We start from the raw sequence: 56,827 nt of genomic DNA on the forward strand, positions 1-56,827 counted from the left end.
GGGCCGGTTCGGCCGGCGGCCGCTTCGTTGCCGTCGATCGACAGGGCGACGACACGCCTGTGCTTGATCCCGCCCAGCAGCTCCACCAGCTCGGTCGCCTCCGCCGCCGACTGGGTGCGAAGCAGGCTGACGCAAAGCCCGACCGGCGGGTGACCATCCTGTTCGGCGGCCGCGAAACCGGCGTCGAACGCGTCGATCATCCCCGCAATGTCCTTGTTCCAATGCGGCCAGTGGGTCGGATTGACGATGACGTCGGCGTAGCGCACGCCGCTTCGGCCCATGCGCTGCGCGAACTTGTAGGCCGTGGTGGCGAGCTGTTCGCGTGTCCGGAAAGTCCCGCACAACCAGTCGAGCATCTCGAGGAAGCTCTTGAGGTCATGGGCTTCGAAGAGCCTGTCGCGCGGCGCGCGCAGCGGAATGCCGGCTTGCTGGCAGTTCGCGATCACATCGTCGGCCTCGAAGCAGCCCTCGATATGGATGTGCACTTCGGCTTTCGGCAGTCCGATGAAGTCGGTCAATGACGTCTCCCCTCTTGGCCGAAGCATCAAATCACGAAACGGCGGCTGCCGATTTCAAGAAATGATTGAAAGAATTGCGCATGGGCCGTGGCCGAACTCTGTGCCGGCCGACGCCTCACAGCGCCCGGATAACCCCTCCATCCACGCGAATGTTCTGGCCCGTAATATAGCCCGCTCCTTCCGAAGCCAGGAACGCAATCGTCGCGGCGACCTCCTCTGATGTGCCGTAGCGCTGCATCGGCACGCTGTCGCGGCGCTCCTCGGTGGCCGGCAGGCTGTCGATCCAGCCGGGCAGCACATTGTTCATGCGCACATTGTCGGCGGCATAAGTGTTGGCGAAGATCTTGGTGTAGGCGGTCACTCCGGCGCGGAACACGGCCGAAGTCGGGAACATCGCGTTCGGCTCGGCCACCCAGGCCGTCGAGATGTTGATGATGGCGCCGCCCTTCTGCTTGATCATTTGCGGCGCCACGATGCGCACCGGCCGGATGACGTTCATCAGATAGACATCCATGCCGGTGCGCCACTGCTCGTCCGTGATCTCCAGGATCGGCGCGCGCGGCCCGTGGCCGCCGCTGTTGACCAGCACGTCGATGCGGCCAAAACGCTCCAGCGTCAGGTCCACGAGGCGCTGCAGGTCGTCATTCGACTGGTTGGAGCCGGTGACGCCAAGGCCGCCCAGCTCCTTGGCCAGCGCCTCGCCCTTGCCCGAGGATGACAGGATGGCGACCTTGAACCCGTCCGCCGCCAGGCGCTTGGCCGCCGCCGCCCCCATGCCGCTGCCACCGGCCACGACAACAGCCACTTTTTCTACACTCATTGGATTTTCCTCTCAGGGTTGGCGAGCACCGCAACCGGTGTTTTCGGGATTTGAACGGTGATATAGCTGGTTTTGCCACCCGGTTCGAACCAGAATGCCTGAAATCAACCAGTAGAAAAACTCCTGTATGCCAGAAGCCTTCCTGAGCCTGCCGCCGCTGAATGCGCTGCGCGCCTTCGAGGCCTCGGCGCGCCATCTCAACTTCCGCGTCGCCGCCGAGGAACTGAACGTCACCCAAGGTGCGGTGGCCCAGCACATTCGCGGCCTGGAGACCCATCTTGGCACGAAACTGTTCGAGCGGCTGCCGCGCGGCCTGGCGCTGACCGATCAGGGCCGCGCCTATGTGCCCAACATCCGCCGCGCCTTCGACCTGATCTCGGAGGCAACCCAACTGTTGCGCCCCGAACCGGCACGGCTGACGATCAGCGTGACGCCGAGCTTCGCCACCAAATGGCTGATCCCCCGGCTGCAGGATTTCATGGCCGACAATCCGCTGGTCGACCTGCGCGTGCTGGCCAGCGAGAGCCTGTCGAGCTTCCAGTCCGACGGCGTCGACATCGCGGTCCGGCAAGGCCGCCCGCCTTTCGGCGCCGGCCTGATCGTCGACCTGTTGTTTCCCCAGCAGATCGTCGCAATCTGCAGCCCGGCCCTGCTGCCGGCCGGGGCGACCGAAATCCCGGCGACCGAAATCCAGCATCACGTCCTGCTGCACGATGCGCACAATCTGTGGCCGGAATTCATGGAAAAGGCGGTCGGCCTGAAGATGACGGCCGAACTCAAACGCATGCGCTTCAACCAGACCAGCCTCGCCATCGACGCGGCCATCGCCGGCCAGGGCATTGCGCTGGCCAGCCGCTTCCTCGTCGCCGCCGACCTCGCCGCCGGCCGCCTCGTCCAGCCAGTCAGCGGCGAAATGCGCGGCACGCAGGATTTTTATGTCGTCATGCCGAGAAAGCAGCGCCATCCCGAACCGACACAGGCCGTGCGGCAATGGCTGCTGGACGCGGGGGAAAGGCCGCCAGTCTAACTCTTTGTTTTGCCGCAACTCCCAAGGGAAAGCGCTACGCGCTTTTCCGGGGTCTAGATAGGCAGCAACGCGTCCGGCTTCACATTGGCGATCGAGGCGTAGGTATGCGTCTCCCTGACGCCGGGCAGCGGCAGGATCACCCGCTGCAGGAAATCCTGGAACATCGCCATGTCGGCGATGCGCGCCTTGACCAGATAATCGAATCCGCCAACGACCATGTGGCATTCGATGATCTCGGGCGCCCGCACAACCGCCTCGGCGAAGCGGTCGAAAACATGCGGCGCCGTATGATCGAGCCGCACTTCGATGAAGACGAGTTGTGCCTGCCCGATCCGGGCCGGGTCGAGAACGGCCCGCACTGCCCGGATGAAGCCCTCGGCGAACAGCCGCTTGATGCGTTGCGCCGCACCGGTCGGCGACAGGCCGACGCGGCGGGCCAGATCGAGCGTCGTGCGACGGCCATCCTCCTGCAGCAAGCGCAACAACGAGCGGTCGATACGGTCGAGATCGTCCATTTCAGAATTCACACTTTCTGACCACAGATAGCGCGATTATCACGCAAAAATCGTGAAAACAGCATATTTCATCACGCTGTCGAGTGGCAATACCGTTGGCGGGCAACGCAACCCGACCAAGGCAGATCCCATGATGTCAGTCACACCGACCACCCGCAGCGCCCAGACCAAGGGCGACACAGCCGTGCTCATCCTGAGCGAAGCCGAGGTGAAAACATGTATCGACCTGCGCCAGCTTCTCGATGCGTTGGCGGAAGGCTTCAAGGCATTGTCCCGCGGCGAGATCGTCAATCCGGCACGGCCACAACTCGACATTCCGCGGGCCGGCTATTCGCTGGCGATGCCGGCCTGGACGGCCGGCATGCATCTGACGGTGAAGATCGTCAACGTCTTCGAAGGCAACATCGCCCGGGCCATCCCCAGCCATCTCGCCACCATCCATCTGTTCGACCCGGAAACAGGCATGCCGGTCTGCATCATGGATGGCACCTACATCACCGCCGTGCGCACCTCCGGCTCGGCCGTGCTCTCGGTGCGGGAACTGGCCCGTCGCGACGCCAAGGTCGCGACGGTGGTCGGCGCCGGCGTACAGGCCGGCCAGCACTTGCACCTTCTGCCGCTGGTGCGGGATTTTGCCGAAATCCGCGTCGTTTCGAAAGAGCTCACGGACGCGCAGGCGCTGGCAGCGCTGCATCCGGGCGTCGTCGCCGTCAATGATCTCGAGGCCGCGGTGCGCTCATCCGATGTCGTGTGCCTGGCCACGCATTCCTACCAGCCGGTGATTTCGGCGCAATGGCTGCGGCCCGGCACGCATGTCTCGTCGGTGGGCGTCGCCCCGCCCGGCGGCGAACTGCCGATCGAGCTTATCGGCCGGGCGAGCCTGTTCGTCGAGACCAGGGACGCCTTCGCCCCGACGCCGGTCGGCTCTTGCGAGCTCGATGGCATTGATCCGCAAACCGGAACCGAGCTTGGCGAGATGCTGCTTGGGCTGCGGCCGGGAAGGACCGGCGCCGACCATATCACCGTCTACAAGGCCATGGGTGTTGCCATGGAGGACATGGTGGCGGCCGACCTTGCCTATCGCGAGGCAATTCGGCGAGGACTGGGGCGGGCTGTGATCTTGTAGAGGACGCTCCCGATCGTCAAAGCCAGCGCCGCCCTCATTGCCCAGCCGGCCATTTCTCCCCTCGGAACGGGAAGAAATGGCCGCGCGATGACCGAGATAAGGTCGCGCCGTTTGACTGGATACGAAATCGTTTTTACGACTGCCGGATGCAGTCGAGTCCTCCCCAAAAAATCGTCGTCATCGGTGGTGGCATTGCCGGCCTTTCGCTTGCGGCGGCCGTGCGGGATTGGGCTGAAGTCATCGTCCTCGAGCGCGAGCCACATCTTGGCTACCACGCCAGCGGCCGTTCCGCCGCTCTGTTCACCGAGACCTACGGCAACCGGCTGGTGCGCGCGCTGACGCTGGCCAGCCGGCAGCAAATCGTCGAGGGCGGCTTCGTCGCCCATCGGCGCGGCGCGCTGCATGTCGGCTGGAAAGGCGATGGCGCCGCGATCGACCGGCTGGCCGATGAATTGCAGGCGCTGGTGCCCAGCGTGCGCCGCCTGTCGGCGGCCGAACTCCACGCGCTGGTTCCCGCCATTGCCGCTGAAGCCACTTGCGGCGGCGCCTATGAGCCGGACGCGCTGGATATCGACACCGGCAAGATGCTGGCCGCGTGCGCCTCGGCGCTGAAGGCCGGCGGCGGCACGATCCGCACCGGCGAGGAGGTGCGCGCCATTTCGCAAGACGGCGGCGGCCTGCGCGTGGAAACGAGCGCCGGTGTCTACCCGGCCGACATCGTCGTCAACGCCGCCGGCGCCTGGGTCGATGTCGTCGCCGGCATGGCCGGGCTCTCCGGCCTCGGCTTCCAGCCGAAACGCCGCACCGCCTTCCTGTTCGATCCGCCCGCGGGCACCGACATCGCCGGCTGGCCGCTGGTGGTCGACCTGCATGAACAGTTCTACTTCAAGCCCGACGCCGGCAGGCTGATCGGCTCGCTCGCCGACGAGACCGACTCCGAGCCTTGCGACGCATGGCCGGAAGACATCGATGTCGCCATCGCGGTCGACCGCATCGAGCAGGCGACGTCGATGCGCATCGGCCGTCCGTCGACACCATGGGCGGGCCTGCGCACCTTCGCGCCCGACCGCTCGCCGGTCGCCGGCTTCGACCCGCGCCTGCCCGGCTTCTTCTGGCTCGGCGGCCAGGGCGGCTACGGTTTCCAGGTATCGCTGACCTTGGCCCGGCTGAGCGCGGCGCTGATGCGCGGCGAGCCCCTGCCAGAAGATGTCACGGCGCTCGGCGTCACCGCCGCGGCGCTGGCGCCCGACCGTTTCCTGGTCCCGGCGACCACGCCATGAAGCCCACGCTGCCGCTGCTGCTCAGCCTCAATGGCGGTTATGTCGACACGGCCGGCTTCCTGGCGCTGCAAGGCCTGTTCACCGCGCATGTGACGGGGAATTTCGTCACGCTCGGCGCCTCGCTCGTGCTCGGCATTTCGGGCGTGCTGGCAAAACTGCTGGCGCTGCCGGTGTTCTGCATCGTCGTCATCCTGACCCGGCTGGCAGGCGAGCATTTGCGCCGGCGCGGACATCAGGCGCTCGGAGTGCTGCTGGCGACCAAACTGGCGCTGCTCGTCATCGGCGCGGCGCTGGCGATCCGCTTTGGCCCCTTCGCCAGCGGCGACGGCGCGGCCGCGATCGTCACCGGCATGGTGCTGGTCGCCGCCATGGCGATCCAGAACGCGGTGCACCGGGTCCATCTCGCGGCAGCCCCGCCCTCGACGCTGATGACCGGCACCACCACCCAGATCATGATCGACCTCGCCGATCTCATCGGCGGCCCGGCGCCGGAGGCGCGGCCGGCGCTCATTGCCCGCCTGCGGCGCATGGCGGCGGCGGTCGCCGTCTTCGCCGCCGGCTGCGCTGCTGCCGCGCTCGGCTTCGCCTACGCCAATGTCTGGTGTTTTATTGTCCCGCCGGTGATCGCGCTCGCCGCGCTGTTGCTGCGGCTTACAGGGCCGGATGGGGAAGCCAAATAGCGGCCCTCAACCTTCGTCCGTCCAGATCAGGCGCAGCAGGCGCAGCAGCGTCGCCCGCTCCTTCTTCGTCAGCCTGTGCAGAAACCTGTCCTCGTGCCGGCGAACCTGTCGCCGCCAGCGAGGCATCGCCTGTCTGGCCGCCGGCGTCAGGGTCAGCATCCGCACGCGCCTGTCCCCGGCATGGTCGTCGCGCTCGACCAGCCCGCGCTCTTCCAGTTCGGCAAGCAGCGGCGCCATGTTGGCGCTCTTCATGCCGAGCAGGCGGCACAGTTCCGCGGCGCGGATGCCTGGCCGCTCATCGATCAGCGCCAGCATGCCATAGGTGACCGGGCGCAGACCCGCTTCGGTCAGTTCGACCGCGAAATCGTTGAGCGCGAAAGCCGAGGCCCGCTTGAGATTGTAGCCGACCTGCGCATCGAGCGCGTCCTCGGACATCATTTTCGGCATGGTGCGAGGCTGGGTTTCGTCCATGCCAACCGATCGCCGCGATGCCGGCTCTTGTCAAGCGAAAAAGACTATGCGACATAGCAATCGAGATCGCTATGCTCCATAGCAATTTTCCATGACTGTGATCATGACTGTGATGGAGCGGGAGGAGACCGACCATGACCGATGAGACCGTTGCCTTCGACGTCGAAAACGGCATCGCCTGGGTGCGCTTCAACCGGCCGGACAAGCGCAACTGCATGAACCCGGCACTCAACCGGCGCATGATGGAGGTTCTGGACGAACTCGAGTATCGCGCCGATGTTGGCGTGCTGGTGCTGTCGGGCGAAGGCAGCGCCTGGTCGGCGGGCATGGACCTCAAGGAGTATTTCCGCGAGACCGAGGCCAAGGGGTTGGGCGCCGTCCGCAAGGCGCAATCCGAAGCCTATGGCTGGTGGCGGCGCCTGCGCTGGTACGGCAAGCCGACCATCGCCATGGTCAATGGCTGGTGTTTCGGCGGCGGCTATGGCCCGCTCTTCGCTTGCGACCTCGCCTTTGCCGCCGACGAGGCGCAGTTCGCTTTGTCCGAGATCAACTGGGGCATCCTGCCCGGCGGCGGCGCCACCAAGGTGGTGGTCGACCTCCTGTCGATGCGCGACGCCATGTATCACGCGCTGACCGGCGAACTGATCGACGGCAGGAAGGCCGCCGCCTGGAAGCTGGTCAATGAAAGCCTGCCATTGGCGGAGCTGAAGGCGCGGGTTACCGAGGTTGCCAACATCCTTCTGAAGAAGAACCCGATCGCGCTGAAGGCGACCAAGGACGCCATCCGCCGTGTGAGCGAAATGACCTACGACAATGCCGAGGACTATCTGGTCCGCGCCCAGGAGGCGGCCAACTCGCACGACAATGAGGGCCGCAAGGAAGGCATCCGCCAGTTCATCGACGAGAAGAGCTACAAGCCGGGTCTCGGCGCTTACGACAAGGCCAGATGACGCGATAAGCCAACGACACGAGCCAACGACGCAATCTGGGAGGAGATGCGCATGCCGGCCTTGACGATTTCTGACCCGGTGGCCCTGCATGCCGGCGCGCAGCCGGACCGTGTCGCCTGCGTCGACCTGGCCTCCGGCCGGCGCTGGACCTATGCCGCGCTTGACGAAGCCGTACAGCGCGCTGTGCGCGTTCTCGAAACCGGCTACGGCGTCAAGCCTGGGCAACGGATCGCCACGCTTGCCCGCAACAGCGCCGATCTTCTGATCCTGCAGCAGGCCGCAATGCGGCTCGGCGCCATCTTCGTGCCGGTCAACTGGCGGCTTGCCGGTGCTGAACAGCAGGCGATCCTTGCCGATTGCGATCCGGCGCTGCTGTTGCATGACGCCGCCCCGCAGGCGGCATTGCCGGAGCGCTGCATCCCTGTCGATATCGCCGCCTTTGCGGCAGCGGTCGAGGCAGGGCCGCCGGCGCCGCGCCGTCGCCTGCCCGCCGACGATGCGCCCTCGATCATCCTCTACACATCGGGCACGTCGGGCCGGCCAAAGGGCGTCATCGTCACCGAACGCAACGCCTTCGCCACGGCGGTCAATTTCGGCGTGCTCGGCCGCGTCGGCAATGCCAGCATCTTCCTCTGCGACGCGCCGATGTTCCACGTCATCGGCCTCATCACCAGCCTGCGCCCGACGCTGCTTCAGGGCGGCACGGTGCTGATCTCGCCCGGCTTCGATGCCGGCGCCACCAATCGCCGCCTCGCCGATCCCACTCTTGGCGTCACCCACTATTTCTGCGTGCCGCAGATGGCCAGGATGCTGCGCGACCACCCCGACTTCACGCCGTCGCGCTGGACCTCGCTCACCGCCATCTTCACCGGCGGCGCGCCAAATCCGGCCACGGACATCCGCTGGTGGCTGGCCCAGGGCGTGCGCATGGCCGACGGCTTCGGCATGACAGAGGCAGGAACGGTGCTCGGCATGCCGGTCGAGGCCGGCCGCATCGCCGGCAAGGCAGGCTCGGCCGGCCTGCCGGCGCCGACGATCGGCCTGCGCCTCGTCGACGACGACGGCCGCGACGTCGCGACCGGGGAGCCCGGCGAGATATGGCTGTCCGGCCCCTCCATCACGCCAGGCTACTGGAACCGACCGGAAGAGACGCAGCGCGCCTTCACCGCCGATGGCTGGTTCCGCACCGGCGACATCGCGCGACACGACGATGAAGGTTTCGTCACCCTCGTCGACCGTCGCAAGGACATGTTCATTTCCGGTGGCGAGAACGTCTATCCCGTCGAAATCGAGACAGCCTTGCTCGACCATCCCGGCATCGCCGAAGTCGCCGTGATCGGCATCGCCGACGCGCGCTGGGGCGAAGTCGGGCGCGCCTTCGTCGTGGTCAAACCCGGATGCGTCGTCGACCCCGCCGATCTGGCAAGCCATTGCGGCGCCCGCATCGCCCGCTACAAGGTACCGAAAGAATTCCTGCTCACCGATGCGCTGCCGCGCACCGCATCCGGCAAGATCCAGAAACACATTTTACGCACATGGACGGCGCCCGCCGGCAGGCGGGACTGAGGCGGACCGCTGTTCAGCCATGTGGCGCGGAGCGGAAAATCGCCACCGCCGCCGCGACGATCTCCGCATTGTCCTTCGCCACCCTTCCATCGGCCAGCGTGTTGCCGTCTTCCAGCCCGACGCGCGTCGACCAGCGTCTTTGATGTGCCAGCTTCACGAACGGCCAGACCGTGGCGTCGGCGCCATGCAGCAGGATCGGCCGCCGCACTTCGGCGCGTTCGAGCACGGCGGCGATGCCGTGCACCTCGTCGAGTGCCTTGGCCAGGTCCGGAATGTCGATTTCGATCAGGATGCGCAGCACCCGGTCGTGGTCGGCAACGCCGATGAAGCGCTCGGCGTCTTCTACCGTGGCGAGCCCGGCCTCGATGCCGACGCCGTGCTGGCGCAGCAGTTCCATCACGGCGGGTGCATCGGCCTCGGAGAGATTGACCGAGGCGTAGTCCGGCAGTTCGCGCCAGCCGGCGATCGCCGCGCGGGTGCGCGCGACATCGTTCTCGATCCAGGCGCCGGTTGAGACACCGACCAGCGTGCCCGGGCAGGCCTTGCGCACGGCCAGCACCGTCGCATCGACGGCGGCGAGGCTCTCGCGCCCATCGGCGTCGCGCGGATGGATGTGCAGTTCGCCAGCACCCGCCGCGACGCAGGCCGCGGCATCGCTGGCCATGGCCTGTGCCGTCAGCGGCAGCCTCGGATGAAAATCGCGCGGACGCGCGCCGTTGATGCAGGCCTGGACGATCATCGCCACCCTCAAAATCCAACCCTACCCTCACCATATCGCGCGGCAAAGAGCCAGACCTCGAGACTGCTGACAGGACTCAGCCGTGCAACCCCTGCTTGATTGCCGCTGGAATGTTCATCTGTGCCTGCAGCGACGGGTAATAGTCGGGATCGCCGGCAACCGTCAGCGGATCGAGCTTCTGCGGCTTCAGTGCCGAGGGCACGATCTTCGCGAGAGGTGTCGCCGCCTCCGACAGTCTCACCAGCAACGGCATGTGCGCCTCGTCGGTGAAGCGTGGCCGCAGGTTGAGGTCGTGAGGCTCATCCTGGTCGAGGACGAGCGTCCACTGCGCCTGCGGCGGCAGCGTCTTGGCCCGCAGGGTCGGCGCCATACGCTCGAAGGCGACGGCGTGCTCGGCCATTCCTGCAAGATCAGCCATGGCTTGGGAAAGCGTTTCCTGCGCCTTTGCCAGGCCGAGCCCTGCGACCGCTTCGTCCGCCGAAGCATCGTCGAGATTGACCAGCCGCTTCTCGCCCGCGAAGGAAATCTCCTCGCTCGTGGCCGAAAATCCCGCTGCCAACCCAAGCGTCGCGTAGCGCGGGACACCATCGATGACGACAAGGTCGACCTGGGTTTCGTCGGCCTTGATGAGGCTTGCATAGGGATCACCGCTATTGCCCCGCACCAGCATCAGGTCGGCGTATTTTCCGGCCTCGATCGAACCGAGATAACGGTCCCAGCGCAGCAGCCCCGCCGCGCCGATCGTCGCCATTGCGACGATGTCGCGCTGGCTGAAAAGCCCGCCATTCGTCTGGCTGTATTGCCAGATCACCTTCATCTCGTGCAGCAGGTTCTTGCTGCCGGTCGGCGACCAGTCCGAGCCGATGCCGATGCGCAGCCCGGCAGCCTTTGCCGCCACGATATCGGCTGTCTGGCCGTAAAGCATCAGATTGGAAAGCGGCGACCACACCATACCGGCACCGACCTGCGCCAACCGGTCGAAATCCTCGCGATGCAACGCATTGCAATGAATGCCGGTGAGCGACGGCGCGATCGCCCATTCGTTCGGCCCGATCCTGAGGTCCAGGAAATGCTTGCGCGCGCTGGCGTCAATCCCCTCGCTGAGGTGAAGCAACATGCATTTATGAGTCTTTAGATATTTCAGGAAAATGTCCTTCTTGCTTGCCGCGAAATCGGGAATCTGTGCCTGAGCATCGGGAAGATTGGCGTCGAGGCTCTCTTCCGCATTGCGCACCAAGCCGCGATATTTCCGCTTGATGCCCGCGGCGCTGAACAAGGTTAGCCCTTGCGAGGTGGTGGTGCCGCCGACAAGGCATTTGGCCTCGGTGTAGCGGGCGATCGCCGGTGCAATGCCCGGCGCCTTGCCGAGAACCGTCATCGGCCCGCTGACCAATGCCTGATATTCGGGTTTGCCTTGCCACCCGGCCCGGTTCTTGTAGGGCTTCGGCACCGCCCACAATTTCAATATGTCGTAGGCGAGATGATTGTGGAGTTCGATCAGGCCGGGAAAGAACGTTCCGCCGGTTACCACTGGCGACAGATGTTCTAAGCCCGGCGGTGGCGCAACTGAAGCATCCGTCACTGCGACAATGCGATTGCCTTCGATCCATATGATCGCGTCGGCAAGCACACTGAACGCCGCGTCCATCTGCACGACGCGTCCGCGATACGCACGTTTGCTGGCTTGCATGGTACCCTCCGCTTCTTCAAACCTGCATAGGCGCAAGATTGAGGCCGGCGGATCGCGCCATGGAACAATTCCAGGGAAAGGCCAAACCAAATGAGCAGGTAGGCCTGTTCAGCGATTCGATTTCTCAATCGGCCTAGTTCGACTTCGGCGCTTTCCAGATCAGCGTGTGCCGGTCGTCCGGATGCGGCCGGCTGACACTGGCGAACTGTGGCGGCGCCATGGCCCTCAGCCAACGGTCGTCGCCCATGAAGGTGGGAACCCCGAAAGGAAGATCGCGTCGCGGGATCACCGCATAGTCGGCTTCGACCAGCTGGGCGCCATAGTTCGATCCGGCGGCATTACCGCCCGCGTCGGCAGTGACGATACCGCGCAGCGTGACGATCGCCGTCCGCCAGGCGTTGGCGAGGACCTGCGGATCGTGACTGCTGGGGTGTGGAAGCTTGAACACCTGCGTGCCGGCCTTGCCGGGCCATTTGGCGACGGCGCGCTGGGCCTGCGCGCCGAAAGCAATGATCGCCTGCACTTTCGGTCCCTTCGCCATGTCGAACAGTGCGTTGCGCCACGCCAGATGCGCCGGTTCGTCCAGGACATCGTCGCCGCCTGCGCTCTGGCTCGGGATAAGTGCGTAGGCGAAGGCGTTGAGACAGAGATAGGACTGGGTGAGGCCAAGCTTGGCGAGAAACCCCTGGACCCTCTGGCCAGCATCGCCGACCAATGTTCTCAGCGCCACCCTTTCAGTTGCACCGGGATCGGACGCAATGCACAAAACCCGCGCCGAACCATCCAACCTGCCCCGATAGAAGACCGGGCCCCAGTCATACCAGAAGAAATCCTTGAACGGCGCGTAGTCGGGCACGTCGGCGAAGTGCTGGGCAAAAGCCGCAGGTGGGCCGGGATCGAATTCGACGGCATTGCTCATGATCCACCTGCAGTGGTTTGAATGCAGAAAGAATTCATCGACAATTTTACTGACATTAATACTATATCAATGTCATATTCAAGCCACCGGCGAAATTCAGTTCCCGATAAACTTCGGGTGGCGGCCCCGGATGCAATCCACGCGGAAGCGCGTCATTGGACGGGCCGGACGATCATCAACATCTCCTGCTGACAGAGCGCCCTGCCTTCCCTCCAGGCATCAATCGGCATTTGATTAAAACCCGCCTGTGGATATTTACCCCGCATTCCGCCGGGCCAGCCAAGATACATTAGGGCGGGATCATGGAGGGAACCATTGACCAGCGATTTTTCAGCCGCCCGCATCCATCTCGAACGCGCCTATCACTATCTGCGCGGCAATGACGAGACGAGCCGTTCGGCATGCGAGGCGCTCGACCTGCTGATCGAAATGGTGGCGGAGGCACAATACAGGCGGCCCGAGGCTGGGGTGCTGGACTTTCCGCAAGCGACGGCGCGGCAACTCTGACTAGGACGCCTTGCGGGCCTGTGCCGCGCTTGCCGGTCCGGTCGCGCGCGCCACGATCTGCTCCAGCGGCTCGGGCCGGTGCAGCAGGAAACCCTGGCCGAAATCGACGCCCATCGCCTGCAGGATGCCGAGCGTCTCGGCTTGCTCGATCTTCTCGGCCACGACGGCACAGCCGACACTGCGGGCAATGCCTGATATGGCCGAGACGATCTCGCGGTCGAAGCGGCTCTCGGCCATGTGCTCGATGAAGGAACCGTCGATCTTGATGGCATCGACGGGAAAGCGCCTGAGATATTCGAACGAGCTCATGCCCGCGCCGAAATCGTCGAGGCTGACCTTGCAGCGCCGCTCGCGCGCCTTGCGCACGAACGTCTCGGCGGCGTCGAAATTGGTGACGGCGGCGGTTTCGGTGATCTCGAAGCCGATGCCCGAATGCGGCGCCCCGGTCTCCTCGATGATGCTGTCGACGAAGTCCCACAGTCCGGGATCGCTCAGCGTCTGTGCCGACAGGTTGAAGCCGAGCGTGATCGCGCCCGACTTCATCGCCGCGCCATGCCGCGAGAGCGCGGTGCGGATGATCCAGCGATCGAGCCTGGCGGCTATGCCGAAGCGCTCCGCCGCCGGGATGAATTCGCTGGGCGGGATCAGCTTGCCGCCGCGCCCGGCAAGCCGCGCCAGCACCTCGACATGGCGGTTCTCCTGCCAGGGCCGGCCCAGCAGGTGGATCTCCTGGCCGAACAGTTTCAGCCGGCCGTCCTCCATGGCATCGACCGTGTCGGCGGCGAGCCGCGCCGCGTTGAGGCCGCCGGTGGCGGCCTCGGCCGAAAACACCGCGAAGCGATCGCGCCCGGCGGCCTTGGCCGCGTAGCAGGCGTCGTCGGCGCAGGCCAGTGCGTCGGCGACCGTGGTCGCCCGGTCGTTGACGATGGCGATGCCGATGCTTGCCGCGAGGCGCCGCGCGGTCGCGGCAAGGCCGAAATCGGCGCCGCGCACGGCCCCCAGAATGGCCCCGGCCAGCCGCTCGGCCTGCGCGGGATCGCAATGGGGCACCAACAGGGCGAATTCGTCGCCGCCGAGCCGTGCCGCATGCGCCGATGGCGGCAGGCAGCGGCCGATGCCCGCCGCCACGCTCTTCAGCGCCAGGTCGCCGGCGGCGTGGCCGGCGAAGTCGTTGAGCGCCTTGAAGTAGTCGAGATCGACATAGAACACCGCCAGCGGCACGCCCGTGGCAATGTGGTCGGCAAGCAGCCTGTCGAAGGCGGCGCGGTTCCACAGGCCGGTCAGCGCGTCGTGGCGGGCGGCGAAGGCAAGCTCCTGTTCGCGCAGCTTGTCCTCGGTGATGTCGCGCACCGTGCCGAGGACCTGGCCGGCGGCACCCGCGGCTGCGACGAAGCGCACCAGCGATTCGACATGGCGGATCTCGCCGTCGCGCTTGATGATGCGGTATTGCCAGGCGGTGACCGCGTCCGAGCCGGGAGGCGGCAAATGCGCACGCTCGGTGGCTTCCTTGTCGTCCGGGTGCAGGAAGCTGTGCCAAAGCTCGGCCGTCACCTCGTCGGTGTCGGCAACGAGGCCGAACATCTCCCTGGTGCGAGCGTCCCAATAGCTCTTGTGGGTGGCGATGTCGTAGTGCCAGATACCGGTGCCGCTGGCGGCGAGAGCCAGGCGGAAACGCATGGTGACCTGTTCGAGCGCGGCCTCGGCCGCCTTCTGCTTCGAAATGTCGGTCTGCACGCCCATCAGCCGCAGCGGATGCCCGTCGGCGTCGCGCTCGACGATGCCGCCGCGGTCGAGCACCCACACCCAGTGGCCCAGCTTGTGCTTCAGCCGCAATTCGGTCTCGATGGCGTCGGTCAGTCCGGCAATGTGGCGATCGCCGCTGGCCAGCGCCCGCTCGCGGTCGTCGGGATGGGTAAGCTGCAGCCACAAATCGCTGGTGTTGGCGAGTTCATCTTCCTCGTAGCCCAGCATTCGCGCCCAGGTCGGCGAATAGAAGCAGTCGCCGGTGCGAAGATCCCAGTCCCAGACGCCGAGATGGGCGCGCTCCAGGGCCTTGGCCCAGAACGCTCCATTGCGACTTTTCTTGCCCTGACGCGCCATCGTCTGTTTTCGCCTGCTCCACCCGCGGGCAATCTGCGACAAAACCAGAGAAGAAACAGTTACCGGCAGGTGAGCGAAGTGATCCGCCATGGCGATGGCCGGGGGATTCCATTCCTGGCCGCCAGTCAGCCCTCACCCAATTGCCGGGCGAGCTCCTGCACCGCGGCAAAGGCATCCACCCGCAGGAAAGTCTTGTTGGTCACCTTGACGTTGGTCACCAGCGAATCATCGGAGATGGAGACTGCCGTATCGCTCATGATCTTCTTCAATATCGCGATGGGGGGGCGCTTTTCTCCCGTGTGCTTGAGATGCAGCGACTGCAGCAGCGCGATGACACCGGCAACGATAGGGGCGGCTTGACTAGTGCCTTGTTTGACGATCGACGAGCCGCTGTCACCATCGATGCCGGTGGAAAGCACCCATGAGCCGGGCGCAAAGATGTCGGTGCCACATTGACCCGCAGCTGCCTTGGCCATGCGCTGCGTATAGATCGTCAACTGGTCAGGTTCGGAGCTTTGCGTGGACGGACTGCCATATTCCGGACCGAGCTTGCAGGGCCGGCCCGCAGCATTGTCACAGGGCTGGTCGTAGACGGCGCCGACGCTGACTGCTTGCCGCAGGATGGCGGGAAAGCACATGCCTTCAACCGGCTCGATCTTCGAAAACTTGCCGTAGAAATTGCCGGCGGCCGCGACCACCGGGATGTTGCGCTCCGCCAGCGCCAAGACCGCGTCGGTGACCGCGTCGGTGACCGCGTCGCCGGCGAAGTCCTGGTCATCCGCATAGTTGCCGTCGTCGCCGACCGACAGGCACACGACCGTGATGTCTTGCGCCTCGGCATTGTCGAGCACCCAGTTCAAGCCCCGGGCGATAGCAGCGCGTATCTGCGCGCTTTTGTCGTCGTCGGTGCCTAGAAGTATCTTCACCGGCACAATGCGACAGGCCGGCGCCACGCCGACATGGGGCCCGTTGGCCGCCAGTGCCCCGGTGACATGGGTGCCGTGGCCCGACATATCGCTGACGTCGTCGCCGGTCTGGTCCGTCATGCAGTTCGCCCTCGCGGCAATGCGCTCGTCGCTCGGACTGAAGTCGAGATGTTCGGTGAAACAGCCGGTGTCGAGGACCGCCACGGTCACGCCAAACCCGGTGGCGATATCATGCGCCTTTTCGAAGCGCACCAGGCTGTCGACCTCAACCAGGCCCATCAGGCCTGGCGGCGTCGGCTTGACCTGCACCGGCTTCGGCGGCACCACGAACCGCATTCTGCATTTTTTCGGACGCTGAACGCGCATGGTTTTCTGCTGTCGCTTGCTTTTTCCTGTTCTGGTATTGGGCATGACTGTCTCCCCTTGATGGAAACCTCCGACGGAAGGCCGGTTATTCAGCGTCGATCAGTCAACGGTCTATCGTGATCACTGGCCGCCGGCCGCAGACAGGTCGATGCTCAAGCCGATGGTGCGCACGAGGACCCCCGACGACAACATCCAGTTCAGCACGTCGGAATGGCCGACAGCAGTGTAGACGCCACCCCCGCCGCACAACATGCCTGGCAGATGATCGGCAAAAGCCAAAGCGCGCGACGTGACGCCAACCAGTGCCGGTGGTGGGAAAAAAACCTTGCCATTCGACGCGTCGGTCTGCGCGGGCGGATACCAGTACACCGGACCGCCGCTGTCGCCATTGCAGGTATCGACCGGTGTCGCCACGCTGCCGCCGCCCAATGTGCCGAGCACGAATTCATGGAAGCCCACGCAAGGGGTTCCGCCAAAATCACCCTGGCTGCAGAAATACGAGCCGATATCGATGCGCCCGCGCTCCAACGTATCCGGAAAGGTGCCGTTCTGGGTAATGCCGTAGCCAGTAGCCGTGAGCTGCCTGGCGCCGGCGGCATAGACCGAGTGCATGCTGGCAACACGCGTCAACGGCCCCGTCTTCGACGGCGGTGGCTCATTTTTTTCCTCGTTGAGGTTTCGCACGAAAAACAGCGCAAGATCGCGCCCTGCATTGTCGGCGCCTTCCGTGCAGTCGAAGCCCGGGAAGCGAACCGCTTCGCGGATGGCGCGAAGCGTGAAGTTCGGCAATTGCCCGGCATCCAAATGCTGGTCGAATGTTTCCTTGCTGATAAATCGATAACTGTCCGCGACGCCGCAGGAACAATGGCCCGCGGTCAGCACGGCGTGCTGGCCACGCATCATTGTGCCCGTGCAGACGGCCTGCTCGTTGCTGACTGCCGAAGGCCGGAAGGTGATGCGAACGACGTCCTCGTAAATGCCGTCCGGCACCGGCACTGAATTGACCATCTTGGTGCCGAATTCGCCGCCATGGTCGTCCGGGGTGTCGGTGCCGGACTTGGCCTGCAGCGCCTGGTAAGTCCCGGCCCGGTAGGTATCGACGACCTGATCCGCGGCCCGCCCCCCCGAGACCTGGCAAAGCGGCAGCAGCGTCGCAAGCAGAACGGCCGCCAAACCATTGACCGCCGAGCTCCCGGTCACTTCATTCCCCCAATTTCATGGCATCGAAACATTGCGCGCGGCCCTCGGGCGTGGCGTTTATGGTTTCGTCGTCGAGGCAGCTGCCGAGCCGCTGCAAGGCCGGCGACTCGCCCGACCTGGCGGCGAGCGGCTGCGCGCCGGCCGCGATAATGCCGCCGCCCGCGGCAACGCCGCCATCGACCGCAACGCGCTGGCCCGGCGTTATCGCCCCTTGGGCCAAGGCCTGGTCGGCCATCGTGTCCTGCCGCATCTTGCGCAGCGTGCTGACCAGCTCGGCATTGGTCTGCCACAGTTCCTTGCGGTTGGCCGCTTCGTTTTGGAAGATGTTGAGCGTTGCGGCCGGAATGGAAAGCGCCACCTGCGCCGCGTAGAGCGGGATATCGACGAAGGCATTGAGCTCACTCGGCTTGATCACCGTCACATTCTTCAACAGCCCGTTGTCGAACAGGACATCGGTCTCGGCGATGACGAAGAAAGCGCGGTTCACCCCCAGCGCGAAGATCGGCGCGCGGTTGGGCATCTGGAGATATTCCGTCCCGGCGAGATGCCAGGCTTCTCTGGGGCTATCCGGATCGTTCTTGCGCAGGATCACCAGGCGATGCGAAAGCTCGGGCCGGTACAACACGCCATGCTGCATCAGCTTGTGCGCCGCCATTTTCTCTTTGCGGTAATAGCTAGGGTCGGGATCGTGGAATGCGCTCTGCTGGCCGCAAAGGCGCGGCGACCAATCCGGCACATAAGGGTCGTTGCGATCATCGAGGTAGACGCAATAGCCGTACGGCTTCAACGCATCCCTGGTCTCGGTTGCCGCCCGTTCATCAAAAGGGTCATAATCGATCGTCGAGTAGACGGAGGTGTTGTCGGCGGCAGTCACTTGCTTCTGCGCCAGACGATCCAGACCGCCAGCTTTCGAGCTGGCCACAAGGTCACCTGTCGCCTGGATGACGGCGTTGGCGATGCTTTTTGATTTGTCGTCGGCATGGGTGAATATTCGCTGTAGAAGCCCGCTGCCGCTTCGTTTGATGCCGACGCGATCGTCGGAGAAGGCCGAGAGGAGAAAGTCGAGACAGAAGGTTTCGTCGTCGCTGACAAGTCCTTTCGGGGTCATGGACAGACTGTAGCTGGTCGGGCCGCCACTGACCGTGACGTTGATCAGCCGCTTCGGCAGATGGTATGTTCCGACATTGGAGTGACATGTGCCATCGGCCGCGTCGGTGACGGAGGCCGTGGACATCATCGAGCGCGCGCACGCCGAGACCAGAAGGACGAGACAGAGCAGCAACAGCAGGGAAGGCAGCATCCGGGGCATCAGAATTTCACCCCCGTATTTCTGGCAAGAAGGGGGCCGCTGTTGGCCGCCACCAGCTCCGGGCACACGTCCTTCAACACCGTGTCGTCGGCAATTGACGCGCTGTCGCCCGAGAGCCCACGAGCGGGAAGGTCGGCCGCAACCTGGCTGGGAACACCGAGCGGCTTGCTTCCGGTGCCAAGCTGCAAGGCCTGCGCATCGGTTGCGCCTGGGATCTTGGGCGCTTGGCTGTTTCCAGAGTCCTGAAGGTAATCAATATAAACCTTTTGTGCCTGGACAAGCTGGTTCTGGGCGTCGAGGAGTTGCTTGCGCGTGGCACTGCTGTTCACCGATGCCTGGATGGTTTGCGTCGGCAGCGCGATGATGCCGTAGACGACGTCGAGCGGAATGTTGACAAAGCCGGCCGCCTCGCTGCCCTTGGCAAGGCAGACATCGGTGAGCACGCCGTCGTCGAAGACCAGGCCTGTGCGGCGCGTGGCGAACAGTGTCCTGTCCACGCCGACCGAAATGACCGGCGAGATGTTCTCGAAGCCGAAATATTGTTTTTGCCCAAGCCGCCAGTGTTCGGAGCTGCCGGGGTCGGCCTTGACATAAACGGACACCGGGTAATCGGCGCGCGGGCGATAGAAGATGCCGTTTGTCGGTTTGGGAATGAGATAGCGCTGGTGCGCCGCAATTTCGGCCTTGCGCGAAGGATGGCGTTTGACCGTGCTTTCTGGCGCCGCGCAATAGGCATCGATGGTCATGGCATCGACATCGTAGGAATAGTCGCCGAGCACGACGCAGAAGCCGAGCGGCACAATCGACTGGTTGATCTCAGCCATCTCGACCTGGTCGAACGGGTCGAAGCGCAGATCCCGCACAACGGTGGTCGCGCCAGCGCTCTCGATGCCGGCGCGCGCGCCGGCAAAGCCGGGATTGCCCGAAAGCAGGATGAGTGCGGTGCGGATGATCTTGCGCACAATGTTGGCGGTTTGATCGACGGCGTTGGAAGCGACGAGTTGCAGGAACGGCGTCGCTTCCGTGGCCGGGGCGACAGGTGTGCCGGTCAGTTTCTCCTTGAAGACACGCACCGTATCGTCTGCGAACGCGCTGGCGAGATGGTCGAGACAATAGGTCTGCCTATTGTCGGCGACCCTCTTATCGCCCTCGATCTTTATCGTGTGGTAGGGCGCATCGGCGCTCTCCGGCTTCATGACGGTGACGCGCAACAGGCTTTTGGGCAGCGAATACGAGCCCAGCCCGCTGGCGCAGCGCACAACGTCGAGCGCCGGCGGCTGAGTGCCGGGAAGCTGTGCGTATTGTACCACCGGCACCGATCCGGCCACTGAGCAGGATGTAAGCGCGGCCGCCGCCCCCATGGCCGCCAGTATGGATACGAATGACTTGGGCCGGTTTGTCATCACTTGACCATCGTCTGGGTCTTCGTATCGAAGGGGCAGCGCAACTCCATGACCGTGCCGCGCAGGATGGTGACGCTGGTGGCCGGATTGCTGAGGTTGCTGATATCCGAGAAATTGAATGGGTCTTCGAGCGGATGGCTCGCAAGCTGGTCCCAAATGTCGTCGCCGCCGGTGAAGCAAGAATATTGTACCGCGACGGCTCGCGTGCGTTCGTCCGCCGCCGGTATCGGGTCGTAACCGCAGAGCCCCGTCTTGTAGTTCGGATCCAGGGTGCAACTGCCCAAGCGTTCGCATCGGGCCACCATCCCGCGCGTCGCGTTGCAGACGCGCTTGCTGTTGCGGCCTGTCGGGAGATCGCCGTAGAGCGCGTCGATTATGTGGATCTGGGGCCGGTAGCCGCCCTGTAATAGGACGATGGAATCCTTTGCCGCGCCCGCGGCTTTCATGGCTTCTGCGTCGTTCTGCAGTAAGGTGCGCATCGGCAGGCTGGCCGCGTCAGTGTCGCCGATCAGATCCGTGATCGCTTTCGTCTGAGCGGCGAACCATGCGACCGGAGAGACCGCCCTTACCTGGGCATCGAGAGGTGCCCACGCCTGTTTCATTTGCAGGGTATAGACACTCCTTTCCAGTGGCGGCCTGAAAGGAGAGGGTTTCGATTGCGTCCCTTCTGCCGCAGTCATGGCGGCCGCCATGTTCTTGAAGGACGTGGCGGCGTCATCCGGATCGAAGAGACGCGCCTTCTGGATGATCGTTTCCGACAGGCCAAGCATCGCCGACGCATCATCATCGGCTAGCCAGTTGGTCTTGCCAATCCAGGCTGACAGCTCGGTGGACGCTTTGGCGATGAGATCCGGACGGCCAATGCCGCGATAGATCGCGATGCTCGCCACCAGCTTGTCGACCGCAGTCGCAACGGCACCGCCCGCCGTACCCTTGTAGGCGTCCAGCCATGCCGAAAGATCGTCGATTCTGGTCACGAGCTCCGCTGCCGTGGGCTCGGCGCGATAGAGGGCGATCTGGTGCGCAAGCCCGCTAAGCGCGTCCAACACGCCCTGGTCGACGTCACCCCTGTATTTGCCGAGCTGGTCACCGAGGTCCTTGCTCCTAGTGACGATCTCGTCCTTTGTCGGTTCACCATCATAGGCCGCCAGGGCATCCCTTACCTGTCGGGCCGCAATTTCGGCGGCGGCTAGGTCGTTACCCTGCACCGCCTTGGCCAGCGCTTCCTGGGCTGCCTTGACCGCCGTTAAGAATTGATCCTTGCGATCGGCAACGGCGGATGGGGCCGTGGGTGGCGGCTCCGTTGCGCGCGCCGCGGGCGGCCCCAACCAGGTCATGAAACAGATGGCCCAAAAAGCCGCGAAAGCAGCCGTCCATAAATTCCGCATGAGAATCACCCCTATGAAGAAGGGTGCCAAAAAAAATCCGATAAATGGAACGCATTATTCTTCGTCCACAGATATTCTGATCTTCGCAAGTCGGCGCTGGATAGTTCAAATCTAAACTACTATCGTAAAGGGAAAGCGGTATCGCTCAGAGCCCAACGCCCCAGCCTCGTGTATGGGCAATGGACGTCCACTCTTCGATACTTCAATGACTTCCCGCCAATTTTAGAAGTATTTCCTTCACCCGAATACCGTTGAACCGTGCAGGAGTCCTGATATCGGCTTCGCCTGGAACTGACAAAGGCCGTCCACCTTTCGATTGGCCGGCAAGAACCGGAGTTTTGCGCGCCTCCGCTCGTCCTAGTGCTGGCCCAGGTCATCGGCGACGCCGATGCCCCGCCAAACACGAAAGGACGCTCCCAATGACCAAACAGGAAGACAACAAGGCCGTCGTCGTCAGATGGTTCACCGACTTCTGGGGTGAAACCTGCGATCTGTCCGTCGTCGACGACATCGCCGCGCCCGACATGCTGCTCAGATATTCGCTGCATGAGCCACGCCGGGGCCGCGACGACATCAAGGCCTTCATGACCGATTTCCGCGCCGCCTTCCCGGATCTCAACTTCTGGGCCACCGCCGATCTCATCGCCGAGGGCGACTATGTCGTCGGCCAGTGGGAGGGCGGCGGCACGCATACCGGTCCGGCTTTCGGCGATTTCCTCGCCGGTTCGCTGCCCGCCGCCACCGGCCGCGCCATGCGCTTCACCGGCACCACGGTGCTGAAGGTGGTCGACGGCAGGATCGTCGAGGAGATCGGCCTCGACGACGGCGTCGCGGCGCTGACCCAGCTCGGCCTGATCAGGGCCGCCTGAGGCGGCCGCGAGGAACGGTCGTTCGGGCCAGGCGGCTTCAAAGCCGCCTGGCCTCACTTGCTTACTGGCTCGGCGCCATCGTGTGTTCGCACGACACCTTCGGGTTCATGTCGGCGAACGTGCCGGTCGGGTTGCCTTTCCAGGCCCAGACATGCAGCTCGTAGAATTCACCCAGGCCATAGCGGTTGGGGGCGCTGTTGAAGTTGAACAGCTGTCCTTCCAGCGATGCCGGCCCCTTCGAGGTGATGTATTCGACCGCCACCAGCTTCAGCGTGCCGTCGGCCATCGGCTCGTACATCACGGCCTCAGGACGGGCGATGTCGATCTTGTCGTCCTTCAGGTACTGGCCGTTGACATAGTGGATGCCCATGGCGCCACCGGTGATGCCGCTGGCGCAGGGAATGGGCGCGTAGCCCTCGGCCGTCGCCGCCTTGACGTCGAGGAACCGGCTGTTGGCGGCCCGCACCTTCTCGGCCAGCGGATTCGAACCCGTCTCGGTAGTGGCCGTTTCCTGATGCGCCTGCGCGAAGGTGGCGCAGACGGCCAGCATGGCCCCCGCCATGACGAGCCTGTTGCGAAGACTTGATATCATGTTCGTTCCATTCTTCCTGAAAAAGCACAGCTGGCCGACCGCCGGAAATACGGAGGCCCGGCAGGCAAGCGCTGTGACTGTTGTCGCTTGGAGATCCCGAAATCGATGTGACGACTGCCGGGAAGCATCATCCCTTCGGCAGATACGGGATCGTTCCGGCCAGATCGGTGTCGTCGATCAGCTGGAAGCGGCTGTCGCTGCCGTCCTGACGCGCCGAAACGAAGGGCGCATAGGCCGGATCGTTGGTGAAGGCGCGCGCCGCCGATTCCGACGGGAACGCCATCAGGGCGATCAGCGTGGTGTCGAGCGGCTTGCCCTCAAGCGTCTTCACATTGCCGCTGCGCGACAGATACTTGCCGCCATGCTTGTGGACGATCTCGTGCACCGAGGCGGCGTATTCCGGCACCCATTTCGGGTCCTTCATCTTGATGTCGGCGATAACGTAAGCAGTCATGGTCGTCTCCTGGTTGCGCCGCACAGGACCATCCCGTGCAACCGGCCAAAGGGCTCGCATGGCCGGCCCCTCGCCAACCAGTCCGCGATCTGTACTGGGGTGGTACAGTTTCCGTACTGGCCGCTTCATTCATGAGGGCCTAATGTTCGGCCCGGCTTCGAGGGAGGAGCACCGATCATGACCCAGCACGGATACAAGCAGTTCTGCCCGCTATCGATGGCCGCCGAGGTGCTGTGCACCCGCTGGACGATGGTGCTGATGCGCGAATTGGTGGCGGGTTCGACCCGCTTCAACGACCTGCGCCGCGGCGTCCCCAAAATGTCGCCGACCCTTCTGTCGCAACGGCTGAAGGAGCTCGAGCTGGCGGGAATCGTCGAGCGCAAGGAGGTGCGGGGCGAGAAAGGGATCTTCGATTACCGGTTGACCGAGGCGGGCCGCGATTTGCGCCCCGTCGTCGAGGCGATGGGGTTCTGGGGACAGAAATGGGTCGAGTCCCGGCTGTCGCTCAAGAACCTCGATCCGTCGCTGCTGATGTGGGACATGCGGCGCAATCTGAACCCTTCGCCACTCCCCGAAGGACGCACGGTGATACAATTCCTGTATCAGGATCTGCCGGCGTCCAAACGGTCATGGTGGCTGATCGTCGAAAAGCACGGCGAGGTCGACCTGTGCTGGTACGATCCGGGCTTCGATGTCGACCTCTATGTCTCCACCGACCTGCACACGATGACCGCGATCTGGATGGGGTTGCTGACCGTCGAGAAAGCCGGAGCGAAGGTCTCCCTGACCGGCGACCAGGCCATCGGCAGGAAGATGCAGAGCTGGCTCGGGCTCAGCCCGTTTGCGGTGGAGCCCAAGCGGGCGGCTTAGACACCGAGAGCCATTTGTCAGGAAACGGGTGGCGGGGCCGTCTTCCAGCGGCTTCAATGCGGCATGTTCGTTACTCTCGCCAAAGACTTGAAATCCACACCGCTGCCGGTCACCGGTGATCCGCGCTGGGCGCGCATCGTCGCGCGGGACAAATCGGCGGATGGGCAATTCTGGTATTCAGTGGCGACGACCGGCGTCTATTGCCGGCCCTCCTGCCCGTCGCGGCGTGCCAACCCCGTCAATGTCCAGTTGCACGACACGCTGGTTCAAGCAAAGGCGACAGGCTTTCGCGCCTGCCGGCGCTGCAACCCGGATGGTCCCTCGCTGGAAGCCGGCAATGCGGCGATGGTCGCCGATGCCTGCCGCAGGATCGAACAGAGCGAGGCGGAACCCTCGCTCGCTGAACTGGCCGGTGCCGCCGGCCGCAGCGCCGGCTATTTCCACCGCGTCTTCAAGGCAATCACCGGGCTGACGCCGAAGGACTATGCCGCCGCGCATCGTGCCGCCCGGGTCCGCCAGGGGTTGGAGGACGGCGCCAGCGTCACAGTGGCGATCTACGATGCCGGCTTCAATTCGAGCGGACGTTTTTACGAGAAATCCACCGGCATGCTCGGCATGACGCCGACGCGCTACCGCGCCGGCGGCGCCAATGAGGACATACGCTTCGCCGTCGGCGAGACCTCGCTCGGCGCCATACTGGTGGCGTCGAGCCGCAAGGGCGTCGCCTCGATCCTGCTCGGCGACGATCCGGACGCGCTGGTCCGCGACCTGCAGGACCGTTTCCCCAAGGCACGGCTGATCGGCGGCGACAGCGACTATGAGGCGCTGGTCGCCCGCGTCGTCGGCTTTGTCGAGGCCCCACGGCTCGGTCTCGACCTGCCGCTCGACGTGCGCGGCACCGCATTCCAGCAGCGCGTCTGGCAAGCCCTGCGGGACATCCCGGTCGGCAACACGGTGTCCTATGCCGAGATCGCCGAGCGCATCGGCTCGCCGAAGGCGACCCGCGCCATCGCCGCCGCCTGCGCCGCCAATGCGCACGCGGTCGCGATCCCCTGCCACCGCGTGATCCGCAAGGACGGCGCGCTGTCCGGCTACGCCTGGGGCGCCGAGCGCAAGCGCGCGCTGCTCGACCGCGAGGCCCAAGGGTCGACGAAGGCCAACCGGTCTTCGCGGGCCTGACGAGATCCGGCGATGCGCACGATGGCAAGGTCTTCCGCCGCCGGTGCGAACATCGAGATCGCCAACGGTGCCGCCATCGACGCTAAGTCACAGGTCCTGGCCGCCATCGGTGGGCTTGTCGCCGATGGCAAGGCAGAATGGAGCCGCACCGCATCCGGGGAGATCGAGCTGCGGCTGTTGTCCGGCGAGGTTTTCCTGCTTGGCGAGGTCGCTGTCACGCGTGTCGCTTGAAGCGCTTACCCTGGCGTCCTTATCCACGAACGCGGCAATTCGAATTTGAAAGCAAGCATCGGAGTGAGACACGCAACGCACATGGCTAGGGTTCAGGCACAGACACAGGAGTGAAGACAATGAACCCGATGCAAACCCACATGCCGGCGACAGCCCGCAACATTGCCGCCCTCGACACCATCGCCTACGCCGTCGACCAATCCACGATCGGCAAGATCCTGGCGGCGCGCAGCCCCGTCGGCGTCTGCGCCATCCTGATCGGCTCCGACGCCGAAGCGTTGGAGCAGGACCTCGCCGACCGCTTTCCCGGCAAGGTGCTGGTCGAAGACGAGGCCGCCCTGCGCGGCGATCTCGCGGCGATAGCCCGCTTCATCGAAACGCCCGGCGCCGGCCTCGACCTGCCGCTCGACACGCGCCACGGCACGCCGTTCCACCAGCGTGTGTGGGAGGCGCTGCGCGCCATTCCCTGCGGCGCCACCGTCACCTACACCGCGCTTGCCCGGCGCCTCGACCAGCCGAACGGCGCGCGTGCCGTGGCAACCGCTTGTGCCGCCAACGCCATTGCGCTCGGCATCCCCTGCCACCGCGTTATCAGGGCCGACGGCACGCTTTCGGGCTATCGCTGGGGTATCGAACGCAAGCGCGCGCTGCTCGAGAAGGAGGCCGCCATATGAACGCCCACGCCAAGGTTGCCACAGCGGCGGTGGAAGCGGCCGAGACACGCATCGCCGCTTACCACTGGCCAACCCTGGCCGCGGAGCTCGACGGCTTCGGCTGCGCGGTGATGGAAAAGCTGCTCTCGCCCGAAGAGTGCCGGCAGATCGCCGGCCTCTACGTCAAGGAACAGCATTTCCGCAGCCACATCCACATGGCCAGGCACGGCTTCGGCAAGGGCGAATACCGCTACTTCCGCTATCCCTTGCCGGATCTGCTCGGCGGCCTGCGCAGCGCGCTCTATCCCAGGCTGGCCGAGGTCGCCAACCGCTGGAACGAGCGCATGGGTATTACCCTGCGCTACCCCGCCGCCCATGCCGAATTTCTCGACCAGTGCCACGCCGCCGGCCAGGTCAGGCCGACGCCGCTTCTGCTGCAATATGTCCCCGGCGACTTCAACTGCCTGCACCAGGACCTCTATGGCGATCTCGCCTTTCCCCTGCAGGTGGCGATCCTGCTCTCCGAGCCGGGCGAGGATTTCACCGGCGGCGAGTTCGCGCTGACCGAACAGCGGCCGCGCATGCAGAGCCGGGTCGAGGTGGTGCCCTTGCGCCAGGGTGACGCCGTGGCCTTCGCCGTCCACAACCGGCCGGTGCAGGGAACCAAAGGCAACTACCGCGTCAACCTGCGCCACGGCGTCAGCCGCCTGCGCTCAGGCATGCGCCACACGCTCGGCATCATTTTTCATGACGCGAAGTGAGCGCTTCTTTCTTCTCCCCAGGCGGAGAAGAAAGGCCGCGCTTCATTCCGCGTCCGCCAAGACCAATTCCAGGATCCAGGGGCACGCGTAATAGTCGGCGATGCGGTCGATGGCGCCGCCTTCGGCATGGATGCGCACGAAATATACTGGCCGCCAGACCTCGCCACGCAGCCTGTCGACGACCAGCACCGCCTCCCCTTCGATCGTGTCCGGCCGCATGCGCCAGGGCTCGCCGCGTTCATACTCGACGAAATAGGGCGAGTCGGAAAGCAGGCCGTTGTAGCAGTCCGAAACCCGCAGCCGGGCGTCGGCGCTGGTCAGTGCCCGCACCCCGTCCCAGTCCCTGGCATTGAAGAGCTGGACATAGCGGCCGAGCAGCCGCTCCAGCTCGGGATCGTGCGCGGGGGCCGCGACCGGTTGCGCCGGCAAGGCGGCGAGCTTGGCCCGGCCGCGATTGAGCGCCGACTTGACGCCGCCCGATGTCGAGCCGACCAGGCCGGCGATCTCCTCCAGCGAATGGTCGAAGACATCCTTGAGCAGCACGCAGGCGCGCTCCTTCGGCGGCAGATGCACCACCAGCCGTTCGATGGCGCGGCCGGCGCCCGCACCGGCGGGTTCGACGGGCAGCACGATCTCATCGCCGGCATAGCCGGCTTCGGCCTTGAGCCGCGTGCGGCGGGTGCGGATGAAGTCGATGCACCTGTTATGGGCGATGCGGAACAGCCACGGTCGCAGCGCCTGTGTATCGTCGAGCTGCCCGATCTTGCGATAGGCCTCGAACAGGGCCTCCTGCATGATGTCCTCGCCGTCGAGAGCCGAGCCGGTCATGCGCGCGCAATAGCGGTGGAGACGGACGCGCAGATGCGAGACCGTCTCCAGGAACGCCCTGTAGCGCAGGTCGAACAGGCCTTCGGGATCGGGGCGCGGTTCGATGCCCTGCCTCGTCTCACGGAAATTGCGGATCTGCTGGTTCATCGCGGCGCGTCGCTCGGCCTTGCCGCAGCATCGCGCAGGCCCCGCGCATCCACAAGCACCATATGCGACCCGATCGGCCCGCCCATGCCTACGCCGCCTTGCCGCCGGCGACCTTGTGGCTGGCGGCATCGTCACCGGTATCCGACAGCCCGAGCCTCGGCCGCACCCAGGCGGCGAGGCGGCCGATCGCATCGTCGGCTTCCGGCGCCCGGCCGGCCATCATCTGGAACGAGTGCAGCATGTCGTCGAAGACGTCGAGGCGCGCCTCGACGCCAGCCTGCCGCGCGCGCTCGGCGAACATGCGGCTTTCGTCGACCAGCGTCTCATCGGCGCCGGCCTGCAGGAAGACGGGCGGAAAGCCACTCAAATCGGCATAGAGCGGGCTGACCTCCGGATCCAGCCGGTCGCGGTCGCCTATGAAGTTGGTCACCAGCCAGTCGACGCCCCCCTTGGCGAAGAAAGGATCCTTTTCGCGATTGGTTTCATAGCTGGCGGCGGTCAGCGCCATGTCGAACCAGCCGGAGATGATCAGCGTGGCGGCCGGCAGCGGCCGCTCCTGCGCCCGCAACCGCTGCAGCACGCCATAGGTCAGCACCGCGCCGCAGGAATCCGCGGCAAGCGCGATCCGCCTGGTGTCGAAGCCCTGGTCGATGAGCCAGTCCCAGGCGGCCATCGCCGCCTCGAGCTGCGCCGGATACTTGGCCTCGTTCGCCAGCGGATAGCCATAGAGCAACGCCCGGCAGCCGACGGCCTTGGCCAGATGGCCGACCAGCTTGCGGTGGGTGTAGATCGAGCCGCCGACGAAGCCGCCGCCATGCGCGTAAAACAGCACGCGCCGCTCGTCGGCACCCTTCGGCACGGCCCATAGCGCAGGCACGCCGCCGGCATCCACCTCGATATAGTCGACGCCGCCGGGTTCGCCGGTCAGCGCCGTCCAACTCGTATTGTTGAACTCGACGAACGCCTGCGGGTTCATTTTGCCGGCATTGGCGCCGATCGCCGCGTAGTGGTTCCTGTTTGCTTCGCTCTCGATGCTCGCCATGATGCTCTCCTGGTTATGGATCGCGGACCGCGCGACCTTTCGAGAAGCAGAGACGGATGGGCCGGCGAAAAGGATACGTCGCAGCGGACGATTTTTCCGCCCACGCTAATCCTCGCCCCGAAACATCGCGGCGTGGCGCTGGGCGAGTTCGCCCGTCACCAGGATCATCGTCATCTCCATCTGGGGTTGAGGCGGCCGCCACACCGGCGACCGCACCTTGAAGACGAAGAGACGAGGGCAAAGGATTCTGCCCAAACAGTTTTTTGACAGGAACCTCGCCGTGCCCCGCTCACCGCGCCGGGGCGTAGCGGTTCACCACCATGCCGCAGGCATAGGCTTTCGAGCCGAGCAGGCGCAGGTTACGAAAACCGCCCTGGTCGAAGATGCGGAGGCCGGCACCCAGCACGGCTGGATTGATGAACAGCTGGAACTCGTCGACCAGCCCGGCTGCGATCAGCGACGAGGCGAAGCCGGCACCGCCGAAGACGATGATGTCGCCACCCTCGCCCGCCTTCAGCGCCTCGACCTCGCGCGGCAGGTCGCCGCTCACCACCGTGGTACGCTCCCAGCGCGAAGCCTTGAGCCTGTCGCTCGGCACCACCTTCCGGGCCTCGACGATACGCTGGGCGAAGGCATAGAACGGATCGCGTGGAAACTTCTTCGCCGCATTGCCCCAGTGGCTGAGATAGCCCTCCTCGGCCATCTTGCGGCTGAGCAGGATGGTGTCGATGCCGGCGAAAACGGTGTTGAAATCGCGCTTCAGCTCATCGTCCCAACCGATGTCGTCGCCCCATTCCCAGAGCTGCCAGCGATGGTCGTCATAGGCGCCGACAAAACCGTCGACCGACATCTGCATCTGCAGGATGAGCTTCTTCATCGTCGTCTCCTCGTTTGTCCAGCTCAACGGAAATTGCTTTACTTTTGGAACCATTGACGCAAGGCAAAAATGGTGTCAATAGTAAAGTGATTTAAAAATGGAACCGTAGACATGTCGACGCGCGAAAGATCCGGCTGCCCGATCAGCCTGTCGCTGGAACTGCTCGGCGACCGCTGGACGCTGCTCATCATCCGCGACCTGGTCTTCGCCGGGAAAAAGCATTTTCGCGAATTCCTGCAGTCGGATGAAGGCATCTCCTCGCGCACGCTGGCTGAGCGGCTGCAGACGCTGCAGGACGAAGGCATCCTCACCCGCAGCGGCGATCCGAGCCACGGCCTGAAGGCGATCTACCGGCTGACGGAAGCCGGCATCGACCTTTTGCCGGTGCTGGCCACGCTCGGCGCCTGGGGCAGCAAGCACCGCAAGGCCGACGATCAGCTCGCCCGCACCGCCGACGAGCTGGCGGCCGGCGGCGAGCCGGCGCTGGAACGGATGAAGGCGGCGCTGCGGGCCGAGCATCTGGCGAACACATGATCGCCGCAGCTCTTGATGGATGCCGCAAGGTCAAGGCGCTGCCCAACCGCGCGGCGAGATCGGATCATCACCGATCATCATACTCGTCGTGAAGGCGGACCCAATCGCCCAGCGTATGCGATGGCCCGTTTTCATTGCGGCCCATGGGAGTGAGGTCGAGATAGCTGTAGGTCCCGATCAGGTTCTCGCCGCCCCGGCTCCGCACCTGGAACGTGCAGTAGATCGTGCCGTCGTCATCCCTGTAGAAAACGGTCGCGCCAGCGCGATCCCTGCCCTTCATCGCGACCTCTTCGAAATTGAACAGCACCTTGCCCGAACTGATCTGGTCCTCGGTGAACGACACCTGGAAGTCGAAATTGAAATCGCTTCCGAATGACGAAACCCAATCGAACCGCCAATTCATCCGCGCCTTGAAATCCAGGATCTCGGCCAGCGGAGCGCGCGCGCAGACGACCAGCGAGACGTCGTGATGCCTGAGATGCTGGTTGGCGGCATCGATGTGGTCGCAAAGGAACGAACAGCCGGTGCAGCGATAGTCCGCATTGGGCGGAAACATGAAGTGATAGATGATCAACTGGCTGCGGCCGCCAAAGAGATCGGCCAGGGATTTCCTGCCCTGGGTCGTATCGAACGCGTAGGGCTTGTCGATGCGCAGCCACGGCAGCGCGCGCCGCTCCGCCGCGAGTTGTTGGCGCTGGCGCGTCAGCGCCTTCTCCTTTGCGAGATGCGATTTGTGCGCCTCGAACCAGTCCGAGTAAGGCGCGATGATGTGGTCGGTCATGTCGTGCTCCTTCCGCACTCGGGCGTATTGCCGGCAGCCTCGTTGCCCGTCTTGAAGACGCTGTCGAAAACCGCGATCCGACATTGGCTGCGCGATTTTCGCGGGAAGAGCGGTGATACAGCCGAGAGCGGACATATCGCTTGACAGATGTACATGCTATGTTCTCTATTCGTTCCAGTCCATCAGCAACCGTGGATATGCAGCCGGATGGAGACGATAGCCACCATCCTGCATGCCGATCTCGACGCTTTCTATGCCTCGGTCGAGCAGTTGCTCGATCCGTCGCTGCGCGGCAAGCCGATCGCGGTCGGCGGCGGCGTGGTGCTGGCCGCCTCCTATGAAGCGCGCGCCTTCGGCGTGCGCGGCGGCATGCCGGGGCGCAAGGCGCGCGAGCTATGCCCGCAACTGATCTTCGTCGGCGGCAATTTCAGCCACTACCAGCGGCTGGGCGACGCGGCGATAAAGGTGCTCGACGATTTCACGCCGGTGGTCGAGCGCATTTCCATCGACGAGGCCTTCGCCGATGTCGCCGGCTGCACGCATCTGTTCGGCTCGCCGCGGGAGATCGCCACGGCCATCCGCCGCCGCGTGCGGGCCGAACTCGGCCTGCCGATCTCGATCGGCGTGGCCCGCACCAAGCATCTGGCCAAGATCGCCTCGCAGGTCGCCAAGCCCGACGGGCTGGTGGTGGTCGATCCCGGCACCGAATTGGCCTTCCTGCACGATCTGCCGGTCTCGCTGATGTGGGGCGTCGGTCCGGCGACCAAGGCGCGGCTTGCCGAGATCGGCGTCGAGACCATCGGCGAATTGGCGAGGACGCATAGCGGCGCGCTGACGCGGCTGCTCGGTCCCGCCGCCGGCGAAAAGCTCGCCGCTCTCGCATGGAACCGCGACCCGCGGAAACTCGAGACCAGGCGCCGGGCGCACTCGGCCGGCGCGCAATCGGCGCTCGGCCAGAAACCCGCCGTTGCGCAGGTGATCGTGCCCACCTTGCTGCATCTGGCCGACCGCGTCGCCAGCCGGCTGCGCGCCAAGGCGCGGCCCGGCCGCACGGTGACGGTGCGCGTGCGCTTTGCCGATCTCAGCGCCGTCACGCGCTCGATCACGCTGGATCAGCCGATTTCGGCGACCACCATGCTGGCCGAGATCGCCGGCGACCTGGTGCGCGGCGTGCTTGCCGACCATCCACGGGAAAAGACCATCTCGCTGCTGGCGATCTCGGTCTCGCATCTCTGGGAGAGTGCCGAACTGCAGCTCGACCTGCCGCTCGGTCTCGCCGACGAGAAGCGCCGCCCCGGTAGCAAAAAGGGCCTCGCCCGTTTCGGCGCCGACCGCGCCATCGACAAGATCCGCGAACGCTTCGGCAAGCAGGCCGTCGGCTACGGCACGGTGGCGCTGGAAGCGGCACGCTCCGTGCCCGACGAATTCAGGGAACTGGCGGAAAAGGAGCTGTGAGCAGCGGCCTCGACGCTCTCGCCCTACGGCTTGCGGATCAACGCCCGGAAGTGGCAGGCGCGGCGGTCACGGTAGAAAGCAGTTCGCGCTTCGCCAGCACCGGCTTCTGATATGTCTTCTTCACGGCAAAGTCCCCCAGCCCAAGCGGCTGGCGGCAGTAACATCCGCCCAGCACAGCTTGTCAAGAAAATGCGGACTCCGGCTTGGCGGGCCGCCTCTTGTCTTGAGGCTCGCCTGGTGATCATCGCGACAATCGGGGTCACTGACGGGTGAGCCCGGCCCTCTCGCCGTGAAATGCTTGCCAAATCCCACCATGCCGCCCATACAGCGGCGTGGGCCGATCGCCCATCCTGAGAGATCGGCGCCTCTCCTATCTTTCCCGAGGATACTGTCCAATGTCAGCGACGCCGTCCCCTTGGTCGAAGCCGTGACGGCCTCCTCCCCCGCCCCGTCCCTATCGCTTGCCGACCTTGGATGGTCGGAGTTTTTCGGCGATCAGCTGGAACCGGGCGATGCAGACCTCATCCCGACGCGCGTTGCCATGGTCCATCGCGATCGGCTGGGCGGCCTGTCCCAGGCGGGACAAACCGACCTGTCTCTGCCGCCGCAGGCCACCACCGGCGACTACGCCGTCGGCGACTGGGTGCTGGCCGAGCCGCATAGCCACCTCGTGCGGCGGCGCCTGGCCCGCAAGACGGTTCTGGAACGCCGCGTCCAGGGCGGCAGGGGGCCGCAGCTGGCCGCGGCCAATGTGGACACGCTGTTCATCGTCACCTCCTGCAATGCCGACTTCAACATCGCCCGGCTCGAACGTTATCTGGCGCTGGCCAACGAGGCCGGAACGACACCCGTGATCCTGTTGACCAAGGCCGACACGGCCGAGGACGCCGAGGCGTACCAAAGCCAGGCCGCCGCGCTGCAGCGCGGATTGGCGGTGGTGACGCTCAACCCGCGCATATCGGGCGCCGCGAGCGCACTCGCTGCCTGGTGCGGCGTGGGCCAGACGGTGGCGCTGATCGGTTCCTCCGGCGTCGGCAAATCGACACTGGTCAACACGCTGGCCGGATCGGCGCAGCAATCGCCGCAGCAGACCGGAGCCATCCGCGAGCACGACGCCAAGGGGCGTCACACCACCACGGCGCGGTCGCTGCATGCCATTGCCGGCGGCGGCTGGGTGATCGACACGCCGGGCATGCGCACGCTGCAGGTCAGCGACGTCGGCTACGGCATCGACACGCTGTTTGCCGAAATCACCGAGCTGGCGCCGCTCTGCAAATTCCGCGACTGTACGCATGTGCATGAGCCGGGCTGCGCGGTGCAGGCCGCCTTGAAGGCCGGCACGCTCGACCCGGAGCGCCTCGCCCGCTGGCGCAAACTGTCTCACGAAAACCAGCACAACACGCCGGTTCAGACGGGACCTCGCGGCGGCAAGTCGCCCGCCAGCCGCGGCAAGCGGCGCTGAACGGCTGCCTACTGCCTACTGCCTACTGCCTACTGCCTACTGCCTACTGCCTACTGCCTACTGCCTACTGCCTACTGCCTACTGCCTACTGCCTACCGCCTGCTGCCTACTGCCCTCAAAGCCGCGCCGTGCCGAAAACCCGGTCCCAGAACAGCGACGTCACGCCGAAATTGGCGTTGTCGTCGATATGGTGGTGCACCGCGTGGCGGCGCTTGAGCGTGTAGAGATAGCTGGGGTGGGCGGGGTGCCAGTGGTGGATCATATGGTGGACGCTGATGTACCAGAGATAGCCCAGCATCAGCCCGCAGCCGACCGCGCTGGCGGTCGCGAAATCCGAAAGCAGCCAGACGGGCAGCGCGATCAACGCATGCACGCCAAGGCTGAGCCAGGTCGGCGTGCCCACCGGACTGCGCTCCTCGATGTGATGACGGTCATGCAGGTCCCTTATGAAGGGAACGTGATGCAGGACGAAGCGGTGCAGGACGTATTCGATCAACGTCCACAGGCCGAGACAGATCAGCACCGTGCCTAGCCACTCCGGCGCGCTTTCTTCCCCCGCCTCGATCAGCCCGGCCACGCCCAACAGGGCGATCGCCAGCGGATAGACCACGAAATCGCTGTAGTAACCGATCAGACCGAGTTGCATACCGGACGCCCCATCTGATTTCGACGCCGCCCCAGAATCGATGCTATCAGATTGCCGAACTCGCGGATGAGGTGCAATGCAGATGCATCTGACATAGCGTCGCAATTTCCCGGCGCAAGTTCAGCACGCATGATCGACTCAAGAATCGGCAAACCTCGCACCGGCGCCGCAAACGGACATGCAAAAATGGCAAAACGTAGTGCGGGCCTGCTGATTTATCGTCAAAGCGACGGGGATATCCAGGTGCTTCTGGTTCATCCCGGCGGCCCGTTCTGGGCGAAGAAGGACGAAGGCGCCTGGTCGATCCCGAAAGGACTCGTCGACGAGAACGAGGACGAATTGGCGGCAGCGCAACGCGAGACCGGGGAAGAGCTCGGCATAACAATCGACGGTCCCTTCGAACGCCTCGGCGACTACAGGCAACCGGGCGGCAAGATCGTCATCGCCTGGTCCGTGGAGGCCAAGGCCGGGATCGACATCGCCACGATCAAGAGCAACAGCTTCACCATGGAATGGCCACCAAGGTCCGGGTTGATGAAGGAGTTCCCGGAGGTCGACAGGGCCGGCTGGTTCAGCCTGCCCGAGGCGGCGTCGAAGATCCTCGCCGGGCAGCGTCCGATGCTGGCTGACCTGGTGGAGCAACTGGATGCCGGGTGATTGCCGGCGCCAGTTCCTTCCATCGATCATCGCCCAGGGCGGCCAATCCTATCGAAAGACCAGGCCCGATCGGCCGGCCCCCGGTTGCCGGGTCCGTTCGATGGCGACGAGAAGCGCCCCCGCCGCCATGATCGGCAAGTGCGCATCGGCGAGGCAGAGCGGCAAAAGCATCAGGGCCCAGCAGGTGGCAACGCACCAGCAGGCCAGGGTGAGACCGAACAACAGCGGATCGGCGAACGCCGCCGCGCCGAAGATCGACAGCCGTGGCCGCAAGTGACACCGGGCAAGGCAGCGTGCCCGTACCGGACTGATCTGCCAGGCCAGGCCAGCCGCGGCAGCCACCAGGCCCGCGCCCAGTTCCGAACCGGTCGAGCCATGCAAGAGGTAGGCCGTCAAGATCAGGATCACGCAGGCGATCGTCCAGATCGACAGGTAGCCGGCGACGAAGAGCAGGATCGCTCGCCAGCGATGGCGTGACAACGAGCGATACCACAAGTGAAGAAGCGGGCCGGCGAGCGCCGGCGCCATCATCGCGATCACCATCAGCGCCGACCCGCCGGCGAGCGCCGGCCAGCCCACTGTTTGAACCGCGTACTCGAGCGCGAATGCGCCTTGGGGAATGACGGAGGTTGCAGCCCCGCCGCACAGCAGCGGCAGGGCGACATGAAGCCGGTCACCGCCAACGATCAGCAGCCAGGCACACAGGCTGACGCCCCAGAGCAGAAGCCCGAGCGGGCCGAAACCCCGAGCCTGGAGCCATTGTCTCAACATCAACTTGACTGACGATAGATGCTGACGCGCTTGATCGAGACCCCTCCCGCTCCGACCGAGCTCACCGGCACGAACAGCACGGACAAGTTGCTGAGGTCGGCATTGCCTGACAGATGCAGCCGGTCGATTGTATCGGTGATCTCCAGCACCTTCGTCATCCCCGAACCGCCGTGCGGTTTGGCCATGTTCGTCGCGGCGCGCGCTCCAAACAGCGACACCACCCCTGCCCGATTATCGGGATGCGCCGCCGGGTCCGCGCCTTCGGGCAGCCCGACATAGACGTCGAACACGGCGGCGTTGTTGTCGCTCGTAATATTCTCCAGGTTGAGAAACACGCGGTCGGGTTCCGGGACGGACCGCGCCGTGAACTCGTTCATCTTGAAGCTGTTGGTGACTTTGCGGGCGGTCGGCTTGTCGACCTTGATTGTCGTCGACGTCGGCGCGTTGGACAGCATGACGGCCTTGGCGTTGGCGCCAAGCAATTCAACGATGGGCTTCTTTGCCACGGAACTGACCTCCGGACCTGCAACGCCTTGGGCGCCGGGTATCGCCATGCTCAACGTTCTCAGCCTCGCACTGAGGCGCTGTTGCCCGGCAAAGGGATCGCTGGTGTCTTCATAGACATAGTTGAGCGCCGGCGCGGTTGTGTCGAGCATATCTTTCGGTGCGAATTGTTTGCGCGTTCCATTGGGTTGCGGAAGAATGAACTTGTGGCGCCCGGCCGGGCCGTTGAGCCATGAAGAGAGCACCGGATTTTTATGGCTAGCGTCGCGCTTGCGCCAGACCTCCCACAGCCGGTCTATATTGGCGTGGTGGAGCCAGAAAATAGGGTCGAGCCCCGCCGTTTCCGGCATCGACATGAGGCCCGCGGACCGCCAGTCGTTTGGATCCTGACCGGCCTGGGAACCGCCCACGCGCCCGTGCACCACGTCATGCGGCACCTGCTCGAGCCAGCCTTCGTGATCGCGATCGGCGTCATGCTGGAAAGGCGTGCGCACACCGCCAAAGCCGGGTGAGCCGTTGGCGACGCCCTCGAACTGCCCATCGGTGAGTGCGGTCTTGGTATCCACGTCCTCTGGCCGGATGACCACCACGCCGTCGCCCCGCCCATAACGCCTTTTGTCGAACAGCGGATTGTCGCCGCCATCGGGCCAGACATTTTTTGCAAAGGCTTCAGGAAGTAGGCGCGGATTGGCGACGGCCTTGCTGTTGTAGTCCCAGTAAGGCAGCGCCCAGTCCTTCGGAGCACCGGGCAATTTCTCGATGGCGGCGCGAACAATGGCTTCAAAAGCAGCGAGATAGCCGCGGTGCCAGGGCACGAAATACCAGCCATGATGCTGACACTGGCCCTGATCCTGCTTCTTGAATTCAGGCGTCTGCGGCAAATGCTCGGCGGGTTTGAGCCAGCCGAACTCGCGCCATATCTGTTCTTCGACACCGTGGATCGCGGCAAGGTATCGCCAACTGGTGACATCCGCGAACGGCCGGGTCTTGAGAACCTGCACGCCACGTGCATACCACAGCAAAACAGGATCCCAGGGCTGTGCGAGACTCCAGACGTTTCGGCGAATGCGAGCCATCATCTCCCCCTTTGTTTAGCTAAGGAGAGTATATGCCCAAAAGCGATCCGAATCCATTTGAATCCAACTTCCCAACGACAGTAATTTCGGCAGGTTTTCTTCAGCGAAGCACCCGCTGAATGGAACCCGCCCCGATTCGATCAGGATGGGAAAGGCCTGCTATCCGTCGACCGCGAACCTTGCCGCTGTCCACGCCCCGCCCGCCGCGTTCGACGCCACCGCCGCGGCGACGAACTTCACGCCGCGCGCGCCATCGATGACATCCGGCACCTGCGCCGCGCGCGCGGCATCGACCACGCCACCGGAGCGATGCGCGCGGATGATGTCGGCGGCGTCGCGATAGAAATTGGCGAAGGCCTCGATATAGCCTTCGGGATGCGCCGCCGGCATGCGCGAGACGCGCCGGGCCTCCGCTGTCGAACCATGGCCGCCGCGCACCAGCGTGCGGGTTTCCTCGCCATAGACCGAAAAACGCAGTTCCTCCGGCCGCCCGCCCGACCATTCGAGCCCGGCTCTGTCGCCATAGATGCGCACGGAGAGATCATTGTAGTGGCCGGGCGAGGTTTGGCTGGCCAGGATGGTGCCGCGCGCCCCATCCGTCCAGCGCACCATCACATGCGCATTGTCGTCGAGCCGGCGTCCGGGCACGGCGGTGAACAGGTCCGCCGACACCGCCTCGGCCTCGCGGCCCGAAATGTAGCTCGCCAGGTTGAAGGCATGCACGCCGATATCGGCAAGCACCGCCGACTGCCCTGCCCTGGCCGGATCGGTGCGCCACTCCGCCTGCTTCTGGCCCTCGGCGTCGATCGGCCTGGTCAGCCAGTCCTGGATATAGGCGCCATGCACCGAGACGATGCGGCCAAGCTCGCCCGCCATGACCATTTCGCGCGCCTGGCGGACCATGGCGTAGCCGCTGTTGTTCAGCGTGACGACGAAGCGGCGGTTTTTTGCCCGCGCCAGCGTCACCAGCGCTTCAGCGTCGCTGAGCGTGGTCGACAGCGGCTTGTCGCAGATCACGTCGATGCCCGCCTCGAGGAAGGCGGTGGCGATCGGCGCGTGCAGATGATTGGGCGTGACGATGACGACCGCCTCTATACCGTCAGGCCGCGCCGCCTCGGCCTTGGCCATGGCATGATAATCGGCATAGCTGCGCTCCGGCGCGATGCCGATCTCGGCGGCGGAGGCGGCGGCGTTCTCCGGGTCGGATGACAGCGCGCCGGCCACCAGCGCGATCTGGTCGTCGAGGCGCATGGCGAGCCGATGCACGGCGCCGATGAAGGCATTGCGCCCGCCGCCGACCATGCCGACCCTCAGGCGCTTGCCCGCCAACCCATCCGATGTTGCGTAGACCATGGTTTCTCCTCCGGTAGATCATTGGCGACGTGCCAAGCCCGGCTACCACTTTCGAACATAATTTCCAATTTCCGTATTGTAATACGATTGTGCCACGCTAGCCTGAGCGTCATGAATGGGGCGGGCAAACCTTCGGGACGATCTCTCAGCGACGAGGCGGCGACGCGCAAGCGCGGGCGCTCGCTGGCGGCACTGGGCTATTTCAAGCCGCAGACCTATGAGGAACTGCGCGCCGTGCTCTCCTCCGGCACCGTGCATTTTCCCAAGCGGCTGCGCCAGGTGGCGATCTTCATGTGGCAGCATCCAAGCGATGTCGCGCTCGGCACCATCGCGCAGGTGGCGGCACAGGCGGGCGTGCAGCCCTCGACGCTGGTGCGCTTCGCCCAGATCTTCGGCTATTCCGGCTTTTCCGATTTCCAGGGCCTGTTCAAGGAGCACGTCAAGGGATCGTGGCCGGAAGCGCGCGGCGAGCCGCGCACCGAGGCCGAGCCGAATGCCACGATGCATTTCCTGCACGGCATGGTCGGCGCCTCGCAGGCCTCGCTGGGCCGCATCGAAGCGGGCTTCGACGTCGAGAGCTTCGAAAAGATGGTGACGCTGCTGGCGGCCGCCGAGCTGATCTATGTCATCGGCTCCAAGCGCGCCTTCCCGGTCACCGCCTATCTGTCGCTGACCTTGTCGCAGCAAGGCGTGCGCAATGTGCTGGTCGACAATGTCGGCTCCTCGGCGCTCGACCAGGTCGGCTGCATCGGCGGCCGGGATGCCGTGCTGGCCGTCTCCTTCAGTCCCTACAATTCGATCACGCCCGACCTTGTCGCGGTGGCGCATGAACGCAAGGCCCGCATCGTCACCATCACCGACAGCACCTTCAGCCCGCTGATCCCCTTGTCGGACAGCTGGCTGGAAGTGGTGGAATCCGATTTCGCCGGCTTTCGCTCGCTGGCGGCATCGCTGGCGGTCGGCATGGCGCTGGTCCAAGGCGTCGCGGCAAAACGCGGCGCATGAGACGCTGCTGGCACAATTGACTATCGGGAATTGCCGTTCCATATTTTGAAAAATAGAAACTTTGTTCCGGGAGGAGGAATGGAGCTTCATCTCCAAGGCAAGGTCGTGCTGGTCACCGGCGCGACGCAAGGCATCGGCCGCGCCATCGCCGAGACGCTGGCGCGTTCTGGCGCCGGCGGGCTGCTGATCACCGGACGCGATGGCAAACGCGGCGACGCCGTGGCGGCGGAACTGTCGGCCATCGGCACGCCGACCATCTTCGTCGCCGCCGACCTTGGAGACCCACGGACACCTGCCCTTCTGGCGCAGGCCTGCATCGAGCGCTTCGGCCGCATCGACGGCCTCGTCAACGCCGCCGGCCTGACCGACCGCGCCTCCTTCCTCGATGCCGACCTCGACGACTGGTCCTCGCTGTTCGCCGTCAATGCGCGGGCACCTTTCTTCCTGATGCAGGCGGCAATCGCCGACATGAGGAAGCGCGGGGAGCCCGGCGCCATCGTCAACATCCTGTCGATCAACGCCCATTGCGGCTCGCCCGAACTCGCCGTCTATTCCGCCACCAAGGGCGCGCTGGCGACGCTGACCAAGAACGCCGCGAACGCCCACCGTTTCGACCGTATCCGCGTCAACGGCATCAATGTCGGCTGGACAGACACGCCGGCCGAACGCGTGATGCAGTCCGAGACGTTGGGCCACGGCCCGGGCTGGCTCGACGCCGCCAACGCCGCGCAGCCTTTCGGCAGGCTGCTCAAGCCAGACGATATCGCCAACCTTGCCGTCTTCCTGCTTTCCGACGCGGCCGGGCCGATGACCGGCGCCGTGATCGACCAGGAACAGTCGGTGATCGGGGCAAACCGGTGAACGCCGCTTCGGCAGCGCCGGAAACGCTCGGGCCGGCCCTGCTGGACCAGCTTCCGGCCGCTGTCCGGACGCCTGGATATGACCGGACGACCCTTGCGCCCGGCATGGCGCATCTCGGCGTCGGCGCCTTCCACCGCTGCCATCAAGCCGAATACACCGATGATTTGCTGGCGCGCCAGTTCGACCGCTGGGGCGTTGTCGGCATCAACATCCGCCCGCCCATCCTTGCCGATACGCTCGGCCGGCAAGGCGGCCTCTACACAAGGCTGATCCGCGAAAACAGCCACATCGAGGCACGTATCATCGGCAGCATCGTCCGCGTGGTGGACAGCCAGGACAGCGCCGCACCGGCGCTCGGCGTGCTCTCCTCATCCGACATCGAACTGGTGACGATGACTGTGACGGAGAAGGGCTATTGCCACGTCCCGTCGAGCGGCGCGCTCGATCTCGGCCATCCCGACATCGTCCATGATCTCGCCAACCCGCATGCACCGCGAAGCGTGCCCGGCATCCTCGCGCGGGCGCTGGAAATGCGCCGGGCCACGCATGGCCGGCCACTGACGCTGCTCTCCTGCGACAACATCCCGACCAACGGCGTCATCCTGGAAACCGTGGTGCGCAGCTTCGCCGAACGGCGCGGCAATGGCTTGGCCGACTGGATGGCCGCCAACGCCGCCTTCCCCTCGGCGATGGTCGACCGCATCGCGCCGGCGGTGACGCAGGACGACCTCGACAGCGTCGAGCAATGGTTCGGCTACCGCGACGCCGCCGTCGCCGTCGGCGAGCCGTTCCGGCAATGGGTGATCGAGCAGAAATTCGCCGGCCGCGTGCCGCGCTGGGATCTGGTCGGCGCGACCTTCGTCGACGACGTCACGCCGTTCGAGCATCTCAAGATGCGGGTGCTTAACGGCGCCCAGACGACGCTCGCCACGCTCGGCGTGCTGGCTGGCCTCGAACACACTTTTGACGCCATCGCCGACCCGCTACTGTCGGCCTTCATCAGGCGCATGCTGGTCGAGGAAACGCTGCCGACGCTGATGCCGGTGCCCGGCATGGACCCCTCGGCCTATGTCGAGCAGAGCCTCGGCCGGCTGAAGAACACCGCGATCCGCCACCGCAACCACCAGATTGCCACCGACGGTTCGCAGAAGATCGTCCAGCGCCTGCTCAACCCGATCCGCGACCGCTTGCGGCTGGGCCAGACCATCGGCCTGCTGTCGGTGCCGGTCGCCGGCTGGATGGCCTACCTGATCCAGGCCTCGCACCGGTTCGGCAAACGCTGGCCGGTGTCGGACCCCTATGCCGGCAAGGTCGCGGCAATCGCCGACGCCACCGGCCGCGATGCGCCGGCTCTGGCCTCGGCCATACTCGCCATCGACACGATTTTCGATCCCGGCCTAGCCGCGAACGCTGCGTTTCGCGCGGCGGTGACTTCGGCGCTAAACGAGCTGCTCTCGGACGATCCGATGGCGGCTGTCCGGCACAGTCTCGAACAAGACGAGGTCGCAAGGTTGAAACGATCCAAACAACAGGCATTATGAGCATCGGCCGTGAAGGCACGGCACAAGCAATTCCAGGAAAAGTGTGAAACGGTTTTCCGTCCGGAATTGCGCGAAAACAAAGGAAGAGCTCTTCGGCGTTTCCGCGAAACGATGAAGAGATCTGGGGAGGCACTATGAAACTTGGACTGCTCACCGCACCCTTCGCGGAGACGCCGCTTGCCGATGTCGCCGCCTGGGCGGGCTCGGCCGGCTTCGAGGCGCTCGAAATCGCCTGCTGGCCGAGAACCTCTGGCGCGACGCGGCGCTATGCCGGTACCAGTCATATCGATGCTGCCTCCACCTCGCCCGCGCAGGCGAAAGAAATCGCCGCCTCGCTGGCGGAAAAGCACCTGACCATCTCCGGCCTCGGCTACTACCCCAACCCGCTGCATCCGGATGCCGCGCACCGCGAGGCGGTGATCGGCCATCTGAAGAAGGTGATCGTGCTGGCCGCCAATATGGGCGTATCCGTGGTCAACACCTTCTGCGGCGGCGATGCGTCCAAGACGGTCGACGTCAACTGGCAGGACGCGCTGAAAGTCTGGCCCGAGATCGTCGCTTTTGCGCGCGGCCACGGCGTGAAACTCGCCTTCGAGAACTGCCCGATGATCTTCAGCTATGACGAATGGCCGGGCGGGCACAACATCGCCTATTCGCCGCAGGTCTGGCGCCGCATCCTGGAGACCTGGGGCGGCGATATCGGCATGAATTTCGACCCCTCGCACCTGGTCTGGCAGATGATCGACCAGGCCCGCTTCATCAGGGAGTTTGGCCCCTACATGCTGCATGTCCACGCCAAGGACCTGATGATTGATCATGATGGTTTGTACGAGCGCGGAATCCTCTCGGCCGGGATAGGCTGGCAGGTGCCGCGCATGCCGGGGCTGGGCGATGTCGACTGGAGCGGCTTCTTTTCCGGCCTCTACCGCGCCGGCTATGACGGGTCGGTCATCATCGAACACGAGGACAGGCGGTTTGAAGGCAGCGACGAGCAGGTCAAACGGGGTTTTCTGCTCGCCCGCGACGTTCTGCGGCCCTACGTCAAGTGAAGGGAAAGCATGTCGCCCAAAAGTGTCTCGCGGTTTTGGGGCAACGACATGCGGAGGACAACGAGTTGAAGCGGGCAGTCTGAATCACTTTCTGAGCGGCACGTTTCAACGACTTGCAACTGAAACTGAAAAACAATGTGGAGGAAGTCTGAAATGAAGAAAATCCTGACCATGGTCCCGCTGCTTGCGGGCGCTGCCTTGCTGGCCTCGGTGGGCGTCTCGTCGGCCGCCGGCAAATACACGATCGGCATTTCCAACACCGTGCAGGGCAATGGCTGGCGCGAGGAGATGGTGTGCGCCATGAAGGCGCAGGCGCTGGCTTCCGGCGAGGTGGCAAAGCTCAACATCGCCCACCGCAACACCGATGCCGCCGGCCAGTTGGAAGATATCCGCAACCTGATCAGCGCCAAGGTCGACGCCATCGTCGTAAATCCCGCCGATCCGGCCGGCATCAAGGCGGGACTGGAGGAAGCCACCAAGGCCGGCATCGTCGTCGTCGCCGTCGACCAGGCGGTCACCGAGCCGTCGGCCTACATCATCTCCAACAACCAGGAGGAATACGCCTATCTCGGCGCCAAATGGCTGTTCAAGCAGATGGGCGGCAAGGGCGAGGTGTTTTACATGCGCGGTGCGGCCGGCGCTTCGGCCGATAGCGATCGCGACAAAGGCTTCAAGAAGGCGCTGGCCGAATTTCCGGACGTGAAGGTGGCGCAGGAAGTCTTCACCGGCTGGCAGCAGGACCAGGCCAAGCAGCAGATCCTCTCCTTCCTGTCGACGGGAACGCCGATCAACGGCATCTGGACGTCCGGCATCGACAACGTCATCGTCGACGCGCTGGTGGAATCGCAAGCGCCGCTGGTGCCGATCGTCGGCGCCGACAATGCCGGCTTCGTCGGCCAGCTGAGCTCGGTCAAGGGCCTCGTCGGCGCCGCTGTCACCAACCCCGGCTCGATCGGCGGCGCGGGCGTGACGCTCGCCCTGCAGATTCTCGACGGCAAGAAGCCGGCGCAGCAGACCGTGCTGGTGCAGCCGCAACTCTGGGAAAATGCCACCGAGGAAGGCAAGGCCAAGCTGAAAGCCGCCGCCGACCCGTCGCTCAGCCCCGAATGGCCGGTCTCGATCTCGATCCCGGACTGGACGACCTACACGAAGGACCAGATCGTGGCCTGCAAGGGCCCGGGGGAGTAAGGGCTGGAGCCGCTTCTGCCTTCTCCCCTTGTGGGAGAAGGTGGCCTCGCGAGGCGAGGCCGGATGAGGGGTGCTCCAGGCAATACCGACGTCTCACTCCGCTGGAACACCCCCATCCGTCTCGGCGCTAACGCGCCGATCCACCTTCCCCCACAAGGGGGGAAGGAAAGTCGCCGCCTTCGTCCGACTTGCCGCACCGCCGCAGAGATCGAGAACAACACGTTTTGACAACAAACCCGTTGCCGCAAAGCCCCCTCCTCGACGCCTCCGGCGTCGCCAAGAACTACGGCGCGGTTGCAGCGCTGCGCAACGCGTCGCTCTCCGTGCTGCCGGGCGAGGTGCATGCGTTGATGGGCGCCAATGGCGCCGGCAAGTCGACGCTGGTGAAGATCCTGACCGGGGCGATATCGGCCAATGCCGGGCGCATCCTGATCCGGGGCGAGGCGCGCGACATACGCTCGCCCGCAGCCGCGCGCCGCGCCGGGCTGCTGCCGGTCTACCAGGAGCCGTCGCTGATCCCCGATCTCGACGTGCTATCCAATCTGCGTCTGACCGGCACGCCGGTCGAGCCGTTCCGCGCCTGGGTGCGCGAACTCGGTATTGCCGACCTCGACCTGCGCGACACCGCGCGCGACATTCCGCTGGCCGTGCTGCGCGTGCTCGATCTGGCGCGTGCGCTGGCCGTCGAGCCCGACGTCCTGCTGCTCGACGAGATGACGGCCGCGCTCCCCGCCAACCTCGCCGAAAAAGTGCTGGAAGTGGTGCGCCGCCAGGGCGATTCGGGGCGCGCCGTGATCTTCATCTCGCACCGCTTCGTCGAAATATCCGCGCTGTGCGACCGCGCCACAGTGCTGCGCGACGGCGAGACCGTCGGCGTCGTCGACATCGTGCCCGGTGTCGAGGAAAAGATCGTCGAGCTGATGCTCGGCACGCGCATCGTCAAGACCCATGTCGCCGCCCGCGGCGCCGCCGAGAAGGCAGCGCCCGCCCCTGCCCGGCCGCGCATCGCCGTCCACAATCTGCGCGTCGGCACCAAGCTCAACGACGTCTCCTTCGATCTCAGGGATGGCGAAGTCGCCGGCGTCGTCGCGCTCGAAGGCCAGGGCCAGGACGAATTATTCGCTGCCCTTGCCGGCTCGATCCGCCCCTCGGGAGGGACGATCGAGGTTGATGGCAGCCCAGTGAAATTTTCGCACCCGATCGACGCCATCCGCGCGGGGATCGCCTATGTGCCGGGCGACCGTTCCGAGGCGCTCGCCATGCAGCGCTCGGTGCGTGAAAACATCGCGCTGCCCTTCAGCGCCGCGCTGCGCAATTGGGGACCGATCCCCATGCGCCGCGAGCGCGCGAAAGTGCTGAGCGCCATCGAGCGGCTGCAGATCGACACGCGCGCGCAGGGCGAGGTGCAGCGCCTGTCCGGCGGCAACCAGCAGAAGGTGACCATCGCCCGCTGGATCGCGGCGGATGCCCGCACCATCCTGTGCTTCGACCCGACGCGCGGCATCGATGTCGGCACCAAGCAGGAGATCTACAAGCTGCTGCGCGAACTCGCCGGCCACGGCAAGTCGGTGCTGTTCTACACCTCGGAGCTCGAAGAGGTGCAGCGCGTCTGCGACCGCGTCATCGTCATCTTCGGCGGCCGCCTCGTCGACATCTTCCCGGTCGAGGAGGCCGACGAGCCGGCGCTGATGCGCGCCGCCTACGGCCTGCCGCGCGGCGCCAAGGCCGATATCGGCATACTGGCCGATCCCCAGTCCCCGTCTTCGGGGACGGCGCCATGAGCCATTTCCTGCGCCGCCAGGGCTGGGTCATTGGCCTGTTCGCCCTGCTCATCGTTCTGTTCATCGCCACCCGGATCATCCAGCCCGGCTATGGCAGCGGCGATTTCGGTTCGCTGGCACGCGCGGTGCTGCCCTATGCCTTCGCGGTGGCCGCGCAGACGGTGGTGGTCATCGCCGGCGGCATCGACCTCTCGGTCGCCGCCATGATGGCGCTGACCAGCGTCACCGCCGCCTCGATGATGGCGGGCGCTTCCGAAGAACACGCGCTGTTCGTCGTGCCCTTCGTGCTCGCCATGGGTCTTGTCCTCGGCGCGCTCAACGGCCTGCTCATCGTCGTCACCCGCGTGCCGGATATCGTCGTCACGCTCGCCATGCTGTTCGTGCTGCAAGGGGCGGCGCTGCTGGTGCTCGACGCGCCCGGCGGCGGCGCCGCCGGATGGCTGAAGGCGCTGATCTCGGGCACGGTGCCGATCCCCGGCCTGCCCGACGCCGTCGACGCCTGGCTGCCGAAGGCGCTGCTGGTGCTCATCGTCTGCCTGTGCATCATCTGGATACCGCTCAGGCGCTCGCGCCTTGGCCTCTCCATCTACGCCATTGGCTCGAGCGAGCTGGCGGCGTTCCGCTCGGGCGTGCCGGTCAAGCGCACCCGCATCATCGCCTATGCGCTGTCGGGCCTGTTCGCCGCCTTCGGCGGGCTGGCGCTGACCATGAGCACCGGCATCGGCGCCCCCATCCCCGGCCCCTATCTGCTGGCCAGCGTCGCCGCCGTGGTGCTGGGCGGCGTGGCGCTCGGCGGCGGCAAGGGCGGCCTGCTCGGCCCCATCGTCGCCGTCTTCGTGCTGCGCCTGGTGCGCACCGACCTCACCCTGCTCGCCATCGACCCCAACGTCACCGCCATCATCGAAGGCGCCATCATGGTGGCGGTGGTGATGTTCGGCGCGTTCATCACCATGCGGGGGCGGCAATGATGGGCGGGCATCGGCGCGCGCTTCTTCCTTCCCCCCTTGTGGGGGAAGGTGGCCTCGCGAAGAGAGGTCGGATGGTTCCAGGGAACGCCAACGCCTCACTCCGTCACGCACCCCTCATCCGTCTCGGCGCTGCGCGCCGATCCACCTTCTCCCACAAGGGGAGAAGGGAAGTCGCACACACCCCATCGCGAACCGGACCCACCCCATGAGCACCTCCGCGATCACGTCTCCGCCCGTCCCCTTCGGCCGCCGCATAAAGCGCTTTATGGCCGACCGGCCGCTCGTGCCGCTGATCATCCTGCTGGTCATCCTGGTGGTGATCCTGCAGATCCTGCGCCCCGGCATCGTCAACGAGCGCTGGATCGCCAACACCATCAAATTCGCCATTCCGCTGGCCATCCTCGCCGGCTGCCAGACCATGACCATGCTGACCGGCGGCATCGACCTCTCCGTCGGCACGGTGGCGACGATGAGCGCCTTCATCATGGCGACGCAGATCGTCAACCAGGACCCTTCTGTCGCCTTCCTGCTGGCGATGATGCCGGCGGTGCTGATCGGCCTGGTCAACGGCATCGGCGTCGGCGTCTTCCGCGTCCACCCGCTGATCATGACGCTGGGCACCAGCCTGATCGGCACAGGCTGCCTGCAAGTCTACCAGCGCACGGTGATCGCGTCGGGCGCCAAGATCCCCGACTTCCTCGCCTGGCTCGGCACCGGCGTAACGTGGGGTTTCCCCAACGCCCTGCTGCTGTTCATACCGCTGGCGGCGCTGATCGTCTTCACGCTGGCCCGCACCGGCTTCGGCCGCCTGCTCTACGCCGTCGGCGACAATGAGCGCGCGACGCGCCTGTCGGGCGTGCAGTACTGGCAGGTCATCACGGCGCTCTACGTCACCTCGAGCCTGCTCGCCGGCATCACCGGCCTGCTCTATATCGGCCTGATCAAGGCCCCTTCCCTGTCGCTCGCCGAACCCCTGGTCCTGCCCTCGGTCGCCGCCGCCGTCATCGGCGGCACCTCCATCTTCGGCGGCCGCGGCGGCTACACCGGCACCATCGTCGGCGCGCTGATCCTGACCGTGCTGACGACGCTGCTGACCATCCTGCAGATGCCGGAGGGGGCGAGGCGCATCCTGTTCGGCCTGATCGTGCTGTTCGTGACGGCGGCTTATCTGCGGATCGTGGAGGAGCGGTGACAAGGACCTTGAGCGGCCGGCCATGAATTTATCGCCTGCGCATCCAGATCTCGCCACAATACAATCAGTCTCTAAATTTAGAAATACATTATATATCTCAAAAATAGTTATCTAGATTCGTAAAATTCAGAATTGGCTACTGGCGGTAAAATAAAACGCTGCTAGATTTCTCCTATTGCGGGTAGCGGCAGGGCTAATATGCACCGCGACCGACTTGACTGCCGCGCAGTTCGACTTCGTCTTGTAGGGAGCGCGCCCCGCGGCGTCTGACGAAGCGCCGCCACGGGCCAGGGCTTCGCTCTGTGTTCAAATCACTTGGACTGTCGGCAATCCAATGATTGAACACAGAGATGGAGTGGCCAAGGAATATTTTTCATGGAAGGTCGTCGCTTCCGCGAAGCCGTCACTTATATTATTTGTTGTTGAATTATATTTGGCGAACGCTGTCGATGTCAGAATAACTATTTCCTTCCGCCGCTCACTTTCAACCATTGTTTAACTGCCATGCTTCATCCTGCGGATCGCAGGCAAGAAATTCAAGGATTGCTCGATGCAGATCACCTCGGACCTCACCGTTACGATACAGAAGTTGCTGTCGGCCAGGAGCGGTGTTGCTGGCACGAGCCAGCAGGCGTTCGCCAAGGCGGGCACGGCGCTGCGGACCGAGGCTCCGGTCATTCGTCCGGGCGCGACCGGCGACGAGGATGGCACCGAATACGATCCGTTCGGCAGCTTCGGCCGGGCCCCCGATGTGCCGGCGACTTCGTCCGCCGCTGCACCCTCCACCACCACGGCGGACGACCCCTACATGCACGCCGGCAAGGCCAATTATGGCGAGCTCTATGCCGAGTATACGCGCTTCATCGGCTCGATGGTCGAGGCGGATCGCCAGCATAAGGACTCCACCGTCCCACGCTACTTCATCCCTGCCGGCGAGACGCAGGAGACGGTGATGGCCATGGAAGAACATGACTATATGTGGGCCGTCCAGGACGAGATGGAGGCCGCCGCCGACCGCAGCCCGCAGGCGCAGGCCAACAAGGCGATTGCCAACCAGGGCCTGAGCTTCGGCGACGCCACCAGGATGGCATCCGATGCCTTGTTCAGCCTGCAGAAGGCATTGCCGGCCCTGAACGACACGCTGGCGCGCCTGACTCCCACGGCGGTTGAAGAGCGCATGCAAAGCGTCGGCGGCGACCCGAAGCTGCAACGTCTCGCGCAACAGGTGGCCAAGAGCGATATGCTGTTCGCCAGGAGCAGCCTTCGCTACGTCGACAGGATCGTGAGAAGCATCGAGAGCGGCCCCAACAAGGTCGACGGCGCCATCCTGGTCAAGGACGACCAGGGCCAGTACCAGCTTGGCGATTTCTCGATCTCATTCAACGGTCAGCTGATGCTGACCTCCAGGGATACGTTCAAGGCATTCTGAACGTCGCGAGCGCGTCCGCCGCTTCCCCGGCATTGCTCGCGTGCGCCTCTCCGGCGTGCGATACTGGCAGGTCAGCGCTCTACGTCACCACGAGCCTGTTCGCCGGCGGCCTGCTTTATATCGGCCTGATCAAGGCCCATCGCAAGCCGAACCGCTGGTCCTGCCCTCGGCGGTGGCGGCCGTGATCGGCGGCATCTTCGTGACCCTGGCGGCTACACCGGCACCGTCATCGGCGCCTTGATGCTGACCGAGCCGACGACGCTGCTGACGATTTGCCGGAGGGGGCACGGCGAATCCTGTTCGGACTGATCGTGCTGTTCGTGACGGCGGCTCATCTGCGGATCGTGGAGGAGCGCTAGTTGATGTGTTGAGCGGCCGCATTAGGGCCGTCTGCATCGCGTCAGCCAGGCTTACCGCGATGTCCCTGAGGTAAGGGTGCTCGCCTGCGCCGGCAGCTTGCCCGGCACCAACGTCTTCGCGTCAGGTTCGAGGTAGTCCAGTGACAGATCCAACGGATTCCAGTGCATGGACTCGGAGAACAACCCAAAGATATCGCCGCTGGTGAACTGCGCGGGGTGGGGCGTCGCGGCGAAGAGCGACTCGTCGTATTCGGACGCGATGTCGGCGGGACCGTATCCCATCAGCTCCAGCACGGTAGGAACGATCTGGAAATGGCTCGCCTTGCCGCGATTGGCCGCGGCACCGGCCGCGAAACGCGCCCTCAGCGCCGGATCGGCGGCATAGGCCATCAACGGAACCAGACCTACGCGCGGATCGGGATTAAAGATGGTGCAGTGGGTCGATTCGCCGACTTTCAGCAGCTGTCCATGGTCGGAAGTATAGAGCATCGCGGTATTCGAAAGATCGGCCCTTTCGAACAGTTCTTGCATGAAATAATCGACCGACCAGCGGATTGCGTTGCGGTAGGATGCTATGCGTGTCGCAACCGTATCCTGGCCGGCCGACGCCACTGTGGGGCCGTAGACCGCTTCCGATGGAGGATATGACCAGTCATAGGGAAAATGCGCGCCGTTCTTGTTGGCGTAGATGAAGACGGGCTGGCTGCCGGCCAGCTCGCCGCGCAGGATCTCTATCAAACGGAGATCGGCATGGTCCATCGCTACATCGTCTATGAGATAGGTCCTGTCGATGTCATGCTTTTCTCGCGCCGTCATGAAGTTCGTGTTCCCCAGGACGACGACCGCCTTGGCGGTCGACTGCGCGTCGATATACACCGTCCGGTACCCGGCCTTCTTCGCGTACTGCCAGATCGTAGGGTTGGTATTGACGGAATGGGCCAGATCGCGACGCGACGCCGCGAGACGCAGTATGGCGTTCGAATAAACGCTGCAATCACCGCCGGACACGGCGGGACCGAAATTGACGAATTTGCCTGCGAGGGCGGCAATGCGGGGCGTGTGCGAATTGCCAGGCGTCAGATCGACGAAATCCCCGCGAACGCTTTCGTCGATCATCATGACGATGTCGCGGGGCCTGTTCTGCGTTGTGGCGTTCCATGCGACGGAGCGGCGCTCTGGAGCACCTTGTGTCATGATCCGCTCCGCGGCCATCGCGGAAAGAGCCAGCGGAGCGAATTGTTTCGGCATGCCTGAGGAGCCCCCGCCGTCCTTGGCGTAAACCACGGCGGCAATCATTAGAATCGGCAACATGGGCAGCCAAGCCATGCGCCCCATCCATCTCGATAGCCGGGCGCCTTTCGCTGCTGGCGGAATCGAAAGCGACGCCACGCCAAAGGCCATGATTGCGGCGGCGGGCCAGATCAGCCGATCGTAGAAACTGGCGGCCTCGCCGACCGAATTGCGGCTCGCCCAAAGGGAAAGAATATCGAAGACCGACAGATCGGCGTTACTTGCCTTGAAATAGAGCCAGGCCGCCGCGCTCGACAGGGCAAGCGGCACGGCCCAGAGGAGACGTGTGACGAGCCGGGGCTGAAATGATGCGAACAACAACGCCACCATCGCCAGTCCCCAGATTGCCAGGAATGAGGTCAGCGTCGTGAAGCGCCCGTTGGCAACGAGATTCCCGACTCGATCCCAGAAGTCGAAACTGGTGATCGCCAAGAAACCGGCGATCATGATCAATTTGACACATAAGGCTACCACGCCCCAACGACTGTGATGATCGACCGGAGCCTGATCGGCGCGTTCACCTGCGGCCGGCATGGCGACGCTCCGGATCTTGGAATGAGTTGACGACAAAGACGCGGCGACCGTTACGTCGGACATGCATCCGCCTCGAAGACGAACCACGGACAAGCCACTCGCCCGCCCCTGGAAGAATGCCGTTCAGACGGTGTTCCGATGACAGACCACCGCTGCGCGTCGGTGCATGGTCTAGTGACCGGCGATGAGCGACGCCTTCGCTGGCACAGCTTGGTTCGTGCATCGACCACTGGCCTCGCATGCCCTGCAGTTCCTGGAACTCCAGCCCTAAAAAGCATCGCCATGTCACACCGATCGCTTGACGTCGCATCAGTGTTGCACGAGCTCAGGCGTTAGCTCTTGACCGGCTTGCAAGGTTGGTCGTCCGCTATGCCCCATTCTCCGCCAGGAAATCATAGTCTTCACCACCTGCCACATGTATGCGGTTGTCCGGCGGCTACGCTACGGGGGAGTGAGCTTAGAGAAGCCTAGCCAGCCTGTGATGGCTCAAAGGCCTCTCAGCTTGCCATGAGTATCTGCCCATCTGAAATCCACGGCTTCATTCATTTGAAGGAGACCAGCGTGCATTGGTTTTCGCGATAGCGCATTGATGCCCGGTCTTGCTGCAATACTGGCAGGTCATCACGGCGCTCCACATCACCTCGAGCCTGCTCGCCGGCGGCCGGCTCGATATCGGCCTGATCAAGGGCACCGGCGCCCTGACCGTGCTGACGACGCTGTTGACGATTTTGCAGATGACGGAGGGCACGGCGGATATTGTTCGGGCTGATCGTGCTGTTTGTGACTGCGGCGTGTTTGCGGATTGTGGAGGAGAGGTAGGAGCGAGTTGACTGGCCGCATCGGGGCCGCGAACTGACTGACAGCTGCTGGAGTCGGACCAGCAGAAGCAGACTTAGATTCTATCGAGCGGCGTTGCTGCCCTGACCGGATTTGGAGATGGACACTTAAGTCCCGTTAAGACGACAGCCGTCTCGCCATAGTAGCTCGAATTGCGCCTAGCGCGCCACGACCTTACAAAAACGGGACACTCACGCCCCGACATGCATCTTCAATTTGGCTTAAAGGTGAAGCCCCGAAAGTTTCAATAAAGTTGTTGCCGGCGATCTATGCAGCTTTCCAGCCTTGGCTCATGCCGCGGCTGACGAGAAGGGCCATGTCAGGACCGGGGGTTAAGGCCCGAGATGACCCCCATGAATGTAAGTGTTGCCGTTACATCAGGCATGCATGCAAATCTCCAAACTTAGTTTCGCCTATGCCGGCACCACATGCTTGCATGTGTCCTAAATAAAATCCATTACCTGCACAATCGACAGATTGCGCCAGCTTATGCCGCAAGTTTAGCGCGGAAACGCCCGCGGCGCAGCTTTCCTCAAGAACCTGGTCGAAGTTTCCCTTTCCAGATCCACACCGTGCTCACCGACAACGGCATGGCTTTCGCCGATCGGCGCAAGAGTCGCGATCATCCCAGCCGACGCTTCCTGGGTCCGCACATCTTCGACCGCGCCAGCATCGTCAATGGCATCGAACACCGGCCGACCAAACGCTATCATCCTTGGACCAATGGTCAGGCCGAGCGGATGACGCGAACGATCAAGGACGCCACGGTCAAGGTCTACCACTACGATGATCTGGAGAGCCTCAAGACCCCATGTCACGGCCTTCATTGCCGCCTACAACTCTGCGACGGCGAGCACCCTGCCAGGTCATCTGCGACACATGGACCAAGGACCCGTCAATCTTCAAAATCAACCGCGCCATCTCATTGCGGGACCCACACCCAGAGCCCGCCCGGAATTTGGTTTCCCACGGTTCTTTGCTAGATATCGTGAACCGCGCGTTCGGCTGCCCAGCGAAGGGCTTCGGACCGAGCGGCCGTCCATACCAGTCAGGATGCGCCATGCCACGCCCGAAGACCGTTTCAGACGAAGATGTGCTTGCGGCCGCACTGGAGGTTCTGGCCACGCACGGCACGAACTTCACATTGACCGAACTGGCGCGCCACGTCGGGCTTTCTCGCGCCACGCTAATCCAGCGGTTTGGAGATCGCGACGCGATCCTTTTGAAGCTCGCGCAGCGTGAAGTGTCGATGACCCGCGCGTGGCTGAACGGATTGCCCATTGAAAATGGCCCGGACGGGCTTTGGCGTTTCTTGACGCGGATCGTTGAAAGCATGGGCACTGGTGATGGCTTTTCCGTTCGCGTACTGATTGCCTCGTTGGAAGCGGCCGATCCCGCGCTGCGCGCTTTGGCAGGCGAGCGCTACGGCCTGGTCCAGGATGCCATTGCCGCCCGCTTGCCTGATGACCCCCGTCGGCACGAGACCGCGCGGCACCTTCATGCGGTCATCGCGGGCGCGGCCATGCAGTGGGTCGCGACCAACAGGTCCATGGGATTGTCCGCGTTTGTTCTGCATCGGCTGAGATGGAGTCTCGAAAAACAGTCAAACTAGGCTTGACGCCCAGCTCTCGTATTTATAACCAACGCGTAGGTTACAAATAACAGAGGATGGAGAGACGTGAGTTGTTTTGGCGACGGCACGGATTCCGATACTGCGGCGGCGGCAAGGCGGAGACTAATGTGATACGTGTTCACAACGGCGGTATCGAGCTGGCTACCGATGTCATGGGCGAACCAGTCCGGGGCACCATAGTGCTGGCCATGGGCGCCACAGCTTCGATGGTATGGTGGCCCACCAGCCTGGTCGAAACGCTGGCAGCAGCAGGATATCAGGTTATCCGGTTCGACCACCGGGATACAGGGCAGTCGACAACACATGCGCCCGGCGATGTCCAATATGGTGTCCATCATCTCGCCGGCGATGTCATGGCCATTCTCGATGCCTATGGGGTTCATGCCGCGCATTTGGTCGGCATGTCACTTGGCGGCTACATTTCGCAGATTGCGGCTCTCGACCATCCGACGCGCGTCCTTTCGCTCACCCTGATTGCGGCCGAGCCCGTCGGCTTGGCGTATGCCGGCGAAGGAATTGCACCCGCGATCCTCGATCATTTCGGGAAAATGGCGGAACTCGACTGGTCGGACCATCATGCGGTGGTGGAGTTCCTGCTGCGCGTGGCCGAACTTAGCGCAGGCTCTGCCTATCCGTTCGACCGGGTGGCGGCGATAAATCGAATTGAACTCGAACTGCAGCGCACCGGCAGTATGCGGAGCGCGTTCAACCACGCCATGATCGCAGCCGAACTCGAGCCAGATCTTACCGCCTGTTCCTTGAAAATGCCGGTAATGGTGATCCACGGTAGCGAAGACCCGATTATATCAATCGCTGCTGCCCATAAGACGCAACAGGCAATTCCCGGATCGGAATTGCTGGTACTGGACGGTCGAGGACATGAACTTTTGGAACAGGATGTTCCGGAAATCGCCCGAGCGATACTTCGCGCCTGCTCAAGGGCCGGATAGTTGGCAGCGATTGAAACTGGTCGGGGTGTTGGCAGCACAATTGAGACGTCGGACAATCGTACGCGCAATGCGCGCTTCAGGAAACGGACGGCCAAGACCATGTGGCCTGTATGGGATGCAAAAATGCCATCTGCTTCAGCCACGTGAACTGCCGGCGTTCAAACGAGCAGTCTCATTTCCCGGCTCATCCCTGTACGAAAGCGTCCAATTAGTTTCCAAACTTGGAAAGTGACTTGTGCGCGGCATATCTCTCTGGCATACAGTTTCCAACATTGGAAACCAAAGGTCCACTATCTTGCTCAAGCTATATATCCATCCGCTAGCCTCGTTCTGCCACAAGGTGCTTATTGGCCTTTATGAGAACGCCACCTCCTTCGACTCGCACATTGTTGACTTTGCTGATTTTGGCTCTGCCGCTTCCCACATCGAGCGCTGGCCAGTGGGCAAGATCCCGGTGCTGCACGACAGCGCTAACAACCGGATCGTGCCGGAAACAAGCATCATAGTCGAATATCTTCAGCATCACTATCCGGGGCCGTTGCAGCTCATCCCGGACGATAAGGAACGGCAGCTCGACGTGCGCCTGTGGGATCGATTCTTTGATCTTTATGTCAGTGGGCCCATGCAGAAGATCGTTACGGACCGCATCAGGCCGGAAGGATCCAGCGATCCGCATGGCGTCGCCGAAGCACATGCCACACTCGACACGGCCTACGCGATGATCGAGGGGCAATTGTATGGACGGCAATGGATCACAGGCAGCGACTTCACCCTGGCCGACTGCTCGGCGCTGCCGGCGCTGTTTTTTGCCTCCATCGTGCATCCTTTCGGTCCGGATCAGCGGGAGCTGCACGTTTACTTGGAGCGTTTGCTGGCACGTCCGTCCGTCCAGCGCGCGATGCGCGAGGCTCAGCCCTACTTCAAGTTCTTCCCTTATAGGGAGGCTATGCCCAAACACTTCCTGGAAG

General features: G+C 64.2%; 52 protein-coding genes and 3 pseudogenes (2 of these 55 only partly in view). 32 read left to right on the top strand and 23 right to left on the bottom strand.

Annotation, left to right across the window (positions count from 1 at the left end; genetic code table 11):
* Both add and QQK95_RS11860 read right to left on the bottom strand, forming a co-directional pair.
* A protein-coding gene (add, locus tag QQK95_RS11855; RefSeq protein ID WP_284272442.1) for an adenosine deaminase crosses the window boundary here: on the bottom strand, nt 1–518 show its 5' portion. It extends 475 nt beyond the left edge of the window; 518 of the gene's 993 nt are visible here — the first part of the coding sequence; it begins with the start codon at nt 516–518; its stop codon lies beyond the left edge, outside the window.
* Nucleotides 519–633: 115 nt separating this feature from the next.
* Complete coding sequence (locus tag QQK95_RS11860; RefSeq protein WP_284272444.1) at nt 634–1,338, bottom strand: SDR family oxidoreductase; 705 nt, start codon at nt 1,336–1,338, stop codon at nt 634–636.
* A 127-nt stretch (nt 1,339–1,465) separates the two neighbouring features.
* Between QQK95_RS11860 and gcvA the strand changes: the two genes are divergently transcribed.
* A complete protein-coding gene (gene gcvA / locus QQK95_RS11865; RefSeq protein ID WP_284272446.1) occupies nt 1,466–2,365 on the top strand; it encodes a transcriptional regulator GcvA in 900 nt (299 codons plus the stop codon).
* Nucleotides 2,366–2,418: 53 nt separating this feature from the next.
* Here the strand turns inward: gcvA and QQK95_RS11870 are convergent, their stop codons facing one another.
* Nucleotides 2,419–2,880 carry an Lrp/AsnC ligand binding domain-containing protein gene (locus QQK95_RS11870; RefSeq protein WP_019859344.1) on the bottom strand — a complete coding sequence of 154 codons (462 nt, stop codon included), beginning with the start codon at nt 2,878–2,880 and terminating at the stop codon, nt 2,419–2,421.
* 130 nt (nt 2,881–3,010) lie between these two features.
* Here QQK95_RS11870 and QQK95_RS11875 point away from each other — a divergent pair, with 130 nt between their 5' ends.
* The 3 genes from QQK95_RS11875 (at nt 3,011) to QQK95_RS11885 (ending at nt 5,966) form a co-directional block, all read left to right on the top strand.
* The gene (locus tag QQK95_RS11875; protein ID WP_284272449.1) at nt 3,011–4,006 is read left to right on the top strand and encodes an ornithine cyclodeaminase family protein; all 996 of its coding nucleotides are present in this window, start codon (nt 3,011–3,013) and stop codon (nt 4,004–4,006) included.
* 146 nt (nt 4,007–4,152) lie between these two features.
* Nucleotides 4,153–5,286, top strand: a complete 1,134-nt coding sequence (locus tag QQK95_RS11880; RefSeq protein ID WP_284272450.1) for an NAD(P)/FAD-dependent oxidoreductase — start codon at nt 4,153–4,155, stop codon at nt 5,284–5,286.
* Complete coding sequence (locus QQK95_RS11885; protein WP_284272453.1) at nt 5,283–5,966, top strand: YoaK family protein; 684 nt, start codon at nt 5,283–5,285, stop codon at nt 5,964–5,966. The genes QQK95_RS11880 and QQK95_RS11885 overlap by 4 nt, the downstream gene beginning before the upstream one ends.
* A 6-nt stretch (nt 5,967–5,972) precedes the next feature.
* On the opposite strand, the gene QQK95_RS11890 is transcribed toward QQK95_RS11885, so the two are convergent.
* On the bottom strand, nt 5,973–6,437 hold the full coding sequence (locus tag QQK95_RS11890) for a MarR family winged helix-turn-helix transcriptional regulator (protein WP_284272455.1): 465 nt from the start codon (nt 6,435–6,437) through the stop codon (nt 5,973–5,975).
* A 134-nt stretch (nt 6,438–6,571) separates the two neighbouring features.
* On the opposite strand from QQK95_RS11890, the gene QQK95_RS11895 reads away from it, so the two are divergent.
* Nucleotides 6,572–7,387: a p-hydroxycinnamoyl CoA hydratase/lyase gene (locus QQK95_RS11895; protein WP_284272457.1), complete on the top strand. Its 816-nt coding sequence runs from the start codon at nt 6,572–6,574 to the stop codon at nt 7,385–7,387.
* Between the two features lie 45 nt (nt 7,388–7,432).
* Nucleotides 7,433–8,953: an AMP-binding protein gene (locus tag QQK95_RS11900; RefSeq protein WP_409371681.1), complete on the top strand. Its 1,521-nt coding sequence runs from the start codon at nt 7,433–7,435 to the stop codon at nt 8,951–8,953.
* A 13-nt stretch (nt 8,954–8,966) separates the two neighbouring features.
* Here QQK95_RS11900 and QQK95_RS11905 read toward each other — a convergent pair whose 3' ends face one another.
* The 3 genes from QQK95_RS11905 to QQK95_RS11915 form a co-directional block, all read right to left on the bottom strand.
* Entirely contained in the window at nt 8,967–9,692 is a 726-nt protein-coding gene (locus QQK95_RS11905; protein WP_284272574.1) for a 3-keto-5-aminohexanoate cleavage protein, read from the bottom strand.
* Between the two features lie 76 nt (nt 9,693–9,768).
* A complete protein-coding gene (locus QQK95_RS11910) occupies nt 9,769–11,382 on the bottom strand; it encodes an amidohydrolase family protein (protein WP_284272462.1) in 1,614 nt (537 codons plus the stop codon).
* A 133-nt stretch (nt 11,383–11,515) separates the two neighbouring features.
* Nucleotides 11,516–12,301 (bottom strand): uracil-DNA glycosylase family protein, encoded by a 786-nt coding sequence (locus QQK95_RS11915; protein ID WP_284272464.1) that lies wholly within the window; start codon nt 12,299–12,301, stop codon nt 11,516–11,518.
* 315 nt (nt 12,302–12,616) lie between these two features.
* Between QQK95_RS11915 and QQK95_RS11920 the strand changes: the two genes are divergently transcribed.
* Nucleotides 12,617–12,808: a hypothetical protein gene (locus tag QQK95_RS11920; RefSeq protein WP_284272466.1), complete on the top strand. Its 192-nt coding sequence runs from the start codon at nt 12,617–12,619 to the stop codon at nt 12,806–12,808.
* Here the strand turns inward: QQK95_RS11920 and QQK95_RS11925 are convergent, their stop codons facing one another.
* The 5 genes from QQK95_RS11925 to QQK95_RS11945 form a co-directional block, all read right to left on the bottom strand.
* Nucleotides 12,809–14,908 (bottom strand): EAL domain-containing protein, encoded by a 2,100-nt coding sequence (locus QQK95_RS11925; RefSeq protein WP_284272468.1) that lies wholly within the window; start codon nt 14,906–14,908, stop codon nt 12,809–12,811.
* Between the two features lie 125 nt (nt 14,909–15,033).
* Complete coding sequence (locus QQK95_RS11930; protein WP_284272470.1) at nt 15,034–16,170, bottom strand: S8 family serine peptidase; 1,137 nt, start codon at nt 16,168–16,170, stop codon at nt 15,034–15,036.
* Nucleotides 16,171–16,320: 150 nt separating this feature from the next.
* Nucleotides 16,321–17,373: a trypsin-like serine protease gene (locus QQK95_RS11935; RefSeq protein WP_284272472.1), complete on the bottom strand. Its 1,053-nt coding sequence runs from the start codon at nt 17,371–17,373 to the stop codon at nt 16,321–16,323.
* A 28-nt stretch (nt 17,374–17,401) separates the two neighbouring features.
* Nucleotides 17,402–18,709 (bottom strand): hypothetical protein, encoded by a 1,308-nt coding sequence (locus QQK95_RS11940; protein WP_284272474.1) that lies wholly within the window; start codon nt 18,707–18,709, stop codon nt 17,402–17,404.
* Nucleotides 18,709–20,292 carry a hypothetical protein gene (locus QQK95_RS11945; protein ID WP_284272476.1) on the bottom strand — a complete coding sequence of 528 codons (1,584 nt, stop codon included), beginning with the start codon at nt 20,290–20,292 and terminating at the stop codon, nt 18,709–18,711. Before QQK95_RS11945 ends, QQK95_RS11940 begins: the two co-directional genes overlap by 1 nt.
* 1,627 nt (nt 20,293–21,919) lie before the next feature.
* On the opposite strand from QQK95_RS11945, the gene QQK95_RS11950 reads away from it, so the two are divergent.
* Nucleotides 21,920–22,369, top strand: a complete 450-nt coding sequence (locus QQK95_RS11950; RefSeq protein WP_284272477.1) for an ester cyclase — start codon at nt 21,920–21,922, stop codon at nt 22,367–22,369.
* 61 nt (nt 22,370–22,430) lie between these two features.
* On the opposite strand, the gene QQK95_RS11955 is transcribed toward QQK95_RS11950, so the two are convergent.
* Complete coding sequence (locus QQK95_RS11955; RefSeq protein WP_284272479.1) at nt 22,431–22,961, bottom strand: hypothetical protein; 531 nt, start codon at nt 22,959–22,961, stop codon at nt 22,431–22,433.
* Between the two features lie 127 nt (nt 22,962–23,088).
* Complete coding sequence (locus QQK95_RS11960; RefSeq protein WP_284272480.1) at nt 23,089–23,415, bottom strand: DUF1330 domain-containing protein; 327 nt, start codon at nt 23,413–23,415, stop codon at nt 23,089–23,091.
* Between the two features lie 177 nt (nt 23,416–23,592).
* Between QQK95_RS11960 and QQK95_RS11965 the strand changes: the two genes are divergently transcribed.
* From QQK95_RS11965 to QQK95_RS11985, 5 genes are all read left to right on the top strand, one after another.
* Nucleotides 23,593–24,285 (top strand): winged helix-turn-helix transcriptional regulator, encoded by a 693-nt coding sequence (locus QQK95_RS11965; RefSeq protein ID WP_284272482.1) that lies wholly within the window; start codon nt 23,593–23,595, stop codon nt 24,283–24,285.
* Nucleotides 24,286–24,348: 63 nt separating this feature from the next.
* Nucleotides 24,349–25,464 (top strand): bifunctional DNA-binding transcriptional regulator/O6-methylguanine-DNA methyltransferase Ada, encoded by a 1,116-nt coding sequence (gene ada / locus QQK95_RS11970; protein WP_284272484.1) that lies wholly within the window; start codon nt 24,349–24,351, stop codon nt 25,462–25,464.
* A 21-nt stretch (nt 25,465–25,485) separates the two neighbouring features.
* Complete coding sequence (locus QQK95_RS11975) at nt 25,486–25,695, top strand: hypothetical protein (RefSeq protein WP_284272486.1); 210 nt, start codon at nt 25,486–25,488, stop codon at nt 25,693–25,695.
* A 119-nt stretch (nt 25,696–25,814) separates the two neighbouring features.
* Complete coding sequence (locus QQK95_RS11980; RefSeq protein WP_284272488.1) at nt 25,815–26,369, top strand: methylated-DNA--[protein]-cysteine S-methyltransferase; 555 nt, start codon at nt 25,815–25,817, stop codon at nt 26,367–26,369.
* On the top strand, nt 26,366–27,109 hold the full coding sequence (locus tag QQK95_RS11985; protein ID WP_284272490.1) for a 2OG-Fe(II) oxygenase: 744 nt from the start codon (nt 26,366–26,368) through the stop codon (nt 27,107–27,109). Before QQK95_RS11980 ends, QQK95_RS11985 begins: the two co-directional genes overlap by 4 nt.
* A 42-nt stretch (nt 27,110–27,151) precedes the next feature.
* On the opposite strand, the gene QQK95_RS11990 is transcribed toward QQK95_RS11985, so the two are convergent.
* From QQK95_RS11990 to QQK95_RS12000, 3 genes are all read right to left on the bottom strand, one after another.
* On the bottom strand, nt 27,152–28,084 hold the full coding sequence (locus QQK95_RS11990) for a sigma-70 family RNA polymerase sigma factor (RefSeq protein ID WP_284272492.1): 933 nt from the start codon (nt 28,082–28,084) through the stop codon (nt 27,152–27,154).
* Nucleotides 28,085–28,172: 88 nt separating this feature from the next.
* Complete coding sequence (locus QQK95_RS11995; RefSeq protein ID WP_284272494.1) at nt 28,173–29,126, bottom strand: alpha/beta hydrolase; 954 nt, start codon at nt 29,124–29,126, stop codon at nt 28,173–28,175.
* Between the two features lie 289 nt (nt 29,127–29,415).
* Nucleotides 29,416–30,003: a dihydrofolate reductase family protein gene (locus QQK95_RS12000; protein ID WP_284272496.1), complete on the bottom strand. Its 588-nt coding sequence runs from the start codon at nt 30,001–30,003 to the stop codon at nt 29,416–29,418.
* Between the two features lie 111 nt (nt 30,004–30,114).
* Here QQK95_RS12000 and QQK95_RS12005 point away from each other — a divergent pair, with 111 nt between their 5' ends.
* A complete protein-coding gene (locus QQK95_RS12005; RefSeq protein WP_284272497.1) occupies nt 30,115–30,537 on the top strand; it encodes a winged helix-turn-helix transcriptional regulator in 423 nt (140 codons plus the stop codon).
* Between the two features lie 67 nt (nt 30,538–30,604).
* Here the strand turns inward: QQK95_RS12005 and QQK95_RS12010 are convergent, their stop codons facing one another.
* Nucleotides 30,605–31,318 carry a DUF899 domain-containing protein gene (locus QQK95_RS12010; protein WP_284272499.1) on the bottom strand — a complete coding sequence of 238 codons (714 nt, stop codon included), beginning with the start codon at nt 31,316–31,318 and terminating at the stop codon, nt 30,605–30,607.
* A gap of 207 nt (nt 31,319–31,525) precedes the next feature.
* Here QQK95_RS12010 and dinB point away from each other — a divergent pair, with 207 nt between their 5' ends.
* Nucleotides 31,526–32,773 carry a DNA polymerase IV gene (dinB, locus tag QQK95_RS12015; protein ID WP_284272501.1) on the top strand — a complete coding sequence of 416 codons (1,248 nt, stop codon included), beginning with the start codon at nt 31,526–31,528 and terminating at the stop codon, nt 32,771–32,773.
* 388 nt (nt 32,774–33,161) lie between these two features.
* Nucleotides 33,162–34,235, top strand: coding sequence for a ribosome small subunit-dependent GTPase A (rsgA, locus tag QQK95_RS12020; RefSeq protein WP_409371684.1), 1,074 nt, complete (start codon nt 33,162–33,164; stop codon nt 34,233–34,235).
* A 115-nt stretch (nt 34,236–34,350) separates the two neighbouring features.
* On the opposite strand, the gene QQK95_RS12025 is transcribed toward rsgA, so the two are convergent.
* A complete protein-coding gene (locus QQK95_RS12025; protein WP_284272504.1) occupies nt 34,351–34,881 on the bottom strand; it encodes a sterol desaturase family protein in 531 nt (176 codons plus the stop codon).
* A gap of 186 nt (nt 34,882–35,067) precedes the next feature.
* Here QQK95_RS12025 and QQK95_RS12030 point away from each other — a divergent pair, with 186 nt between their 5' ends.
* Entirely contained in the window at nt 35,068–35,538 is a 471-nt protein-coding gene (locus QQK95_RS12030; protein WP_284272506.1) for an NUDIX domain-containing protein, read from the top strand.
* A 48-nt stretch (nt 35,539–35,586) separates the two neighbouring features.
* On the opposite strand, the gene QQK95_RS12035 is transcribed toward QQK95_RS12030, so the two are convergent.
* The 3 genes from QQK95_RS12035 to QQK95_RS12045 form a co-directional block, all read right to left on the bottom strand.
* Entirely contained in the window at nt 35,587–36,309 is a 723-nt protein-coding gene (locus QQK95_RS12035) for a copper chaperone (RefSeq protein ID WP_284272576.1), read from the bottom strand.
* Complete coding sequence (locus QQK95_RS12040; protein ID WP_284272508.1) at nt 36,309–37,889, bottom strand: tyrosinase family protein; 1,581 nt, start codon at nt 37,887–37,889, stop codon at nt 36,309–36,311. Before QQK95_RS12040 ends, QQK95_RS12035 begins: the two co-directional genes overlap by 1 nt.
* 159 nt (nt 37,890–38,048) lie before the next feature.
* Nucleotides 38,049–39,242 (bottom strand): Gfo/Idh/MocA family protein, encoded by a 1,194-nt coding sequence (locus QQK95_RS12045; RefSeq protein ID WP_284272510.1) that lies wholly within the window; start codon nt 39,240–39,242, stop codon nt 38,049–38,051.
* Nucleotides 39,243–39,353: 111 nt separating this feature from the next.
* Here QQK95_RS12045 and QQK95_RS12050 point away from each other — a divergent pair, with 111 nt between their 5' ends.
* The 10 genes and pseudogenes from QQK95_RS12050 to QQK95_RS12095 all read left to right on the top strand — a co-directional run.
* Nucleotides 39,354–40,247: a MurR/RpiR family transcriptional regulator gene (locus QQK95_RS12050; protein WP_284272512.1), complete on the top strand. Its 894-nt coding sequence runs from the start codon at nt 39,354–39,356 to the stop codon at nt 40,245–40,247.
* Between the two features lie 78 nt (nt 40,248–40,325).
* Nucleotides 40,326–41,108 (top strand): SDR family oxidoreductase, encoded by a 783-nt coding sequence (locus tag QQK95_RS12055; RefSeq protein ID WP_284272514.1) that lies wholly within the window; start codon nt 40,326–40,328, stop codon nt 41,106–41,108.
* A complete protein-coding gene (locus QQK95_RS12060; protein ID WP_284272515.1) occupies nt 41,105–42,649 on the top strand; it encodes a mannitol dehydrogenase family protein in 1,545 nt (514 codons plus the stop codon). Before QQK95_RS12055 ends, QQK95_RS12060 begins: the two co-directional genes overlap by 4 nt.
* A 134-nt stretch (nt 42,650–42,783) precedes the next feature.
* Nucleotides 42,784–43,698: a sugar phosphate isomerase/epimerase family protein gene (locus tag QQK95_RS12065; RefSeq protein WP_284272517.1), complete on the top strand. Its 915-nt coding sequence runs from the start codon at nt 42,784–42,786 to the stop codon at nt 43,696–43,698.
* A gap of 153 nt (nt 43,699–43,851) precedes the next feature.
* Nucleotides 43,852–44,886 carry an ABC transporter substrate-binding protein gene (locus tag QQK95_RS12070; RefSeq protein WP_284272519.1) on the top strand — a complete coding sequence of 345 codons (1,035 nt, stop codon included), beginning with the start codon at nt 43,852–43,854 and terminating at the stop codon, nt 44,884–44,886.
* 239 nt (nt 44,887–45,125) lie between these two features.
* Nucleotides 45,126–46,667, top strand: coding sequence for a sugar ABC transporter ATP-binding protein (locus tag QQK95_RS12075; RefSeq protein WP_284272578.1), 1,542 nt, complete (start codon nt 45,126–45,128; stop codon nt 46,665–46,667).
* Entirely contained in the window at nt 46,664–47,635 is a 972-nt protein-coding gene (locus tag QQK95_RS12080) for an ABC transporter permease (protein WP_284272521.1), read from the top strand. The genes QQK95_RS12075 and QQK95_RS12080 overlap by 4 nt, the downstream gene beginning before the upstream one ends.
* Before the next feature lie 205 nt (nt 47,636–47,840).
* Nucleotides 47,841–48,827 (top strand): ABC transporter permease, encoded by a 987-nt coding sequence (locus QQK95_RS12085; RefSeq protein ID WP_284272523.1) that lies wholly within the window; start codon nt 47,841–47,843, stop codon nt 48,825–48,827.
* 550 nt (nt 48,828–49,377) lie between these two features.
* The gene (locus QQK95_RS12090) at nt 49,378–50,256 is read left to right on the top strand and encodes a hypothetical protein (RefSeq protein WP_284272525.1); all 879 of its coding nucleotides are present in this window, start codon (nt 49,378–49,380) and stop codon (nt 50,254–50,256) included.
* 43 nt (nt 50,257–50,299) lie between these two features.
* A pseudogene (locus QQK95_RS12095) lies at nt 50,300–50,615 on the top strand (ABC transporter permease); the annotation flags it as partial.
* A 51-nt stretch (nt 50,616–50,666) separates the two neighbouring features.
* On the opposite strand, the gene QQK95_RS12100 reads toward QQK95_RS12095, so the two are convergent.
* Nucleotides 50,667–52,502 (bottom strand): sulfatase-like hydrolase/transferase, encoded by a 1,836-nt coding sequence (locus tag QQK95_RS12100; RefSeq protein WP_284272527.1) that lies wholly within the window; start codon nt 52,500–52,502, stop codon nt 50,667–50,669.
* 539 nt (nt 52,503–53,041) lie between these two features.
* On the opposite strand from QQK95_RS12100, the pseudogene QQK95_RS12105 reads away from it, so the two are divergent.
* The 5 genes and pseudogenes from QQK95_RS12105 to QQK95_RS12125 form a co-directional block, all read left to right on the top strand.
* Nucleotides 53,042–53,258, top strand: a pseudogene (locus QQK95_RS12105) (ABC transporter permease); the annotation flags it as partial.
* 525 nt (nt 53,259–53,783) lie between these two features.
* Nucleotides 53,784–54,212, top strand: a pseudogene (locus tag QQK95_RS12110) (integrase core domain-containing protein); the annotation flags it as partial.
* A 124-nt stretch (nt 54,213–54,336) separates the two neighbouring features.
* Nucleotides 54,337–54,888, top strand: coding sequence for a TetR/AcrR family transcriptional regulator (locus QQK95_RS12115; protein WP_284272580.1), 552 nt, complete (start codon nt 54,337–54,339; stop codon nt 54,886–54,888).
* A 128-nt stretch (nt 54,889–55,016) separates the two neighbouring features.
* Nucleotides 55,017–55,859, top strand: coding sequence for an alpha/beta fold hydrolase (locus QQK95_RS12120; RefSeq protein ID WP_284272529.1), 843 nt, complete (start codon nt 55,017–55,019; stop codon nt 55,857–55,859).
* Between the two features lie 292 nt (nt 55,860–56,151).
* Nucleotides 56,152–56,827, top strand: the 5' portion of a protein-coding gene (locus QQK95_RS12125) for a glutathione S-transferase family protein (protein WP_284272583.1). 11 nt of this gene lie beyond the right edge of the window; the window shows 676 of its 687 coding nt (coding positions 1–676); it begins with the start codon at nt 56,152–56,154; its stop codon lies off the right edge, out of view.

This window comes from Mesorhizobium huakuii, assembly GCF_030160235.1.
Lineage (GTDB): Bacteria > Pseudomonadota > Alphaproteobacteria > Rhizobiales > Rhizobiaceae > Mesorhizobium > Mesorhizobium huakuii.

Bases quoted from the DNA above. Each gene is read 5' to 3' on its own strand.
- QQK95_RS11860 (WP_284272444.1), bottom strand. From the start codon at position 1,338: ATGAGTGTAGAAAAAGTGGCTGTTGTCGTGGCCGGTGGCAGCGGCATG.
- gcvA (WP_284272446.1), top strand. From the start codon at position 1,466: ATGCCAGAAGCCTTCCTGAGCCTGCCGCCGCTGAATGCGCTGCGCGCC.
- QQK95_RS11870 (WP_019859344.1), bottom strand. From the start codon at position 2,880: ATGGACGATCTCGACCGTATCGACCGCTCGTTGTTGCGCTTGCTGCAG.
- QQK95_RS11875 (WP_284272449.1), top strand. From the start codon at position 3,011: ATGATGTCAGTCACACCGACCACCCGCAGCGCCCAGACCAAGGGCGAC.
- QQK95_RS11880 (WP_284272450.1), top strand. From the start codon at position 4,153: ATGCAGTCGAGTCCTCCCCAAAAAATCGTCGTCATCGGTGGTGGCATT.
- QQK95_RS11885 (WP_284272453.1), top strand. From the start codon at position 5,283: ATGAAGCCCACGCTGCCGCTGCTGCTCAGCCTCAATGGCGGTTATGTC.
- QQK95_RS11890 (WP_284272455.1), bottom strand. From the start codon at position 6,437: ATGGACGAAACCCAGCCTCGCACCATGCCGAAAATGATGTCCGAGGAC.
- QQK95_RS11895 (WP_284272457.1), top strand. From the start codon at position 6,572: ATGACCGATGAGACCGTTGCCTTCGACGTCGAAAACGGCATCGCCTGG.
- QQK95_RS11900 (WP_409371681.1), top strand. From the start codon at position 7,433: ATGCGCATGCCGGCCTTGACGATTTCTGACCCGGTGGCCCTGCATGCC.
- QQK95_RS11905 (WP_284272574.1), bottom strand. From the start codon at position 9,692: ATGATCGTCCAGGCCTGCATCAACGGCGCGCGTCCGCGCGATTTTCAT.
- QQK95_RS11910 (WP_284272462.1), bottom strand. From the start codon at position 11,382: ATGCAAGCCAGCAAACGTGCGTATCGCGGACGCGTCGTGCAGATGGAC.
- QQK95_RS11915 (WP_284272464.1), bottom strand. From the start codon at position 12,301: ATGAGCAATGCCGTCGAATTCGATCCCGGCCCACCTGCGGCTTTTGCC.
- QQK95_RS11925 (WP_284272468.1), bottom strand. From the start codon at position 14,908: ATGGCGCGTCAGGGCAAGAAAAGTCGCAATGGAGCGTTCTGGGCCAAG.
- QQK95_RS11930 (WP_284272470.1), bottom strand. From the start codon at position 16,170: ATGCGGTTCGTGGTGCCGCCGAAGCCGGTGCAGGTCAAGCCGACGCCG.
- QQK95_RS11940 (WP_284272474.1), bottom strand. From the start codon at position 18,709: ATGCCCCGGATGCTGCCTTCCCTGCTGTTGCTGCTCTGTCTCGTCCTT.
- QQK95_RS11950 (WP_284272477.1), top strand. From the start codon at position 21,920: ATGACCAAACAGGAAGACAACAAGGCCGTCGTCGTCAGATGGTTCACC.
- QQK95_RS11955 (WP_284272479.1), bottom strand. From the start codon at position 22,961: ATGATATCAAGTCTTCGCAACAGGCTCGTCATGGCGGGGGCCATGCTG.
- QQK95_RS11960 (WP_284272480.1), bottom strand. From the start codon at position 23,415: ATGACTGCTTACGTTATCGCCGACATCAAGATGAAGGACCCGAAATGG.
- QQK95_RS11965 (WP_284272482.1), top strand. From the start codon at position 23,593: ATGACCCAGCACGGATACAAGCAGTTCTGCCCGCTATCGATGGCCGCC.
- ada (WP_284272484.1), top strand. From the start codon at position 24,349: ATGTTCGTTACTCTCGCCAAAGACTTGAAATCCACACCGCTGCCGGTC.
- QQK95_RS11975 (WP_284272486.1), top strand. From the start codon at position 25,486: ATGGCAAGGTCTTCCGCCGCCGGTGCGAACATCGAGATCGCCAACGGT.
- QQK95_RS11980 (WP_284272488.1), top strand. From the start codon at position 25,815: ATGAACCCGATGCAAACCCACATGCCGGCGACAGCCCGCAACATTGCC.
- QQK95_RS11985 (WP_284272490.1), top strand. From the start codon at position 26,366: ATGAACGCCCACGCCAAGGTTGCCACAGCGGCGGTGGAAGCGGCCGAG.
- QQK95_RS11990 (WP_284272492.1), bottom strand. From the start codon at position 28,084: ATGAACCAGCAGATCCGCAATTTCCGTGAGACGAGGCAGGGCATCGAA.
- QQK95_RS11995 (WP_284272494.1), bottom strand. From the start codon at position 29,126: ATGGCGAGCATCGAGAGCGAAGCAAACAGGAACCACTACGCGGCGATC.
- QQK95_RS12000 (WP_284272496.1), bottom strand. From the start codon at position 30,003: ATGAAGAAGCTCATCCTGCAGATGCAGATGTCGGTCGACGGTTTTGTC.
- QQK95_RS12005 (WP_284272497.1), top strand. From the start codon at position 30,115: ATGTCGACGCGCGAAAGATCCGGCTGCCCGATCAGCCTGTCGCTGGAA.
- QQK95_RS12010 (WP_284272499.1), bottom strand. From the start codon at position 31,318: ATGACCGACCACATCATCGCGCCTTACTCGGACTGGTTCGAGGCGCAC.
- dinB (WP_284272501.1), top strand. From the start codon at position 31,526: ATGGAGACGATAGCCACCATCCTGCATGCCGATCTCGACGCTTTCTAT.
- QQK95_RS12025 (WP_284272504.1), bottom strand. From the start codon at position 34,881: ATGCAACTCGGTCTGATCGGTTACTACAGCGATTTCGTGGTCTATCCG.
- QQK95_RS12030 (WP_284272506.1), top strand. From the start codon at position 35,068: ATGGCAAAACGTAGTGCGGGCCTGCTGATTTATCGTCAAAGCGACGGG.
- QQK95_RS12035 (WP_284272576.1), bottom strand. From the start codon at position 36,309: ATGTTGAGACAATGGCTCCAGGCTCGGGGTTTCGGCCCGCTCGGGCTT.
- QQK95_RS12040 (WP_284272508.1), bottom strand. From the start codon at position 37,889: ATGGCTCGCATTCGCCGAAACGTCTGGAGTCTCGCACAGCCCTGGGAT.
- QQK95_RS12045 (WP_284272510.1), bottom strand. From the start codon at position 39,242: ATGGTCTACGCAACATCGGATGGGTTGGCGGGCAAGCGCCTGAGGGTC.
- QQK95_RS12050 (WP_284272512.1), top strand. From the start codon at position 39,354: ATGAATGGGGCGGGCAAACCTTCGGGACGATCTCTCAGCGACGAGGCG.
- QQK95_RS12055 (WP_284272514.1), top strand. From the start codon at position 40,326: ATGGAGCTTCATCTCCAAGGCAAGGTCGTGCTGGTCACCGGCGCGACG.
- QQK95_RS12065 (WP_284272517.1), top strand. From the start codon at position 42,784: ATGAAACTTGGACTGCTCACCGCACCCTTCGCGGAGACGCCGCTTGCC.
- QQK95_RS12070 (WP_284272519.1), top strand. From the start codon at position 43,852: ATGAAGAAAATCCTGACCATGGTCCCGCTGCTTGCGGGCGCTGCCTTG.
- QQK95_RS12080 (WP_284272521.1), top strand. From the start codon at position 46,664: ATGAGCCATTTCCTGCGCCGCCAGGGCTGGGTCATTGGCCTGTTCGCC.
- QQK95_RS12085 (WP_284272523.1), top strand. From the start codon at position 47,841: ATGAGCACCTCCGCGATCACGTCTCCGCCCGTCCCCTTCGGCCGCCGC.
- QQK95_RS12090 (WP_284272525.1), top strand. From the start codon at position 49,378: ATGCAGATCACCTCGGACCTCACCGTTACGATACAGAAGTTGCTGTCG.
- QQK95_RS12100 (WP_284272527.1), bottom strand. From the start codon at position 52,502: ATGTCCGACGTAACGGTCGCCGCGTCTTTGTCGTCAACTCATTCCAAG.
- QQK95_RS12115 (WP_284272580.1), top strand. From the start codon at position 54,337: ATGCCACGCCCGAAGACCGTTTCAGACGAAGATGTGCTTGCGGCCGCA.